This is a genomic window from Acidimicrobiia bacterium, from assembly GCA_040902765.1.
GTDB lineage: Bacteria > Actinomycetota > Acidimicrobiia > Spongiisociales > UBA11373 > DATKBG01.
Genome location: JBBDWO010000020.1, coordinates 4,363 through 62,033, shown reverse-complemented (window position 1 = coordinate 62,033; position 57,671 = coordinate 4,363). Strand labels below are relative to the sequence as shown.

Sequence of the window (57,671 nt, the reverse complement as noted above, 5' to 3'; positions counted from 1 at the left end):
TTTCGGGCACGGACCGAGGATATCGGTACCGGGGGCAGTACAGAAAAGGGAGAGGGGCTGTTGGCTATTGGCTCTTAGTTCTTAGCCAGAGGGATTCTCCTCGCTGCTCGCTGCTCGCTGCTCGCTGCTTGCTCCTCGCTACTCCTCAGGACCTCCACGGTCTCCTCGATCAGGTCGTGGTCGTAGGGCCCGAAGGTCTGGTAGTAGATGCGGCTCACTCCGGTCTCGGCGAGCCGCCCTACCACCTCGGCTACCTGATCGGCGGTACCGAAGGGCAGACCGCGTTCTGTGTAGGAGGCGGTGAAATCGTCGACGCTCCTCGAGAACGGGTCGGCGGCAGCGATCCGTTGTAGGTTCGCCTGGAAGGATGACTCCGTCGATCCGACGATGGCGCCGGTCATCACACTGATGCGCAGCGCGTCGGGGTCGCGTCCCGCCGCGCTCGCGGCCTCGCGGGCACGATCGATCCGCAGCCGCATCGCATCCGAAGATCGGATCCCCATGTTGAACTCGTCGGCGTAGGTTCCGGCGAGGCGGGGTGTGCGTCGCTCACCGCTGCCGCCGACGATGATTGGCAGCGGTCCAGTCGGTGCCGGGATCACTTCATCGAGGTCGAGTCGGTAATGCTCGCCGTCGAAGCGGCCGGATCGGCGGCCGAAGGCGTGATGAAGGTAGGCGAGGGCCTCTTCGAGGCGTTCGAAGCGGCCGTTGAGGTCGTGGAAGTCGATGCCGTAGGCCCGGTGCTCTTGTTCCATCCATCCGGTGCCAACGCCGAGGGCGAGGCGGCCGCCGGACATCTCGTCGATGGTGGCGGCCATCTTTGCCAGTACGGCGGGATGCCGGAAGGTGATCGGGCTCACCAGGACGCACAGCTGGATTCGGTCGGTCTCGCGGGCGAGTCCGCCCAGCGTGGCGAAGGCATCGGTGGCGTGGGCCGGCTCCATGTCCAGGAATCCGTAGTGGTCCGCGCGCGAGAAGCCGTCGAGGCCGAGTCGCTCGGCGAGCTGCGCCAGGTCGACGATCTGGTCATAGGTCATGCCCAGCTGCGGCTCGGTCATCAGTACCAGTTGCATCTGCTCCCTCCGGGCGTGACGACACGCCACGCTACCCGCGAGACCGCTTCGACGGTGTCGCCGCCTCACTACTCTCGGAACCATGGAATTCGCCTTCACACCCGAACAGGACATGCTCAGGTCGACGGCGCGGCGCTTCCTGGAGACGAAGGCGCCGTCGGAGGAGGTTCGCCGCCTCATGGAAACCGATGAGGGCTTCGACGAGGGACTCTGGGCCGAGATCGCCGCCCAGGGATGGCAGGCGATGGCGATACCCGAGGAGTATGGGGGGGCCGGATTCACCTTCACCGAGCAGGCGATCCTCATGGAGGAGATGGGGCGTGCGCTGTTCCCCGCCCCCTTCCTCTCGTCCGTCGTACTCGGCGCCGACCTGATCCTGCGGGCCGGAACCGACGAGCAGAAGCAGTCGCTGCTCCCTGAGATCGCTGCCGGAGAGCGTCGGGTGGCCGTCGCCCACCTCGAAGCCGGTGGATCGTGGGACCCCGATGGGGTCGCTATCGAGGTGCAGCGAGACGGGGACGACCTCGTTCTCGACGGGTCCAAGGCCTTCGTCGTCGATGGGCACACCGCTCACACCCTCATCGTCGTCGCCCGCGAGGCGGGCACCTCTGGCCGCGACGGTGTCACCCTGGTGCTCGTGGACGGCGATGCCGCGGGCGTCACCCGGCAGCGCGTCGAGACCATGGACATGACCCGCAAGCAGGCGACCGTCGACTTCGATGGGGTGAGGGTGCCGTCGTCGGCGGTCCTGGGCGAAACAGGTGGAGGCTGGCCAGCACTCGAAGAGACACTGGAACGCGCCGCGGTGGCCCTGGCTTTCGAGCAGGTCGGCGGCGCCCAGAAGTGTCTGGAGATGTCCGTCGGCTACGCCATGGTCCGGGTCCAGTTCGGCCGGCCGATCGGATCGTTCCAGGCGATCAAGCACAAGTGCGCCGACATGCTCATCGAAACCGAGATCGCCAAGTCCGCCGCCTACTACGCCGGCTGGGCGGTGACCGCCGGAGACGACGAACTCCGCATTGCTGCACCCCTTGCCAAGTCGTACTGCTCAGAAGCCTTCTTCCATGCCGCGTCGGAGACCATCCAGATCCACGGCGGCATCGGCTTTACCTGGGAACACGATGCCCATCTCTATTTCAAGCGGGCCAAGACCGACGATCTCCTCTTCGGCACGCCGGCGGACCATCGGGCAGCCCTCGCCGACCGGCTCGGGATCTAAGGGGGTGCGCGAATAGGCTCGCCCCGGGATCAGGTTTCGGCTTGTGGCAAGCCGAAACCTGATAAAGCCAGCGAGCTATTCGCGCACCTCCTAGCCCTGGCGCAGTGACCCGGTGAGCTGATCGAGTTCGGCGACACCGAGTCGACCGGAGAGTCGAGCCCGAACCGTGCCGTCGGCGGCTACGAACACCCAGTACGGGAAGGCGTTGAGGCCGTAGGCGCGCGACACGCTGGTCAGCTCGTCGTCGACGAGGATGGGCTCGGTCCAGCCCTCGTCCTCGAGCCACTTCGACGGTGGATAGTTGGGTCGCATCCGATCGATGCTGGTGGCCACCGCGTAGAGGTCCACGTCGACCGGGAGCGAGCCGGCGTCCACCCAGCTCTGCACGATCGGGACCTCGGCCTGGCAATGCGGGCACCAGTGGGCCAGGAAGAGGATGATCTTGGCCCGGCCGTCGTCGGCGATCTCCACCCGGCTGCCCTCGAAGTCGGCACCGACGACGGTGGGCGCGGCCTGTCCGACCGCCGGGTCGAGACCCCCGGCAGCGTACGTGGTGAGCCCGGCTCCGCTGATCTCAGGGGTGCCGAAGGCGTCCTCGGTGGTGTCACCCTCGAAGGTCAGGATTACCGTGGCGATCAGCGCCACCACCGCGACACCTATCGCCACCGGAATGATCGGGAACTTCTTCTTCGCACCGGGGCGCGGCGTCTGACTCTGACGGGTACGGGCAGTCATAGGTTCTCCTGGCTGGTGGGCGGTGTCGGGCTCGGTCCCGAGCGGTCGAGCAACAGTGCGGCGATGATGACGCCGAACGACATCAGCGCCATGAACGGGATCCCGAGGAAGCCGAACTTCTGAACGTACGGTGCCGTGCAGGCGACGACCCCGCTGCATTCGGCGGTGGCGATCTCGGGGAAGTTCTCGATGAGGGTGTGATAGGCGGCGATGATGCTCCCGATCACGGCCAGGGGGATCACATACCGGCGCACCGAGCGGTCCCCGGCGCGCACCCCGGCGAACAGCACCGGCACCAGGGGGTACATGGCGATCCGCTGGTACCAGCAGTACTCACAGGGGATGAACCCCGCAACCTGTGAGTAGTAGAGACTGCCGGCGGTGGCCACTGCGGCCATCGTCAGGGCGATCATCGGGCCGAGACCGTCGAACGACTCCTGTAGTGACGCCAGGGTGTCGGCTGCCCGACCACTGAACCGGGCGACCAGGCCGAGAACGATGAGGGCGACCAGGAGCACGGCGATGAGCAGGGCTCCGGTGGCGAGGAATGTCGAGACGGCGTCCACTGGCATGGGGGAGCAGGATACCGATCGGTACTTGGTACCTGGTACTTGGTAGGTGCTGTTGGTGACCGGGACAGTGGTGTCCTGACCCCGCCTCCCCCGCGCTGGGCGGATTCGCCAAGTACCCAGTGATGCTCATCGGGCTCCATGAGGTGGCTTACCACGAGACTTCGACGTACCGCCCCACGAGATCTGCCGCATCTCGATTCATCCCGATCCAGAACTCCTTGTTCTCGGGGTCTCCGGCACCGAAGAGGTGGTCGTATTTGAGACGTCCCTCACCCTCAGGCACCCTTCGAACCGCTCGTGCGGCGAACTCCGCCAGTTGACGAGCGTTCGTCAGATAAGGAGTCGAAGCCAGGTAATAGAGGGCTGCCTTCTCGACAAGTTCAATGGAGAGGCCTCGGCTCTTGCCCTCCCGAAGGAACTGTGAGATCGCTACGGAAATCTGGTCACCGACCCCCAGCGGGTCGACGGCGAAACGATTGCCCTCGGGAGTGCGACTCATGAGATCCTTGCCCTTGGGGCGCCTATCGATGGCCCGGACGAGTTCCTCCAAGGTTTCGCCCGAACTGCCAGCCAACACGAACACGACCTGGCTACCGGTTTCCACATTGGCGTCGAGGAACGGAAGCAGCGTCTCGTAGGGCCACGACGCATCCGGCCTGGCGTCGATTTCATCAATGAGTACCAGGGAGGGCGTCGGGGACTCGACGGCGGCCCTGCATTCGGCGCGGACATCCTCTTCGGAGTCTTGGGCAAGATTGAGTTCGACGTAACTCACGCCGTCGAATTCGCTCACTATCTCGTGGATAAGGAAGGTCTTGCCGGTCCCGGGTCTACCCCACACCAGGTGGTTCTCGCGATTACCGGTGGGGCTCATGAGGCCACTCCGGATCGCTAGGCGGGCATCGAGCAGCCGCTCCCTTGTCACCGGGTCGAATCGGGTGTACCCGCCGGCCACTTTGAACCTCGATAGCGCGATCGAGTCCAGGCCGGCTATCAGACGCAGCGTTTCTGACTGGGCCCGCGCCGCGTCGGAACGACTGTCCGTCCGGATGGCTTCATCCAAGAAGTGGCGCTTGCCCTGAAGTGCTGCCCGATACTCGGCCTTGGAGAGGATGTTCTCGTCCAACTCGAACTCCGTTCGGAGCAGGTTGTCGAAGAACGCCTGGACGCGCTGGCCGTCTGCAAGAACCTCCTCGCGCAGGAACCGCACGTCGACGTTGATGCAGATGGCGCCAACCAGGCCGTACTCGGGTCGGAAGATCGGAATCGTGGTGCACTTGAAGCGCCTCGCTCCGATGTTCAGCTCGTAATTCAGTTTGTCCCGATTGTGATAGCGGCGCGTCTTGAGGTCGAGGACGAGCTTGGTGGCTCCATGTCCGAGCGTCCGTCCGGTCACCTCGCCGTGTTCGATGGCGACGATGGCCTTCGACGGATTGACGAGATCGTGGACGAGGATCTCGATCCCGGTGTTGGGAAAGGACTGTCCGATCAGATGGACGATCCTCTTGTAGTTTTCGAGGTAGGTCGCGTTGTCGTGGATCACTGAGTCGCCGTCGTAAGCCCGGAACAGATCCGCATAGGCCTTCACGTCGTCGCTTGGGAAGGTGTCGCGGACCAGGTTCTGCTCGCCGATCACGATCAACTCTCGGGCCGCAACAGCATTCCGGGCCCCCAGGAAGTGATGCACCGCTGTCACGAAGCGTTCGTCGCTGAACTCGATAAGGCCGTCGTCATCTACGACAAACGGGTAGAAGTCGTACTCCTCGAGGCGTTTGCTCTCGGCTACCGGCGCGGAGTCTTGTCGGTGTCTCCTCACGCACCGCATACAAGCACGCTTCGCCCTCCCTAGGAGGTGTGCGTTAGCGTGCCATGAGTAACCAACCGAGGGGGACGATGGGATCGTTGGATGATCTGACAGCCGCTGCCGAGGCCGAGTGGCTCGAGAAGTGGACGGTCGGCCCCACCGAGGGCCTTGGCACCCTGGTGGCCCCGGGTACGGCCGCTCCCGATCTTGTGCTCCCCGATCACACAGGCGAGCCCGTCAGGCTGAGCGATCACTGGTCGACAGGACCCGCGCTGCTGATGTTCTGGCGCCACTTCGGATGCACCTGCGGTGTCGAACGTGCCGGGCGGCTTGCCACCGAGTACGACGCGTATTCGGCGGCCGGGCTGACGCCGATCATCGTTTCCCAGGGAGAACCCGAGCGGGCAGCCGCCTACCGCACGACGCACAACATCGCGACTCTGATCTTGTGCGATCCAGATCAGTCCGCCTACCGGGCCTACGGCATCGGCCAATGGTCTGTCGAGCAGGTCCTCTTCGATGCTCCCGTCGAATACTGGAGTCACCCACGCCAGCTTGGGGTCGAGTTCCAAGACGGGCGGCGCGAGCAGGGCCGGCCACCGGTCGACGACCCCTGGTTGGCCGCCGCAGAAGTCGTTGTCGGGTCGGACGGGATCATCCGGCTGTCGTACGCCTACCAATACTGCGAGGACTATCCCGACCCTCGGGTCCTCACGACGGCTGCACGACTCAGCACGGGATGAGCCCGGCGGTGTGTCCAGCCACCGATTGTCCGGGCGAACCAACCAGGCCTCGCCGGTGTGCCTCATCCGGATGGTTGCCAGGCCGAAGCACGGCTACCTCCTGACAGGGTCCTGAGGCGCCTACCCTCGCCTCCACATGTCCCCCTTCGGCATCGGTGTGATCTTGTTCGTGGTGCTGCTGGTGATCGTCGCCGCGTTGGTATGGCAGGAGATGCGGTCTCGCCGCTCCTTCGACTCGGCCGTGTACTGGTTGCCCGAGGCGATCTCGTTCGTGCACGACCGTCTTGCACCGGAGACGGCCGATCGGCTGAGCGAGCACGACGTGCGGCTGATCCTGGAGTGGGGCATCCACTATCACCAGGTGGTGGCGCCTCGATCCGAGGGAACGAGGCCGGTGCTCGGGAGTGGTGACGCCATGGACTACATCCTCGATCGGGGGCGCGAGGAAGATCGGGCCTACGATCCCTTCGACATCGCAGAAGTCATGGCCGCCGAGATCGAGTACCTGGTCGAGATCGGGGCCGTGGGAACCCCCGTGGAGGATGAGAAGTCGTGAACGTGCGTTGTGGAAGGTGCCAGAGCGGGTTCGACGTTCCCGGTCCCGGGCGTCACCTGTGTCCGGCGTGTGGAACCCCCAACGAGGTCCGGGCAGACGCCCCGGATCCGACCGGCGGACTGCCGCCCGTCCCGCCGCCGGAGCCGGATACCCCGTCTCCCAAGGTGACCTGTGGGGAGTGTGGGTTCAGCTTCATCGTCGGGGCGGTGAGCGAGGCCCCGTGCCCCAACTGCGGCGCTACCGTGCCGATCGGCGGGACGACGGAGGCACCGTGAACCGCGATCAGTTCGACCGGGAATTCCGGGACGCTCCCAAGCGGCGTGACCGCTGGGTGACGCTCTCCTTCGAGGAACTCCCCGGCGTCGGGCTCCCCGAGGACGGTGCCGAGCCTCCGGAGCGTATCGGCTATCCGGGAGCGTTCCCCTACACCCGCGGCATCCACACCACCGGGTATCGCGGCAAGCCGTGGACCATCCGGCAGTTCGCCGGTTTCGCCGGCGTCGCCGACACCAACGCTCGGTTCCGACGCCTCCTCGCCGCCGGGCAGGACGGCCTGTCCGTGGCCTTCGACATGCCCACGCTCATGGGACTCGACTCGGACAGTCCCAGGGCGCTGGGTGAGGTCGGGCACTGTGGCGTGGCGGTGGACAGCGCCGACGACATGGTCGAACTGTTCGATCAGATTCCCCTCAGCGACGTGTCGGTGTCGATGACGATCAACGGACCCGCACAGGTGATCTTCGCCTTCTTCCTGGTGGCGGCCGAGGAGCAGGGAGCCGACTGGTCGAGCCTCCAGGGGACGCTCCAGAACGACATCCTCAAGGAGTACATCGCGCAGAAGGAGTGGATCTACCCACCGAAGCCGCACCTGCGCCTGATCACGGACATGATGGAGTTCTGCGCCGGCGAGGTCCCCCAGTGGAATACGATCTCGGTGAGCGGCTATCACATCCGGGAGGCCGGAGCCACCGCCCAGCAGGAGCTGGCCTTCACGCTCGCCGATGGGTTCGCCTACGTCGAGGCGGGCACGCGGCGGGGCATGGCCGTCGACGACTTCGCTCCGCGGCTGTCGTTCTTCTTCGACTCTCACCTCGACTTCTTCGAGGAGATCGCCAAGTTCCGGGCCGCACGGAGGATCTGGGCACGCTGGATGCGGGACCGCTACGGGGCCACCTCCGAGCGGTCCCTCAAGCTGCGGTTCCACACCCAGACCGCCGGGGTCTCACTGACCGCCCAGCAGCCTGACAACAACGTGGTGCGGACCACGGTGGAGGCACTGGCGGCGGTCCTCGGCGGCACGCAGAGCCTCCACACCAACGCCCTCGACGAGGTCTACGCCCTTCCCACCGACCACGCGGCCGATCTAGCGCTGCGCACCCAGCAGGTGCTGATGGAGGAGACCGGGGTCGCCGACGTGATCGATCCCCTCGGAGGATCGTGGCTGGTGGAGGAGATGACGGACCGCATGGAGGCGGCGGTCGAGGAGCTGCTGGCGAGGATCGATCGCATGGGGAGCGGTTCGATGCTCGACGGTGTCCTCCAAGGCATCGAGGAGGGGTGGTTCCAGGGCGCTCTGGCCGAATCCGCCTACGAATTCGAGAAGGCCGTCGGCTCGGGTGAGCGGGTGATCGTGGGCGTCAACAAGTACCCGTCCTCTGACGAGGACGAGCTCGACATCCTGCGCATCTCCGAGGAGGTGGAGGTCGAGCAGCGGCGGCGCATCGCTACCGTCCGCGAGGCTCGCGATGCGACCGCGGTCGATCAGGCGCTCGCCGCGCTCGTCGCCGCGGCCCGCGGCGACGACAACCTGATGCCGTTCATCGTCGATGCGGCGCGCCGGAGGGCGACCGAGGGCGAGATCGGCGATGCCCTGCTCGGGGTGTTCGGCGGGTACCGGGAGCCGCCGAGGCTCTGAGGCGCCGGGGTGTTTTCGCCGCCTCGCGCGGTACCATGACTTGTGAAGATGTCGCACCGTCTCCGTCCCATCCGCGTGGCCCTGTTACTCCTGGTGGTGGCCATCGTCGCCGTCGGTTGCGGTGGTGGTGCCGAACCCGAGCCGATCGAGATCGGCTCGGGAAGCCTGCCATCGAGCATGCCCCGGGACTTCCCTATTCCCGCTGATGCCGTCATCGGATCGACGCTCATCGACCGGGTGAACCACCGGACCGAGGTCACCGTCACCATGCAGCAGGAGATGGTCCCGGTGGTGCAGTACTTCCAGGTGGGGCTGGTGAACGCCGGTTACGTGGTCAACCGCTCCGAGGGCGACGGGTCGCGCTGGACCATCGAGTTCTCCAAAGGCGAGCTGCTGGGCACGATCGACATCAACTACAACACCGGGGTCGCCGTGCTGTTCATCGAAGTCAACACGGCGTGACCGTGGGCCGGTTGCGTCGCTTCCCGGAGCGTCGGTTCATCGGGACCCGTGACGACATGCGGGTGTACGACTGCGACGACGAGGCCCAGTTCGCCGCTCTGTCGGCGAGAGTCGACGGTGAGAACCTGGTGGCGCGGCGTCAGCTCAGCTCCTTCGGACCCGACACCCTCGCCGAGGCCCGTAACCGGGGGTTCAGGGAAGTCTGACGGGAGCTCATGGCTCATGGCCTGAGGGCCAGCTCATGGCCAGAGGCGCAGGAACCCGTTTACAACTCTCTCCCCCCGAAGGGGGAGTACCGCCGGGAGCGAAGCAACCGGCCGGAAGGGGGGAGGGCTTGCGGTTCCTCCCCCTGAAGGGGGGAGTCCCGCCGGGAGCGGAGCGACCGGAGGGGAGGGGGGAGGGTGCACGCTACGTGGGCCTCGCGACGCGTCTGGCCTCCCCCTCCGTCATCGGCCTTCGGCCGATGCCACCTCCCCCTTCGGGAGAGGGGAGTGAGAACGGGTCCACCCTGTCCGAACGCGCTCTCGCTACTCGCTACTCGCTACTCGTCCCTCGCCCCTTGAAGAACTCGGCGATCCGATTCCCCACCGCCACGTCCCGGAAGACGAAGAAATGGTCACTTCCCGGAAACACCTCGAGTTCCGCGCCGATGCCAGCGGCATAGGTCGTCAGCTCGTCGACCGAACAGAACTGGTCCCGGTCGCCGAGGATGAACAGGCGCCTCGCCGGCGGGAGTTCGTCACTCGTCGGCATGCGGAGCGACGGGTCGTAGGCGAGGGCGGGGGCCACGCCGACATAGGGCGATGCGTCGCCGTGCTCCGCCTGCCAGCGCAGTGCCATCACCGCACCGAACGACCAGCCGGCGAGGCCGAATGGGAGGTCGGGGTGCGCCTCGCGGGCGAACGCGACCGCGGCGCCCACGTCTCGGATCTCGCCATCGCCGCCCGACCAGCCTCCCTCGGATTGGCCCACTCCACGGAAGTTGAACCGCAGCACCCGAAAGCCCCGCTCGACGAGCCGGTTGGCCAGCGACCTCATCAGCGGAGCATCCATGGTCCCATCCTGCTGAGGGTGCGGATGGCACAGCACTAACAGGTTGGTGGCACCCGAGGCGGGTCCGGACCAGGCGGCTTCGAGGGTGAGCCCATACTCGGTGATCGGTCCGGTCACGACAGGATCCGCAACAGCCACAGGGCACCGGCGGCGAGGATGACCAGGGCCACGGCGACGGAGGCGATGAGGAGGTAGCGGGTCTGCATGCAGGCCGAGGCTACCCGTGACCCCGGGATCTCTCGGCTCCCGCCGCGGCTTCTGGAGTGGTCGACGCCAGGGAGTAACCTCAACCACCGTGTACGACGTCGTCATCATCGGAGGCGGGCCCGGGGGATACGCGGCTGGCCTTTATGCGCACAACTTCGGGCTGTCGGTGGCCCTGGTCGAGAAGGCGGAGGTGGGCGGCACCTGCCTCCACCGTGGCTGCATCCCGGCCAAGGCCTGGCTCCAGACCGCCGAGGTGTTCTCCACGGTGGCCGGGTCGGGGGAGTTCGGGGTGGACGCGTCTCCGCCATCCCTCGACTGGACGGCGGCGCTACGACGCAAGGGCAAGATCGTCGATCAGCTCCACCGTGGGCTCGGCGGATTGCTGAAGAAGCGGAACGTGGAGATCGTCGCCGGCACCGGCCGCATCGCCGGGCGGGGCATCGTCGACGTCGAGCTCGTCGACGGCGGTAGCCGTCGCCTCGAAGGTCGGACGGTGATCGTCGCCACCGGGTCGGTCCCGCGCACCATCCCCGGCTACGAAATCGACGGGACCCGCATCGTCACCTCGGACCACGCCCTCGATTGGGCAGAGCAGCCTGGCCGGATCGCCGTGATCGGTGCCGGCGCGATCGGCTGCGAGTTCGCCAGCCTGCTCGCCGACGTCGGGTCCACGGTGTATCTCTTCGAGGTGGTGGATCAGATCCTCCCGGGGGCCGACGCCACTTCGGCCAAGCAGCTGGAACGGGCCCTTGCCCAACGCGGGGTGGCGGTCCATACCGGGGTCGGTGTCGAGCCCGCCGAGGTGGGCGACGACGGTGTGATCGTGCGGTACGGCGCGGAATCGGTGGAGGTAGACGTCGTGCTGGTCGCGGTCGGTCGGGCACCGCTCACATCCGGTGTGGGTCTCGAAGAGGCAGGGATCGAGCTCGACCGCGGGTTCGTGCCCGTGGACCTGGAAACCATGGAGACCTCCGTCCAGGGGGTGTACGCCGTCGGCGACGTCGTGGCCGGTACCCCACAGCTCGCTCACGCCGGATTTGCCGAGGCGATCGCGGCCGTCACCCACATCGCCACGGGCTCGTCCGCACCGGTCAACTATCGCGCCGTGCCGCTCGTCGTCTACACCCATCCGGAACTCGCCTCGGTGGGACTCACCGAGGCCCAGGCCCGGGAGGCTGGCATGGAGGTGGAGGTCGTCGAGGAGGGGTTCGCCGGAATCGCCCGGGCGATGATCCGCGGCGTCACCCAGGGCTCGGTGCGCCTGGTAGTGGAGAAGGACGGTCCCCTGGTCGGGGCGACGATCGTGGGCTCCGATGCCGGGGAGCTCATCCACGAGCTCATGTACTCAATCGGATGGGAAGCGCTCCCCGAGGAGGCGGCCGCCTTCATACACGCCCATCCGACCCTTGCCGAGACGATCGGCGAGGCGTTGATGGCCGCCTCGGGAAGGGGCCTGCACGCATGAGCGCCTCAGACGTGCCGACGATCGAGGCCAAGGGCCACGCCGCCGAGCTGTCCGACGATCGTCTGGTCGAGATGTACGAGATGATGCTCACCGCCCGTTTGCTCGAGAGCCGCCTGCACTCGATGTATCGGGGCGGGCGTCTCCCGGGGTCGGTGTATCCGGGCGTGGGTCAGGAGGCGGCCCAGGTCGGGTTCGCCGCTGCCCTGCTCGACGACGACGTGCTCGGCTCGACCCATCGCGACATCGGGATGCAGCTGACCAAGGGAGTGACCCTTGAGGAGACGCTGCTCAACTTCTATGGCAAGGCGTCGGCACCCACCGGCGGTCGCGACGGGAACACCCACTTCGGGGTGCTGTCCAAGGGGACCCTCATGGTGGTGTCCCCGCTACCCGATGCCTATCCGGTGGCCGCCGGCTGTGCCCTGGCCTTCAAACAGCGGGGGGAGGACCGGGTGGCTCTGGCCAACTGTGGTGAGGGCGCGACGGCGACCGGCACCTGGCACGAGACGGTCAACATGGCCGCCGTGCTGCGGCTGCCGATCGTGTTCACCGTCCAGAACAACCAGTACGCCTATTCCACGCCCAACGAGGGCGAGTTCGGCCTCGAGTTCGTCGCCCACAGGGCGGACGGTTACGGGATCCCGGGCATCGTGGTCGACGGCAACGACGTCCTCGAGTGTTACTCGGCGGCCAAGGAGGCCGTCGACCGGGCGAGGCGCGGCGAGGGGCCGACACTCATCGAGGCGGTCACCTTCCGGCACTTCGGTCATGCAGGGCACGATCCGGCCGAGTACGTCAAGCCCGACGAGCGCGAGGCGTGGATGGCCAAGGACCCGCTGCCGCGGTTCGAGGCATTTCTGGAGGGGCGTGGCCTGATGGACGAGCAGCGGCGCGCCGAGCTCGAGGAGCGGATCACCTCCAAGATCAAGCGGACCATCGAGTGGGCAGAGGAGCAAGACGACCCCACGGCGGACGACGTGACGACCGGTTTGTTCGCCGTCCGCGACGGCTCCGGACCCGAGCCGGGTGAGCCGTCGGGTGAGCCGGTGACCTTCCTCGACGCGATCACCCAGGCGCTGGACGAGGAGATGGAACGCGACGAGCGGGTGTTCATCCTCGGGGAGGACGTCGGAGAGTTCGGCGGGGCGTTCAAGGTCACCAAGGGCCTGCACGCCAAGTACGGCCCGATGCGGGTGATCGACACGCCGATCGCCGAGTCGGCGATCATCGGGGCATCGGTGGGCGCCGCCCTGGAGGGGATGCGGCCAGTGACCGAGCTGCAGTACACCGACTTCATCTATCCCGGCTTGGATCAGCTGTTCACCGAGGCCGCCAAGTACCACTGGAAGGCCGGTGCGGCGGTGCCGATGGTGGTTCGTGGCCCGAGCGGCGCTGGCCTGCGCGCCGGGCCGTACCATTCGATCAGCCCCGAGGGGATGCTCTCGCACCATCCCGGATTGAAGATCGTGGTTCCCAGTACGCCGACGGCGGCAAAGGGCCTGCTCCTGGCCGCGATCCGTGACCCGAATCCGGTCGTCTACCTGGAGCACAAGAAGCTGTATCGCAGTGTCAAGGAGTCGATCCCACAGGGTGACTACGAGGTCCCCCTGGGCACTGCCCGCATCGCCCGGAGTGGCGACGACGTCACCATCGTCACCTGGGGCGCCATGGTGCACACCTCGCTCGAGGCGGCCGAGATCCTCGAGGGGGAGGGGGTTTCGATCGAGATCGTCGACCTGCAATCGATCGTCCCCCTCGACTGGGAAGCCGTCTTCGACTCCATCGCCAAGACTTCGCGGCTGGTGGTGGTGCAGGAGGACGTCCCGTTCTCGAGCGTCGCCTCTGAGGTGGCGGCCCGGGTCGCCGACGAGGCGTTCTGGGACCTGGACGCTCCGGTCATTCGGGTGACGCCGCCCCACACGCACATTCCGTATGCTCCCGTCCTCGAAGACGCCTTCGTCCCCCAGGTGGACGATGTGGTGGGAGCCGTTCGCACACTCGCAGCCACGTAGGAGGGCCGAAGACCATGGCTATGACGGTCACGATGCCACAGTTGGGAGAGACGGTCACCGAGGGCACCATCCTCCGGTGGGCCAAGCAGGTGGGCGACTCGATCAACGAGGACGAGGTACTCCTGGAGATCTCCACCGACAAGGTGGATACCGAGGTCCCGTCACCGGCGGCGGGAACGATCCTCGAGATCCTCGTCGAAGAAGGAGCCACCGTCGCCGTCGGGACGCCGCTCGTCGTCATCGGCGATGCCGGCGAGGCGTCGTCTTCCGCACCGGGTGACGACGCTTCGTCCGCCGCCCCTGCCGAGGACGATTCCGTTGGGACCGACGAGACCTCAGCAACGGATGCTGCAGAGCAGGAGACCCCGGAACCGGCGCCGGAGGCCAAGAAGGAGCCCGAGCCCGAGCCTGAGCCCGAGCCTGAGTCCGAGCCCGAGCCTGAGTCTGAGCCCGAGTCTGAGCCCGAGCCCGCGGCTGACCCGCCGAGGACGGCCCCGGCATCCTCCGAGGCGAAGCCCCGGACATCCCCATCGGGTGCGCTCCTGTCGCCGGTGGTCCGGCGGCTCGCCGCCGAGCACGGGATCGACCCGACCCGAATCGAGGGAAGCGGGAGCGGCGGCCGGGTCACCCGACGCGACGTAGGGGCGTTCATCGAGAGCGGCGAGGCCCAGCCGGCTCCTGCCGAGGAACCGAAGGCCGCACCGGCGCCAGCCGCTGCCGCGCCCGAGCCGAAGGCCGCCCCGGCCGCGCCGAAGCCGGCGCCACCACCGCCCGCCGTCGCCGGTGAGGACACCGTCGTGGAGATGGACCGCCTGCGGGTTCGGATCGCCGAGAACATGATCCGTGCCAAGCAGTCGACGGCGCACGTATGGACGTCGGTCGAGGTCGACTACGAGGCCGTCGAGCAGGTCCGCCGCCGCAACCGTGACGCCTTCAAGGAGCGGGAGGGCTTCTCGCTCACCTACCTCCCGTTCATCACCCGGGCAACCGTCGATGCCCTGGAGGAGTATCCGGTGGTCAACTCGACCTTCGATCTCGAGAACAAGCGGCGCATCATGCACGGCCGCATCGATCTCGGATTCAGCGTCGACCTGGATCAGGAGGGGCTGGTGGTGATGACGGTGCGGGGCGCCGACGGCCTGCGCCTGAAAGGGCTCGCCCGAGAAGTGCGGCGTGTGGCCGAGAAGGCCCGTTCGGGGAAGATGGAGCCCGACGACGTGAGCGGCAGCACGTTCACCATCACCAACCCGGGACCGTTCGGCTCGTTCATGTCGGCACCGATCATCAACGTGCCCAACGTGGCGATCCTGTCGACGGAGACGATCACCAAGCGTCCGGTGGTGGTCCAGGATCGTGACGGCAGCGACGCCATCGCCATCCACCACATCGGGTACCTCGGGTTCTCCTGGGACCATCGGGCCTTCGACGGCTCCACGGCGGTCCTGTTCCTCAGGCGGATCAAGGAGAACCTCGAGAACTGGGACTGGGAGCAGGAGTTGGTGTGACCCGGCTCCGGTCCCGGTGGCTGGGTCGGCTCCCGTACGACGAAGCCTGGGATCTCCAGCGAGCGCTCCACGAGGGGCGGCTGCTCGGCCGCACCGACGACGACTACCTGCTGCTGCTCGAGCATCCGCCCACCTACACGGTCGGCCGGTTCTCCAGCGGTGCCAACGTGCTCATCGACGACGCCCGAGCCGCGGCCCTCGGCGCAACCGTGTTCCGGGTGGATCGAGGCGGCGACGTGACCTTCCACGGTCCGGGCCAGCTGGTCGGATACCCGATCGTTCGGCTCGGTTCGTCCATGGAGGTCGCCGGGCATGTCGCCCGCCTCCAGGAGGTGCTGATCCGCACACTCGCCGATCTGGGAGTCGAGGCGTGGGCGGAGGACGGATTCACCGGCGTCTGGACCGCGCAGGGCAAGGTGGCCGCCATCGGGGTACGAGCCGCCCGCGGCGTCACCACCCACGGGTTCGCTCTCAACGTGACCACCGATCTGACCTGGTTCGATCACATCGTTCCCTGTGGCATCCCGGACCGACCGGTTACCTCGCTACAGCGCCTCCTGGGCGAGATCTCGGTCGAAGAGGTAGCCGACGCCCTGATTCCTCGATTCGCCGAGGTCTTCGGCCATGACCTCGTCGACGACCAGCGGGCTGCCTTCATCAGGGGCACGGCCAGGGCCGATGCCGCCTTCGACGTCGACGCGCTCCTCGCCAGTGGCACGTTCACCCCGCGCAGCCGCCAGGCCGTGCCGATCACGGTGCGCGGGCGCCTGCCGGGAGAGCCGGAAAAGCCGGAGTGGATGAAGGTCAAGCTCGACCTGGGACCGGGATATCGCGACCTCAAGCGGCTGGTGGAGGGCCTCGACCTCAACACCGTCTGCGAAGAGGCCGGGTGCCCCAACATCTATGAGTGCTGGGGGAGCGGGACGGCAACCTTCATGCTCCTCGGTGACGTGTGCACCCGAGCCTGCGGCTTCTGTGACGTCGCCACCGGTCGACCGGGTGAGGTCGACCGGGACGAGCCGAAGCGCGTTGCCGAGGCCGTCGCCCAGATGCGGCTCGAGCACGCCGTGCTGACCTCGGTGAATCGCGACGACCTCCCCGATGGCGGGGCCGAGGTCTTTGCCGAGTCGATCCGCCAGATCCGGACCCGCCTCGCCTGCGACGTCGAGGTGCTGATCCCGGACTTCAAGGGTGATCGGGCTGCCTTGGAGACGGTGATGGCTGCCGAACCAGATGTCCTCAACCACAACACCGAGACCGTCCTCCGACTACAGCGCGACGTGCGTACCGCGGCCAACTACGGCAGGTCGCTGGCACTGCTCGCCCGGGCCCGGTGGCTGGGTCCCGCCTCCCTGGTCAAATCCGGCCTCATCGTCGGCATGGGAGAGACCACCGACGAGGTGATGGGTGCCCTGGCGGACCTTCGCGCCGTCGGGGTGGACGTGGTCACGATCGGTCAGTACCTGCGTCCGACGGCGCGTCACCGGCGGGTCGATCGTTACGTCCATCCCGACGAATTCGTCGCCTTCGCCTCCGAGGGCCGACGCCTCGGCCTGCGGCACGTGGAGAGTGGCCCGCTGGTCCGCTCCTCCTACCACGCCAAGGAAGCGGCGGCGAGGAGTAGCGAGTAGCGAGTAGCGAGTCTGGCCGGTAGCCGGTAGCCGGTAGCCGGTAGCGTCGTCCCATGGACCTCCGCCTACCCGACTCCCTCGAGCGCATCCGTTCGGTCGATGGCGGCCCTGAATGGGTAGCCGCGCTTCCTCGACTCGTGGGCGACGCCGTCGACCGGTGGTCGCTGCGGATCGTGGGCGACCCGTTCCCGGGGTCCTACGTGTCCCTCGTGATGCCGGTCACGAGGCACGACGAGCCCGCGATGCTCAAGATCCAGTTCCCGCACGACGAGTCGGAGCACGAGGCCGAGGCTCTGCGGGTGTGGGACGGGGACGGCGCGGTCCGGCTCCTCGGGCACGAGCCCGATCTCTTCGCGCTGCTCATCGAACCGTGCCACCCGGGGGATCACCTCGCCGACGCCGGACCGGAGGTGGCCCTGGAGGTCCTCATCGGACTGCTGCCTCGCCTCTGGGTCGCCGCCGACGGGCCATTCCGTTCGCTCGACGAGGAGGCCCGGGGATGGATCGAGGACATCCCCGCCGCCTGGGAGCGCGTCCGGCGCTCCGTCGAGCGTCGCCTCATCGATGCGGCCGTCGATGCGCTGACCGGTGTCATCGGCGGTTCCTCGGCGGTGCTGCTCCACCAGGACCTCCACGGGCACAACGTCCTACGGGCGACACGCGAGCCGTGGTTGGCGATCGACCCCAAGCCGCTCGTCGGCGATCGTGCGTTTTCGGTGGCACCCATCGTCAGGTCCTACGAACTGGGTCACTCCGAAGCCGAGGTGTTGGAACGGTTCGATCGGCTGGTGGACGCCCTCGACCTGGACTCGACCCGGGCCGCCGCCTGGACCATCGGACAGACGATCGCCTGGGCATTCGACGGTGACCGCGTGCTCGAAAACCACGTCGATACGGCGCGCTGGCTCATCGAGCACCGCTGGGGGGAGTGAGGCCGATCAGTCGCCGACGGAGAGGACGATGGCGGCGGTCGCGACGCGCATGTCGGCTGTATCGACAGAAACCAACGGTGCCTTGACTCAGTCGGCGGTCGCCATCACCGTGTAGGTCGATCCGGCCCCGTTGTAGTCGAAGACTTCGATGTAGTACACGCCACCCTCCGGATTGACGATTTCGATGTACTCGGGAGCGTTCTCGAACTCCTGTCCCGCCCACTCCCATGTATTGACGCCCTGGACGCTTTCGATCGAGCCCAAGCCCACGTAGAGGTCGAGGTCGGCCTCGAGGTCCGTGAGGGTGAACACCAGGGTGCTGGCCCCTGCGGGAACCTCGACGCAGAAGTACCGGGCGTTCGCCGGGTAAGGATCGGCGGTGGCATCGATCACGCCCTCGTACGGGATCCCCAGCGTGAGCGGCTCGGCCGGGTCGTCGCACCGCCCGGGTGGTGCAGTCGCCTCGGTGGTGGTGCTGGCGGTGGCCCCGGTCGTCGTGGTCAGCTCACCGACGGTGGTGATAGTGCCGCCGTCATCGCCGCAGGCGACGACGAGCAACGCCAGGGTGGCGGCAGCGATTCTGAGTCTGGTGGCGGGCGCCGACATGAGCGCCTCCTGGCGGTGATGCTGGCCGAACGCTAGTGGTCGACCGGGGTACTGGCGGACGATCTCGAGGCGACTGCCGCGGGGAGCGACAGCATGAAGGTGTTGCGGTCGTCGATGCGGCGGAAGGTCAGCGTGCCGTCCATTGCCGCCACCAGACTCCGGCTGAGCCCGAGGCCGATGCCCATGGACGGGGCGGGGCCGTCCGAGGTCCCGCGGAAGTAGGGGTCGAACATGTTGGATTCGACCTCCGGGGTGAGCGGCGGTCCGTCGTCGCCCACGGCGAGGGTCGCACCGTCAACCTCGGCGGCGACCGTCACGGTGATGGTCGGACCCCCGTATCGAAGGGCGTTGGAGACCAGATTCCGGATCACCTGCCGGGTGCGGGCTCGATCTCCGAGCGCGGTCACCGACGAACCGGATACTTCGATCCAACCCCCCTGAGCCGGATCCCAGTGGTGGACGACCCGGGTCGCCTCTTCGAGGAGGTCGAACTCCGACAGGTCGAGGCGCAGGGTGTTGGTGGACAGCCGGCTGATCGCGGTCAGGTCGTCGACGATATCGGCCATGTCCTTCCCCTGGCCGAGGATCGTCTCGAACAGGTCACGGGTGTGGGCGTCGAGCCTGTCGGACTCGAGGGCGACCAAAGCGAACCCGATGACCCCGGAGAGTGGCGTGCGCAACTCGTGAGACACGGCGGCGATCAGGTTGTCCTTGACCGCCGCTTCGGCCTGGAGTTGGGCCCGGGAAGCGCTGAGTTCCTCGGTGCGATTCTCCACCTCCCGCTCCAGACCCTCCGAGAGGCGTCGCAGGGCGTTGGTGGTGCGAGAGAGACGGCTCGCCGTCACGAGGAAGGTGGCGGCGAGCAGCAAGGTGAGAGCGGTGAGCACCCCGGCGGCGATCATCCACAGTCGCCGGGTCGACCAGAAGACGGCGAACGCCTCGGCCTTGTCGACCTCGGCGCTGAGACCGATCCCGGGTTCGGCGATCCACTGCCACGCCCCGACCACGGTCACACCCCGGTAGTCGCGGTAGCCGCTCACATCGAAGCCGTTTTCTCCCGAGGTGGCGCTCGCCGCCATCCGGGTGAGTGGTGCGTCAGGGTCGACGGTCCCGCCGTCGCGCAGGTCGCGGCCGGGATCGGCGACCCGAAGGCCGATCGAGGATTCCCCCGGTTCGAGGAGACCGAGCCCGGCGAGGCTGGCTTCGAAGCGGGTGGGTGTGAGCAGCCGCCCATCGCCGTCGAACAGGTAGATCTCCCGAGACGCCGAAGTGCCGAGGGTCGCCACCAGGAACCTGGCGACCGGGGCGACGTCGGAGGAGAGCCCGAGATAGCCGACGACCGCGCTATCTTCGGTCGCCACCGGTGCCCACACCCGGATGCGGATCTCGCCGATGCGGTCCCCGGTGGCTTCGAAGACGAGCACCTCGATGCCCTCCTCCCATTGGAGCGCCCCCTCGGTCCAGATGACGTCGGGGATGTTGCTCGCCAGGAGCCGTCCGTCGGGCGAGACGAGCACGTACTCGACCAGCGAAGCACCCAACCGGCTGGCCACAAAGAGCACGTTCTCCACCTGCTCGAGGTGGCCCGCATCGCCGTCGACGGCGAGCGACTCCGTTGCCTCTGCCACTCCCGGCAGGGCCGCCATGCCGGCGGCGCGAGCCTGTTGCTCGGAGAGCAGCGACCCCACGTACTCGGCCATCGATCGAGTGATGACGATGAGCTCGGAAGCGAGCTCATCGCGTCGGTGCCGTTCGCCGATCGACAGGATGACGAGGGCGGTCACCCACACCGAAACACAGGTCAGGGCGGCGATGAAGCCCACGAGGCGCCGAGAGCGGACGAAGGCGGGATAGTTTGGATGGGGAGGGTGCACGTCGAGACTCATCGGTGACTTGATTTGGAAAGTTGAGGGACACACCATGGTAACTGTTGGTATGGCGATTCCGGTGACGGGCGAGGCACACCCGGTAGGCTCCGGAGCCGATGTTCCCCGACTTCGACTACGCCGCCCGCCTTGAACACACGCGGGATCGGCTGCGACGGGCAGGGGTCGATGCCCTCCTGGTGTCGGTCGGTGCCGACCTCCCCTACCTCATCGGCTACGAAGCCATGCCGCTGGAGCGCCTCACCATGTTGGTGCTCCCGTCCGATGGGGAGCCGACGCTCCTCGTGCCCATGCTCGAGGCGCCGCGGGTCGACGATCGGCAGGGGGCGTTTCGCGTCCGGGCATGGGGTGAGACCGAGGATCCGGTGGCGCTCGCTGGAGAGCTGGTCGGGTCACGGGCGTCCTTGCTGGTCGGCGACCAGACATGGTCCGTGTTCCTGCTGGCGCTCCAAGAGCAGCTCGGGGCGGCGCGTTTCGCTCCGGCGACCCCGTTCATGGCCGGTCTGCGGATGCGCAAGGAGCCTGCGGAGATCGAGTGTCTCGGTGCTGCGGGGGCCGCCGCCGATCGGGTGGTCGCCGTTTTGGGCGACATCCGCTTCGCTGGCCGCTCCGAGCGCGAGGTTGCCGGGGACATCGCCGAGCGTGTCGTCGCCGAGGGGCACGATGTGTCCACCTTCACCATTGTCGCGTCGGGTCCCAACGCGGCGTCGCCCCATCACGAGACCGGGCGCCGGGTGATCGAGGCCGGCGACTCCATCGTGCTCGACTTCGGGGGCCGCTACCGCGGCTACCACTCGGACACGACTCGCACGCTCCATGTGGGCGAGCCGTCGGTCGACTTCGCAGCCGCCTACACGGTGCTCGAGCAAGCCCAGGCCGCAGCCCGAGAGGCGGTACGGCCCGGGGTGGCGGCGCAGGAGGTGGACCGGGTGGCCCGCCGGATGATCGACGACGCTGGATACGGCGACCGCTTCATCCATCGCACCGGGCACGGGATCGGCCTCGAGGTCCACGAGCACCCGTACCTGGTGGAAGGCAACGAGGCGTCGCTGGAGGAGGGGATGACCTTCTCGATCGAGCCAGGGATCTACGAGCCGGGCGCCTTCGGCATGCGGATCGAGGACATCGTGGTGTGCACTGCCGACGGGATCGACGAACTCAACCGATCTCCGCGCTCTCTGCTCCTCGTCGAGTAGCCCTGCCTGCTGCCTGCTGCCTGCTTGCTTGTACCCTCCCATCCTGATGGATCACGAACAGGTCGCCGCCGACACGCTGCGCACTCTTGCCATGGATGCGGTCGAGGCGGCTGCCAACGGGCATCCGGGGATGCCGATGGGGATGGCCGACATCGCCGCCGTTGTCTGGGGACGGCACCTCCTGGTCGACCCCGGCGACCCCGAGTGGCCGGACCGCGACCGCTTCGTCCTCTCCAACGGCCACGGTTCGATGCTCCTCTACGGCCTGCTGCACTTGAGCGGGTTCCCCCTGTCCCTCGACGATCTGCGCAACTTCCGGCAGTTCGGTCACCCGACGGCCGGGCATCCGGAACGCGAGCCGCATCTCGGGATCGAGATGACCACCGGCCCTCTCGGTCAGGGGTTCGGGAGCGCGGTCGGGATGGCGATCGCCGAGGCGCACCTGCGGGCCGTTCTCGGAGACGACCTCGTCGACCATCGAACGTGGGTGTTCGCCAGTGACGGGGACCTCATGGAGGGCGTCGCCTCTGAAGCGGCGTCGCTCGCCGGCCGGCTGCGCCTCGGGAAGCTCGTCGTGCTGTACGACGACAATTCGATCACCATCGACGGGAGCACCGAGCTCGCTTTCACCGAAGACGTACTCGCCCGTTTCGAGGCTTACGGATGGCACGCGCTCAGGGTCGACGGCCACGATCGCGAAGCCATCCACGACGCCATCGAGACCGCCAAGCGGGACGATCGGCCCTCGCTCATCGCCTGTCGCACGCACATCGCCTACGGGGCCCCGACCAAGCAGGACACCGCCGAGGCGCACGGCTCACCGCTCGGCGCCGACGAGGTGGCCGCCACCAAGCGGGCGATGGGTTGGGACCCCGACCAGACCTTCGTCGTCCCACCAGAGGCTCGTGACTTCTTCGCCGGCGCAATGGACCGTGGAGGCGCGGCGCGGCGGCAATGGGCGCAGCGGTTGGCGGCGCTCGATGCGGAGCGACGGGGGATGTGGGAGGCCTACCACGCGCCGCCCGAGGTCCAGCCGCCCGACCTCGGTTTCGAGGTCGGAGCCCAGGTCGCCACCCGATCGGCGTCCGGTAAAGCCCTCAACGCCTTGGCCGTTCTGCGCCCGGACCTGATCGGTGGGTCCGCCGACCTGACGCCGTCGAACAACACCTACTTGAAGGATTCGAGCGAGTTCCAGGACGATCCTGCGGGCCGCAACCTGCGGTTCGGTGTCCGCGAGCACGCCATGGGAACCGCGCTGAATGGGATGGCCATCCACGGCGGGTTGCGCCCCTACGGCGGGACCTTCCTGGTGTTCAGCGACTACATGCGACCGGCCGTGCGGCTCGCCGCTCTGATGGAGGCTCCCAGCATCTTCGTGTACACCCACGATTCGATCTTCCTGGGCGAGGACGGACCGACCCATCAGCCGATCGAACATCTCGCCTCCCTGCGCGCCATCCCGGGGATGTGGGTGGTGCGACCCGCCGATGCCGGGGAGACCGCCGAAGCCTGGGCACTGGCCCTCGCCCGCGAGGACGGCCCCACCGCCATCGTCCTGACTCGCCAGGCCGTCCCGGTGCTCGATCGCTCGCAGGTGGCCGGACAGGTGGCCCGCGGGGCGTACGTCGTTCGGGATGGCTCGGACGCCGTTGTGCTCGCCACCGGTTCCGAGGTGTGGGTGGCACTCGAGGCGGCGGAGGCGCTCGCCGGGAGGGGAGTATCGCTACGCGTGGTGTCGATGCCCTGCTGGGAGGCGTTCGCCGAACAGGATCCGGGCTACCGGGAGCACGTTCTCGGCGACGGGATTCCCCGCGTCTCGGTCGAGGCCGCCGCCACCTTTGGCTGGGAACGATGGGTCGGTGCCCACGGTCTGATCATCGGCATCGACCATTTCGGCGCCTCGGCACCCTGGCAGCGGCTCGCCGAAGAGTGGGGCTTCACCCCGGAGGCCGTGGCGGACCGCATCGCGGCCTGGCTGGAGAGCCGGTAGCCGGTAGCTGCTAGCCGGTAGCCGGTAGCGGGCAGCCGGCAGCCGGTAGCCGGTAGCCGCGATGTCTCATACCCCGGCCCGGCTCGTACCATCGGGTTTCCAAGATTCTCGAAAGGGACCCATCATGAAATCCACCACTCTTCGCAGCAACACCGACCTCGCCAAGTCGGCGCTCGGTGGCCTCGCCACCTTCGGTGCCGAGTCGGGTCGCCTCATCGGCCGCGGCGCCAAGTCCCTCTGGAAGGGCGCTCGCAAGGTGACCTCCAAGGCGACCTCCAAGGCGAAGGACAAGGCCGCCGAGGCTCGCGAGACGGTCGCCGCCAAGCTGGACTGAGAGGGTATGCGGATCGGCCCCTAAGTGACTTCGGAGTCCGGCCTATTCGCATACCCTCTGACGACCGACCGGGCTACTCTCGCCCGCCGTGGAGGTCACTCCCGCGGGCATCCTGACCATGTGGTCTGCCGGCCTGAGCGCCGGCCTCGCTGCCGTCGCCGCGCGTCGCATCGTGCGGCGCGGCTACGTGTGGCTCGCCGTCGGCACCACCACGCTCTTCGGATTGTTCGCTGCGGTGGCGGGATCCTCGTGGTGGGCCTACGGGGCATGCGCGGTGGTCGCCATGGCGGCGTTACTCGCCGGGCATACCCCGAGCGTTGTCGCGCTCGGCGGGCTCGGCGCGGTCGCCTTCACGATCGCCTCGGTCGAGGCCGGGAGTCCCGTGGCCCTCGCCGTCACCGGGGCGGTCGCCCTCGGTGCGATCACCACGGAGATGATGCTGGGGCATTGGTATCTCGTCGATCCCCGCTTGCCGCGGCCGGTGCTGCGCGCCATGGCGCTGGCCGGTGTCGCCGGGATCGGCGCCGACGTGATCTTTTCGGCGGCGGCCGGTGCGACGTCCTGGGGTGACACGCAGATGGTTCTCGGCTGGGGGTGGCTCGTTCTGGGGGTCACCTCGGCCCTGCTCATGGTCATGGTGTATTCCGCGTTGGGGGAGCGCGGCTACGCCGGGGTCATGGCAGCGACTGGCCTGTCCTACCTCGCCGTGCTCACCTCGACCGGCGCCGTGGTCCTGGGTCGTCTATTGGCCTGAGTGGCCGGTGAGGTGGCGGCCGCGCCAGGCCGTAGTATCGGAGCCATGAAGATCTACACCCGAAAGGGCGACGACGGTTCGACCGGCCTGTTCCACGGCGGCCGCGTCGCCAAGGACGACACCGGTCCGGAGGCCTACGGCACGGTGGACGAGGCTGTGGCAGCCCTCGGACTCGCCCGCGCCGCCGCCGACGAGCCGCTCGCCGATCGCATCCTCCAGGTCCAGCGGTCCCTGTTCGTGCTCGCTGCCGAGCTGGCCACCGCGCCGGGAAAGCGAGAACGACTCCAACCGGGCGTGAGCCTCGTGACCCAGGGCATGGTGGATGATCTCGAAGCCGCCATCGACGAGGTGGAGGCGGCGTCCGGACTGCCCACGGAGTTCGTCGTCCCCGGGGGATCGCCGGCCGCCGCCGCCATCGACCTGGCGCGCACCATCGTCCGACGAGCCGAGAGGCGGACCATCAGCCATGTGCGAACCGCCGTTGTGGCCGACAGTGTCGCCGTGATCTTTCTGAATCGGCTCGCCGACTACCTGTACGTGCTGGCCCGTTCGGCGGAGGGTCAGTGGATTCCGAGTCGCGAGGAGCGATGATGGACCTGGAGATCGGGGGAAGCCTCGAAGAAGCGAGCGCCGATGCCCTCGTCGTGGGCGTTCGGGCCGGTCGGGACGCCGACGATGACGGACGCTGGCTCATCGGACGGCTGCCGTGGCTGGAGGCGGCCATGGACGATGCCGAGTTCACCGGGAAGAAGGGGCAGCTCCTCACCACGGCCGGAGGCGGCGAAGTGTCGTTTCGCAAGGTGGTCGTCGTTGGCCTGGGAGACGCCCCGGTCGATCCCGAGACGGTGCGTCGGGCGGCGGGGAGCGCGGCGAAGGCACTGTCGCGGTTGGCGACCGTCGCCACCACTCTGCACGCACCACCCGGGATGGCCGAGGCGGTCGGGTTCGGCTTCACACTCGGCGCCTACACCTTTGTCAAGCACAAGAGCGAGAAGAAGCCCTCGCTCATCGAGCGACTGATCCTCATCGACGGGTCCGAGGAGCAGTTGGCCGCGGCGCGAGTTGGCGCCCTGATCGCCGCCGGTGTCGGGTTCGCCAGGGACCTGGTCAACGAACCTGCCATCGGCATGCCGCCGGCGGCGCTCGCCGATACCGCTGCCCGGATGGCCGAGGAGGTGGGCCTTGGCGTCCGCGTCCTCGATGAGGACGAGATCGCCGCCGAACGCCTGGGCGGGCTCCAGGGGGTGGCCCTGGGAGCCGACAACCCTGCCCGCCTCGTCGAGCTCCGCTGGGAGCCGGAGGGGGCGGCCGGCTTCCTGGTCTTCGTGGGCAAGGGCATCGTGTTCGACTCCGGGGGACTGTCGCTCAAGCCGGCAGAGGCGATGGAGCGGATGAAGACCGACATGTCGGGTGCCGCGGCGGTCTTCGCCGCCATGCGAGTGATCGCCGAGTTGAAGCTGCCGGTGAAGGTGGTGGCCTTCGCCCCGCTCACGGAGAACATGCCGGGGGGCGGGGCGCTCCGACCCGGGGACGTCCTCCAGATCCGCAACGGTAAGACGATCGAGGTACTCAACACGGACGCCGAGGGGCGCCTGGTCCTCGCCGACGCCCTCGTCCTGGCCGCCGAGGAGTCGCCCGATCTGATCGTCGACGTGGCGACCCTGACCGGTGCCTGCATCGTCGCCCTCGGTGAGCGCATCGCCGGTCTCATGGGGACCGACGCGGCCGTCGAGCGGGTTACTGCAGCCGCCGATGCGGCCGGGGAGCGGGTGTGGAGGCTGCCCCTCCCTGACGACTACCGCAAGGACATCGATTCCGACGTCGCCGACATGAAGAACACCGGCGGCCGCTACGGCGGCGCGATCACCGCAGCGCTCCTGCTCAAAGAGTTCGTCGGCGATGCGCCGTGGGCCCACCTCGACATCGCCGGTCCTGCCCGGACGTTCACCGAGGCCGATCACTACCTGACCAAGGGCGGCACCGGCTTCGGCGTGCGAACGCTCGTCGAACTGGCCCGTCAGACCGCCGAGGCACCTGAGGCCCCAGGCTCCGGGTGAGCGACCGGTAGCATCGTCGGCAATGCCGCGTCGCAAACTCCCGGTGGCGATCGTCCTCGACCTGTCGGCACTCGCCGTCGCCATGTTGATCGCATCGCTCACCGTGTTCGGTGAGCCGTACCCGTGGTATGCCCGGCCCGGCTCGGGCACGATGATCGCCTCGATGGCGTTCGGGGCCCTGCTCGGCACCTTCCTCGTTTTCCGTCCCGCCGCCGAGGGTCCGTCGCGACCGTCGTACGGCAGGGCGCTGACGATCGGGGCGGTCATGCTGGGCACCACCGCGGTCACCATCGTCCTCACCCGGGCGTTCTGGTCGCGGGCCTTCGTGCTCACCGCAACCGCCGTCTGGCTAGTGCTCGCTCTCGGCCACCGGTGGCTGCGCCGTCGGCGTCCCTGGGCTGAGCGAATGGTGGTGATCTCCTCGGAGAAGGCGCTGATCGGGGACCTCCTCGGCGCTCCCCACGCCGACCTCGTCGCCGTCCTCGACCCCAGCGCGGAGGCGCCCGAGGAGCCCCTGGAGCCGGGCTCGACCATCGCCATAGATCTGCGCGCCGTGTTGAGCGACTCCATGGCCCGCTTCGTGTCGTCGTCGAGCATCGCCGGGTACCCGATGCGGTCCCTGGTGAGTACCTACGAGGAGCACACCGGCAGGCTCCCGATCATCCACCTCAGGGAGGGGTGGGAGCTGACCGTGCCCCTGTCGGGCAATCGGTCGTACGTTCGGATCAAGCGCGCTCTCGACACCGCGCTCGTTCTCGCCACCTCGCCGCTGTCCGTGCTCCTTGGAATCGTCATCTGGCTGGCGATCAGGATCGAGTCGCGTGGTCCGGCGATCTTCCGGCAGGAGCGTGTCGGTCTCGAGGGTCACCCGTTCACGCTCTACAAGTTCCGGACCATGCGCAACGACTGGGGGAGTGGCGCCCGGTTCGCCGCCCAGGACGACCACCGACTCACCCGGGTCGGCAAGGTGCTGCGGCGATTCCGCATCGACGAGCTGCCGCAGCTGTGGAACGTGCTGCGCGGCGATCTCAGCCTCGTCGGTCCCCGGCCCGAGCAGCAGCCCTTCGTCGAGCAGTTCAGCCAGACCATCCCGTTCTACGGTCACCGGCACCTGGTGCGCCCCGGGATCACCGGCTGGTCACAGGTGAACTTCGGGTACGCCGACAGCGAGGCGGACACCGTGGAGAAGCTCTCCTACGACCTGTACTACGTGAAGCACCTGTCGTTGTGGCTCGACCTCGAGGTGCTGGGCCGCTCGGTGTGGACGGTGCTTTCGGGCTTCGGAGCTCGCTGAGTCAGCGCCCGGCGATCCCGGTCACGATCGCCGGAAGGGCCTCACCCGCCGCCGCTTCTACGGTCGCCGACGCCAGGTGGTCGAACTCCGTGGCTCCCCGGTTGACGATGACCATCGGATGTCCGTTGTCCACGACCGCCAGCGGGATGTAAGCAGCGGGGAACACGGAGAGGGTCGACCCGATCACGAGGACCGCATCCGCCCGTTCGGCCAGGTCGTGGCTCCGAAGCATGGCATCGACCGGCATCGCCTCGCCGAAGAACACGACGTCCACCTTGAGCGGACTGCCGCAGCGATCGCAGTGTGGGTCGTCATCGCCAGCCTTGACCCGGGCGAGTATGTCGGTGGTGTCGCTTCGGTGGCGACAGCCGGTGCAGATCGTGTGCCGGGCATTGCCGTGGAGCTGGACCACCGCATCGTCGGGTAGACCCGCCGCCTGATGGAGCCCATCGATGTTCTGGGTGACACAGCCGAGCATCCTCCCCGACTCCCACAGGCGCACCAGGGCCTCATGCCCCGGGTTGGGAATGGCGTCGAGGACACCCGACTCGTCCCGGTGTCGCCATGACGCCACCCGCGTCTCCCGGCTCTCTAGATAGCGATCGATGGTGAATTCATCGGGATCGACGCGGGTCCAGACCCCGTCGGGCCCGCGAAAGTCCGGAATGCCCGACTCAGTGGAAATGCCGGCGCCGGTGAAGACGAGCAGACGCGTCGAACCGGCGAGGGCGTCGACGGCGGCAGTGATCGGGTCGGACATGCGCGTGAGGGTAGAAACGCTCCACGCTCAACGCTCCACGCTCAACGCCTGGAGCGGTCTGTCCATCTTTCTTGCGTTGAGCGTTGAGCGTTAAGCGTATCTTTCGCGCACCCCCTCGCACCTCTTGCATATAACTGCTCGTAACTGCTATCAACTTCTCATGACCGCCGTTGCGCCCGGGTTCATCCGTCGAGATGATCGTCCTCCCATCGACGCGGAAGTCGCGCCAGCCCCGGGCGCAGCTGCGGTCCGCTGGCTCGCCGCCACCGAACGGCCGTGGATCGAGCCGTGTCTCGGGATCGACCCGGGTTCCGGCCACCACCCTGCGGACCCGGCGGTGCGGCGCTACTGGACGGCCGTGCTCGGCGCGGGAGCGGTCGCCGATCTGCTGCGGTTGCTCACCGCGGCCCGTACCGGCCGCCTCATCCGCCGGCCGTACAACCTTTCGTCACTCATCGCCGAGGGCCTGGTCGAAACGAGAGCGGAGACGATCGTGGTGCCGCCTCGGATCCCCTATCTCGGCGAGAAGCAGATCCGCCGACTTTCGCCCCGCCTACGCAGTGAATACCGCTTCTTGCTGAGAAGGGCGCTGGAAGCAGAGGGCGGCAATTAGCTATTGGCTATTGGCTCTTGGCCAGACAGGATCAAGGGTCTGGCCAATTGCTAATTGCTAAGAGCCAATAGCTGGCCCAGCCCTATCCCCCCTCCATCGCGAACACGGACACCTGGATCGCGGTTCCCTCGGTGATCGTCCCGTTCGAGGACGGACTCGTCGAACTGACTCGATCGTCGTTCTCGGGATCGTCGGTGGCGACCTCGACGAAGGTCCAGGTGAAGTCGATCTGGGTGGCCTGACGCAGGTTGTTCAGGATCTGATCCGCCTCCGCGCGGGTGCGGCCCACCAGGTCGGGCATGGCCGTCTCGGGGGCGAGCCCGGAGGACACGAAGAGCTCGATCGTGCTGCCCTGGTTGATCTGCCGTCCTGCCGGCGGGTCCGTCTCGACCGCGGTGTCGGCGGGCTTGTCCGAGTTGACGATGGTGACGGTGAAGTCCAGACCGGCGTCGTACAGCTCCTCGGTGGCCTCGTCGAGGTCCATGTCCTCTACGTCCGGGATCGCGACGCGCATCGTCCGGTAGTAGGCGGCGGTTCCCTCCGGGTTCTCGGGGAAGTCCTCGACGGGGAGGTCGGCGGTGACCACCGACATGAACTGCCGCCAGATCGGAGCCGGGATGGTGCTCCCGAACACGCGAGCGTAGAAGGTGTCGCGGATGGTCAGGTTGCGCATTTCGACCTGCCGGTCCGGGAAGCCGACCCACACGGCCGTCGTGTACTGCGGTATGAACCCCACGAACCAGGCGTCGGTGAAGTTCTCGTGGGTGCCGGTCTTACCGGCCATCGGTCGGCCGATGTTGGCGTTGCCGCCGGTGCCCTGGGTGATCGCCAGCTCCAGCGTGTTGACGACCGCCGCGGCCAGCGGCGGGCTGATGACCCGGTTCGGGCTCACCTCGTGCTGGTAGATGACGTTGCCGTCGTCGTCCTCGATGCGCTCGATCAGGTAGTTGTCGTACCGGTCGCCGAGGTTGGCGAGCGTCGAGAAGGCGGCCGCCATCTCGAGCGGGCTCACCGCCTGGGCGCCGAGCACGATGGCCGGGATCGGTAGCAGGGGACTCCGGATGCCCATCCTCCGGGCAGCGTCGACGATCGCCTCGCCGCCCACTTCGATCGCCACCTGGCAGAACACCGTGTTGGTCGACGCGATGAGGGCCCTCTCCAGCGAGCGAATCCCCGGGTCGTTGGTCCCGGCGTTGGCGCATCGCCAGAGCGTCGTTCCGCCGAAGTCGAGCTCCCGGGGAGTGGTCTGGTTCCAGTACGAGTTGAGGGTGATCCCCTGCTCCAGCGCCGCCACCGCACCGAAGGGCTTGAAGGCCGACCCCGGGTTGCGGCGACCCTTGGTCGCCAGGTCGTATTGGCGTTGTCCTGCCTCCAGGTCGGTACCGAAGTCGAGTCCGGAGGCCATGACGACCGTGGCGCCCGTCCGGTTGTCGACCATGGCGATCGCTCCGGTCGGTCCGTTCGAACCCGGCGGGAACCACTCCTGGAGGATCCGTCGTGCCTGCTCCTGGAGTCCGAAGTCGACCGTGGTGTACACGCGGAGTCCGCCGCCGCCGGTGCACTCGGCGTCGTCCGCCGGGCATCCGAAGAGCGCCCGCTTGCGTTGCAGGAAGGTCGACCCCAGGCCGTACCGCGGGTCGTTGAGGATGGTGTCGCGGGCGGCGATGAGGACCTGCGGCGCCGGGTCGTAGAACTCCTGGGGAGCGGCGACCATGATCGGGTCGTCCTTGGCCGCTTCGCCATCCTCCTCGGTGATGTATCGATCCAGGACCATGTTGTCGATGACGGCGTTGCGCGCCCGCAGCGGGATGGTGCTATCGCGTCGCAGGTCGTACAGCGAGGGGTTCCGCACCGGGACCATCAAGGCGGCGGCCTCGGCGATGGTCAACTGGCTGAGTTCCTTGCCGAAGTACTCCTGGGCGGCGGCGCGGATGCCGTAGGCGTTGTTCCCGAAGAACACCGAGTTCAGGTAGTACTCGAGGATCTGCTCCTTGGTGTACCGGCGCTCGAGTTCGATGGCGATGACCGCTTCCGCCACCTTGCGTCGCAGGGTGGGCTCGGTGCCGACGAAGTTGAGCTTGACCACCTGTTGCGTGATCGTTGACCCGCCCTCGGTGGGGCCGCCGCCGATGTCGCGCGCGAAGGCACGAGCCACGGCGCGGTAATCCACCCCGGTGTGGGTCATGAAGTTGCGGTCCTCGGCCGAGAGCGCGGCAGCGAGCACCAGCGTCGGGATGTCCTCGAACTCGACCGGCTGGCTGTTGCGCTCGGTCAACTTGCCGAGCAGGACCCCGTCGACCGTGTAAACCTCCGACAGGCGGGACAGGTCGGGGAGGTCGAGCGCCATCGACCGGACTTCGGGGATCCACCGGGCGCGGAGGTCTTCGAGGGTGCCGTGGGCGGCGTTGGCGCCGAGGAACACGAACAGGCCCATCCAGGTGGCGGCCACGACTGCCATCCCGGCGAGGATGGCCGACGCGACGAAGCCTTTGCCCTCGCGTTCGAGGCGTTCGGCTTCTCTGATGGGATTGTCCATGGGGTGCCCCGGGGGAGACGTCGCAGGGTGGGGCAGGGGTTCCCGGGTAGCATCCCGGCCGACTACGGAGTGTACCCATGGCCCAGGATTCCGGACCGGAACGTCAGACGTCGAGCGGCATCCCGATCGACCCCGTCTACGGACCGGCAGACCTCGGGGGATGGGACGCCGAGGAGGCGCTCGGAGCGCCCGGCGCCTTCCCGTTCACCCGTGGCCCCTACCCCACGATGTATCGGGGTCGGGCGTGGACGATGCGCCAGTACGCCGGATTCGGCACCGCCGAGGCAACCAACGAGCGCTTCCGGGCTCTGCTCGATGCCGGCCAGACAGGGCTGTCGGTGGCGTTCGACCTCCCCACCCAGATGGGCCTCGACTCTGACGCTCCGCCGGCGGCGGGAGAGGTCGGCAGGGTGGGGGTGGCCATCGACTCCCTGGAGGACATGCGCCGGCTCTTCGCCGACATACCTCTGGGAGAGGTGTCCACCTCGATGACGATCAATGCCACCGCCGGCATCCTCCTGCTCCTCTACCAGCTGGTCGCCGAGGAGCAAGGGGTCGCTCCAGATGCGATCCGCGGGACCCTTCAGAACGACATCCTCAAGGAGTACGCGGCGCGCGGCACCTACATCTACCCACCGTCGCCGTCGATGCGCCTGGTGACCGACGTGTTCTCCTACTGCGCCGCCGAGCTCCCGGCGTGGAACACGATCTCGATCAGCGGCTATCACATCCGAGAGGCGGGGGCCACCGCCGCCCAGGAGGTCGGCCTCACCCTGTCGAACGGCCTGGCGTACGTCGAGGCCGCCATCGACGCCGGCCTCGACATCGACGACTTCGCCCCGCGGCTGTCGTTCTTCTGGAATGGCCACAACCACCTGTTCGAGGAGGTGGCGAAGTACCGGGCGGCCCGTCGCATCTGGGCTCATGAGATGCGCCGCCTCGGTGCGCAGCGCGACGACTCCCTCAAGATGCGCTTCCACACTCAGACCGCGGGCAGCACGCTCACCGCGCAGCAGCCGGAGAACAACATCGTGCGCACCACCATCCAGGCGCTCGGCGCCGTGCTCGGTGGCACCCAGTCGCTGCACACCAACGCCTTCGACGAGGCGCTCGGCCTCCCCACCGATGACTCGGCGCTGATCGCCCTGCGCACCCAGCAGATCCTCGCTCACGAGTCGGGAGTGGCCGACACGGCAGATCCTCTCGCCGGGTCCTATTTCGTCGAGTCGCTCACCGATGCGGTGGAGGCAGCGGCGCGGCGGGTGATGGGCGCCGTCGCCGACGCCGGTGGTGCGGTGGCGGCGATCGAGGCGGGTGTCGTGCAGGGGATGATCGAGGATTCCGCCTACGCCCATGCCCGTCGCGTCGAGTCGGGGGAGACCGTGGTCGTCGGGGTCAACCGGTTCGTCTCCGAAGGCGCCGCCATTCCGGAGACGCTGGGGATGGACCCGGAGTCGGAGGCTCGACAGGCGGAGCGACTGGCGTCGTGGCGGGCGGCACGCGACGGGACCGCCCTCGACGCGACCCTCGCCGAGGTCGAGGCGGCTGCGGGTGGTACCGCGAATCTGCTCTATCCGATGAAGCAGGCGCTGGCCCTCGGTGCGACGGTGGGGGAGGTCTCGGGCGTTCTCGAAGGTGTCTTCGGGCGCTACCGTCCCGGCGAATGAGTGACCCTCCGGGACCGCGGTTCGTCGTCGTCGGCGGTGGTCCGGCGGGCGTGAGCGCGGCCACCATCGCCGCGGCTCGGGGGGCCGAGGTGACCGTAGTCGAGGCATCGGTCGTCGGTGGTGCCGCCCATCTGTGGGACTGCATCCCCTCGAAGGCGATGGTGGCGTCGTCGATGCGTCTCGACTCGCTGCGCTCCGCGGTGCGGCTCGGTATCGGCGGGGTGGGCGATCCGGAGGTGGACATGAAGGCCATGTCGACCAGGGCGGATGCCCTGTCCGATCGCCTGTCGGCGTCGACCACCGATCTGCTCGAGGCCCAGGAAGTGCGGATCCTCCGCGGCTACGGCCGGTTTACCGGCGCGCATGACCTGGCCGTTGCTCTTGAGGACGGCGAGGAGGCCGTCGAGTTCGACTTCGCCCTCGTTTCCACGGGATCCCGCCCGCGGGTCCCCGACTGGGCAGAGGTCGATGGCGAGCGGATCCTCACCACCCGGCACGCCTATCACCTCGACGAAGTACCGGAGCACATGGTGATCATCGGATCCGGGGTGACCGGGGTCGAATTCGTCCACATCTTCGCCAGCATGGGCTCGCAGGTGACCCTGCTGGTGAGCCGTCACCATGTGCTCCCGCACCGGGACCCCGAGGTCGCCGCGGCGCTCGAGGAGGACTTCCTCGACCGCGGCGTCGTCCTGCTCAAGGGAGCGCGCGCCGACTCGGCCCGCCGTACCGACGACGGGGTCGTGGTCACCGCCGAGGACGGGCGCCGGGTCGTCGGCAGCCACGTGCTGCTGGCGGTGGGATCGGAGGCCAATACCGAACGGCTGGGTCTCGACACCGCCGGCATCGAGGTCGACGGGCGAGGTTTCGTCGTCGTCGTCGACGAGTATCAGCGGACCAGCGTTCCCCACATCTACGCCGCCGGGGACGTCACCGGCCAGATGCCGCTGTCATCGGTGGCGACGATGCAGGGTCGCAAGATCGCCGGGCATCTGATGGGCGACCAGACCAAGCCGCTCGACTACTCGAAGGTGTCAGAGGCGATCTTCAGCGAACCCGAGATCGCCTCCGTCGGTCTCAAGGAGGTCGATGCGCGCGCCGAAGGGCGCAAGGTGCGCATCACCAAGGTGCCCTTTGCCGCCAACCCCCGGGCGCTGATACAAGGCAACCCGACCGGCTTCGCCAAAGTAGTGTCCGACCCCGCCACCCACGTCATCCTCGGCGGGACCATCGTGGGTCATCACGCATCCGAGTTGATCGGCATCCTCGCCCTCGCCGTCCAGGCGGGTATTCGGGTGGACGTGCTGGTGGAAACGCTGATGGTCCACCCGTCGCTCACCGAGAGCCTCGCCGATGCGGCGGACTGAGGCCCCAGGCCCCAGGCTCCAGGACCTCGGACGGGCACCGGGCACCGGGCACCGGGTAACGGGTAACTGACCTATGCCCCTCCTCCTCGCCGCCCTCTCCTCGCTGACCTTTGGGGTCGCCGACTTCCTCGGTGGGCTGGCCACCCGTCGGGCCCCGGCGATCACCGTCACGGTTGGCGTCAACGTCATCGGCCTCGCCGGAGTTGCTCTGGCGCTGTTGTTCGTCGGCGGATCGGCGACACCGGCCGACCTCGTGTGGGGTGCCCTGGCGGGTATCTGCGGGTCCCTGGGGCTGGTCGTCTACTACCACGCCCTCGCCACGACGCGGATGGCGGTGGCGGCGCCGGTCGCCGCCGTGATGGGTGCCCTGGCCCCGGTCGTCTTCGGCGTGATGGTGGGGGAGCGTCCGTCGCTGCTCGCCTGGATCGGTGTCGGGCTGGCCCTTCCGGCAGTGGTTCTCATCGGAGCCGGCAACCGCGCCACTCGCGCCGCCGACACGCCGATGCGGGCCGTGCTGCTCGGACTCACCTCGGGGACGCTGTTCGGGTTCTTCGGGATCTTCCTGTCGCGCAGCGCCGCCGACTCCGGCATGTGGCCGCTGGCGTCGGCCCGAGGTGCTGCGCTCCTCCTCATGGTCACCGTCGCGCTGTCACGGGGCCGCCCCCTGATCGCCACCGGGCGCTCGGGAAGCCTGACGGTCTCTGCCGGCGTGCTCGACCTGCTGGCCAACATGATGTTCCTGGTGGCGGTTCGTCTCGAGCTGCTTGCCCTGGTGTCGGTGATCATGTCCATGTACCCGGCGGCCACCGTGGGCCTCGCCCGACTGGTGCTCCACGAGCGTGTCGATCGAACACAAGCGGTCGGGATGGCGCTCGCCGCCGTAGCCCTGGTATTGATAGTGGTGGCTTGAACGCTTAACGCTTAACGCTCAACGCAAGACGCTCCTGCGTTGAGCGTTGAGCGTTAAGCGTCTCGTCTGGAGCCGCTACTTCACGATTGCAAGCACCGCGCCCGCCGAGACCCGGTCGCCGGGCTGCACCCTGAGATCGACGATCTCGCCATCGAGCGGCGACCTGACCTCGTTCTCCATCTTCATCGCTTCGAGGATGATCAGCGGTTCCCCGGCCGTGACCCGATCTCCGGCCTTGCGATACACCTTGACGATGGTCCCCTGCATCGGGGCAGTGACGGTGCCTTCGCCTCCGGCGGAGGAGCGAGCCGGAGTGAGCTTTGGGGGGCGACGCCGCGGCGTCTGGCGGCGTCCGGCGACGCCGGCGACCGGGATCTCGGGTGACCACAGACGGACGACGAACTTGCGTCCGCCCACCTCGACGGTCATCTCCCGTTCGGCCATCTCCTCGTCGCTCGGCAGCACCGAGGCCGCCGGATGGGTGAGACCCGACAGGTCCATGTCCTCCTCGACAGTACGCGTGTGGTGGGTGCCGGCGATGAAGGAGGCATCGTCGAGGGCCAGCAGGTGGAACGGGATGGTGGTGGCGATGCCGGTCACCTTGAACTCGCCGAGCGCCCGGCGCGAGCGTTCGATCGCCTCCGAGCGGTCCCGGCCCCAGACGACCAGCTTGGCAACCAGATTGTCGTAGTACTGGCTCACCGTCGACGAGGGACCGTACCCGCTGTCGACGCGCACCCCGAACCCGCCCGGCTCCTGGTATTCGACGATGGTGCCCGGGGACGGCAGGAACCCGGTCGCCGGATCCTCGGCGTTGACCCGGAACTCGATGGCGTGGCCCCGGGGCTCGACCACCAGATCGAGCTTCTCACCCATGGCGACCCGTAGCTGCTCGCGGACCAGGTCGATGCCGGTGACCATCTCGGTCACGGTGTGTTCCACCTGGAGCCTCGTGTTCATCTCGAGGAAGTAGAAGTCTCCGGACCGGTCGACCAGGAACTCGACGGTGCCGGCATTGACGTAACCGGCGGCGCGGGCGATGGCGAGTGCGGCCTTGCCCATCGCCTTGCGCTGCTTGTCGCTCATCACCGGGGAGGGGGTCTCCTCGATGAGTTTCTGGTGTCGGCGCTGCAGGGAGCAGTCGCGCTCACCGAGGAAGAATCCGTTGCCGTGCTGGTCGAAGATGATCTGCGCCTCGACGTGGCGGGGATGCTCGAGGTACTTCTCAACGTAGACCTCGGGGTTCTTGAAGTAGGCATCCGCCTCCCGTGACGCCGCCTCGAACGCCTCGGCGACCTCCGAGCGTTCTCGGACCACCCGCAGGCCCTTGCCACCTCCGCCGTGGGCCGCCTTGATCGCGATCGGATAGCCGAACTCCTCGGCGACCCGCTCGACGTCCTCGGCGGTGGTCAGCGCCTCCATCGTTCCCGGCACCCCGGAGACCCCGGCCTGTTCGGCCACCTTCCGAGATGAGATCTTGTCGCCCATGGCGGTGATGGCGTCCGGGGGCGGCCCGATCCAGGTGATCCCGGCCTTGATCACCCTTCGGGCGAACTCGGCGTTTTCGGCGAGGAACCCGTATCCGGGGTGGATCGCATCCACCTTGGCCTCGGCGGCGGCCCGGAGGATGGCGTTGATGTCCAGGTAGGACTCGGCGGCCGGGGCGGGACCCACATTCCACGCTTCGTCGGCGATCCGGGTGTGGAGGGCATCGCGGTCGAGTTCCGAGTAGACGGCGACGGCCCGCAAGCCCATCTCTCGTATGCCGCGGATGACGCGGACGGCGATCTCGCCGCGGTTGGCGACCAGCACGGAGTGCATTCCGGGCATCCTAGAGAGGGATGTTCCCGTGCTTCTTCGGAGGCAGCGACGTGCGCTTGGTACGCAGCATGTCGAGCGCCCTGATGAGCCGCGGCCGGGTCTCCCGTGGCTCTATCACCTCGTCGATGAGCCCGCGTTCGGCGCTCACATAGGGATTGGAAAAGGCACCCTCGTATTCGGCGATGAGCTCGGCCCGCCTGGCGTCCGCGTCCTCGGCGTCGGCGATCGCCCGCCGGTGGATCACATTCACCGCTCCCTGGGCGCCCATGACCGCGATCTCGGCGGTCGGCCAGGCGAGGGCGATGTCGGCGCCGACCGCCCGCGAGTTCATGACGAGGTATGCCCCGCCGTAGGCCTTGCGGGTGACCACGGTCACTCGCGGCACCGTGGCCTCGCAGTAGGCGTAGAGCAGCTTGGCGCCGTGACGGATGATCCCTCCGTGCTCCTGATCGACGCCGGGGAGGAAGCCGGGCACGTCGACGAAGGTGACGATGGGAATGTTGAAGGCGTCGCAGAACCGAACGAACCGCGCCCCCTTTACCGAGGCGTCGATGTCGAGGGTACCGGCGAGGGCCGCCGGGTTGTTGGCGACGATCCCGACGCTGTATCCGTCGAGGCGGGCGAATCCGATGAGCAGGTTGGGGGCGAAGTGTTCCTGGACCTCATAGAACTCGCCGTTGTCGACCACCAGTTCGACGAGGCGCTTCATGTCGTACGGCTGATTCGGCGAGTCGGGGACGATGGCGGTCAACTCGTCGTCCATGCGATCGGCGGGATCGGAGGGAGCGAAGAAGGGGGGAGCCTCCAGGTTGTTCTGTGGGAGGAACGACAGCAGGTATCGGACCTCCTCCAGCGCCTGCTCGCCGTCGTCGGTGACGAAGTGGGTGACCCCGGACACGGTGCTGTGCGGCTGGGTGCCGCCGAGGGTGTCGAAGGTGACGTCCTCGCCGGTGACCGCCTTGATGACGTCCGGGCCCGTGATGAACAGGTGGGCGGTCCCTTCCACCTGGAACACGAAGTCGGTGATGGCGGGGGAGTACACGGCGCCGCCGGCGCAGGGACCCATGATCACCGAGATCTGCGGGATGACGCCGGAGGCGGCGACGTTGCGCCTGAAGATCTTCCCGTAGGCGTCCAGTGCCATGACGCCCTCCTGGATGCGGGCGCCGCCGGAGTCCTTGAGCCCGATGATCGGTGCGCCGGTGTCCATGGCGAGATCCATGAGCTTGCAGATCTTCTCGCTCACCGCCTCGCCCAGTGAGCCACCGAAGACGGTGAAGTCCTCGGCGAACACGAACACGGTGCGCCCGTCGACGGTGCCCCAGCCGGTGACGACGGCGTCTCCCGGCGGGCGGGTCTCTCCGATGCCGAAGGCGGTGGCGCGGTGACGTACGAACTTGTCGATCTCGACAAACGAGTCCTTGTCCAGGAGCAGGTCGATGCGCTCCCGGGCGGTGAGCTTCCCGGACTCGTGCTGCTTGGCTACGGCGCGGGCACTCCCGGCGTGGGCCGCTTCCTCGCGGATCTGGCGTAGCCGTTCGATGCGGTCGGAGGTGCTCATGCGCTCCCTGCTGGTTCGGTGGATGAGTATGGTCGCTCTGAGGTTCGACTCCCATCACCGCGCATATGGCTACACCCCTCGACGTCGTCCACCTGGAGGAAACCGCCTCCACGATGGATGAGGCGCGGGCCAGGGTCGGCGAGGCGCCGCTCCTGGTGACCGCCGCTCGCCAGACGGGCGGCCGGGGGCGGACCGGGCGTACCTGGGTCCATGCCGACCGGGCGGTCGCCACGTCGCTGGCCGTGAGGCTGCCGTGGCCGGCCGAGTCTTTGGCGGTCGTGCCCCTCGTCGCCGGCCTCGCCGCCGCAGCGACGTTCGAGGTGAGACTCAAGTGGCCCAACGATCTGGTGCGGGGTGGTTCGAAGGTCGGTGGCCTCCTCGTCGAGTCAGACGGTGACCTCGTGGTGATCGGCATGGGGGTCAACCTCTACTGGCCGTCCCCGATGGAAGGGGCGGCGGCGCTCTTCTCGGAAGATCCGGGGGATGATGCGTCGCGCTCCTTTGCCGTGCGGTGGGCGCTCGAGGCCGTTGCCCGGCTGGATCGCGGCCCGGACGACTGGGGCCGTGACGAGTACGAGGAGCGGTGCACCACGCTCGGCACCGAGATCACCTGGGATCCGAACGGCTCGGGCCGTGCCGTTGGTGTGGACGACCGCGGCGGCCTCATCGTCGATACACCAGAAGGGACCGTGGTGCTCGACTCGGGCGAGGTGAGGCACGTACGGAGCTCGTAGCTCATGGCTCTTAGCCGGATTGCTGGTAGCTGGAAGCTGGTAGCCGGTAGCTGGCGACCCCAATGCTGCTCGCTACCCTCTTCCTATGGCTCTCATCGACGGGGAAGGCCGGGTTCAGATCCTCTACGGACGGACCGTGCTGCCGTCGCCGCCACACCGATCCGTCTATCTGAGCCGTCCCGACGTGGTGGGTCGCCATCCGGCCGTTGTCGTGCTCCACGACGAGGACGGCCAGACGCCGAGTGTCCGGGCACTGTGTCGACGCCTCGCCCGGTACGGGTACGCCGCCGCCGCCCCTGATCTCTCCCGCGGCGGCGATACAGAGCTGTCGCCCGACCGGGTGGCCGACGACGCGGTGCGGGTTGCCGAGACGATGCGGCACGGGTGGTCGGCGTTCTGTCGACCTGAACCCCCGGCCGTGGTCGCCGTCGGGGGATCGGCCGTGGCCGGGGCGGGAGCCGCCACCGACATCGGTGGCCCCCTGGTGATCCTCGGCGGTCCCGTCACCGACCTGGAAACGGTGTTGGGATCCGTCCGTGGACCGATTTTGGGGATCATCGCCAACGAGCCGGATGACGAGGGCGAGGCGGTTCGGGCCCTCCATGGGTCGGTGGGCCGCGGCGAGTGGGCTGTCTTTCCTACCACGGCGTCCTCCCTGCTCGACGAGGACGCAGACGACTTCGACTACGCCGCCTTCGAGGACATGGCGGATCGCCTGGTCGCCTTCCTCGACCGGTTCACGGTGCTCGCGCCGGCGTGACCGGGTCGCCGGGCGCCGCCCTCGAGTACCTCCCGGACGGCGACGAGTTGCGTGAGATCCACCGCAGGGTCGGACCCGGGAACCGGCGGCGGCCCTCGTAGCGTCTCAGGGGGCGAGCCTATTCGCTCACCCCCTCAGCCTCCGCCGCCACCGCGTAGCGCCTGGCGACTGCTACAAAAGGACCTCCCGCCGATGCCATCACCTCTCACGCCCCCCGCGCCGCGTAGCCGTCCCCGCAAGAGCGGAGCGCGGCGCGCCATCATCGGCATCCTCATCTTCGCCAACGTCGCCGTCTTCGGGACCCTCGGAGCGATCTGGTGGGCGGCCAACCAGGTGAGCGGTGCCATCCCCACCATTCCGGCCGAGGAACTGCAGCTCACCCCCCCATCATCGGAACCGTTGGGCCCGAGGACCTTCCTCCTCGTCGGTAGCGATCGGCGGGAGGGGCTGGGCAGCGAGTTCGCCCACACCGGCTCCTTCGGCGGCGAGCGGGCCGACGTGATCATGCTGGTCACGGTCCGCCCACGGGAGGGGTCGGTCCAGATGCTGTCGATCCCCCGTGACTTCAAGGTCGTATACGGAGGGGTCACCCAGAAGATCAACGGCACCTTCTCCAACGGGGCAGGTGATCTGGTCGCCGCGGTGACCGAGCTGATCGGCGCGCCGATCCATCACTACCTGGAGGTCGACTTCGGCGGGTTCGCCGGGATCGTCGACGCCATCGGTGGCGTGCGCATGACGTTCCCGTATCCGGCGCGCGACCTCAAGTCGAACCTCTCGATCGGCGCAGGCACTCAGACGCTCGATGGCCAGCAGGCGCTCGCCCTCGCCCGCAGCCGTTCGTACCAGGAGCAGCGGGAGGGCGGCGGCTGGGTGAGCGTCGACGGCAGTGACTTCGGGCGGACGCGCCGCCAGCAGGACATCCTCATGGCGATCATCACGCAGATCGAGCCACCGTCGTCGCCAGCCGGCTTCAACTCGCTGCTCGACGCCCTGGGTGGCTTCGTCACCACCGACAGCAACTTTCGCGAGGACGAGATAATCAACCTCGCCTGGTCGATGCGCAACATCGAGCCCGAGGGCATGGACACCGGGACTCTCCCGGGCCGCATCAGCGATGAGGGCGGCGTGTCGTACGTGGTCGCCGACGAGCCGCTGACATCTGAGATGATCTCCGCCTTCGTCGCCGGGCGTCCCATCGGGAGCGCGGTGGGCCGCGACGCCGCCGTCGAGGTCCAGAACGGCAACGGCCGCAGCGGGGCGGCCACGCAGGTCGGCGACGTGTTGACGGCTGCCGGTTTCGATGTGGTCGCCACCACGAATTCGACGCGGACCGACTACGCCATCACCCTGGTGGTGGCGCGCGCCAACGACCTCAGGGCCGCCGAGGCGGTGGTGGCCGAGCTCGGATACGGCCGGGCGGTCGTCGGGAGGACCCCCGATGGCGTCGATCTGCTGGTTATCGTCGGCCTGGATGCACCCACCGGCTGAGACCCCGTGACCGTCCGCCAGGCCGTGGTGCTCGTGGGCGGGCGCGCCACGCGGATGTGGCCCATCACCGCCGAGATCCCGAAGGGCCTGCTCCCGCTCGCCGGGCTGCCGTTCATCGAGTATCAGATCGCCCGCCTCGCCGAGCTCGGCGTCGACGAGGTGTTTCTCACCGTCGGGACGCACCTGCTGGAGGAGTGGGAGGCGTTTGCCTCCCAGCCGGTAGGGGGGGTCGAGCTGCGTCTCATCGTGGAGGATCGACCACTCGATACGGCCGGTGGGGTCCGGTCGGCGCTCGATGGGTTCGACGACCGGTTTTTCGTGCTGAACGGGGATGTGATCCTCGAAGCCGATCTGCGTCCCTTGGTGGCCGACGCCGGCGCGGAGGCGACGCTCGCCCTCGTCGAGGTCGACGACACGAGTGCCTACGGGGTGGTGGTGGTTGGCGGAGAGGGACGCGTCGAGCGCTTCCTCGAGAAGATGCCCACGGCCGATGCGCCGGCGAGGACGGTGAACGCGGGCGTGTACGTCATGTCTCGGGGCGCGCTGGAGGACTACCCGCCGGGACCCCTCTCGTTCGAGCGAACCGTGTTCCCCGATCTCGCCGGACGCGGTGCGCTCGCCGCGGTGACGCTCGACGGGCGATGGCTCGACATCGGCACTCCCACGTTGTATCTCGACGCCCACGGCGGGATGCTCGGTGATGGGGGCGCGTGGTCGTGGATCGATCCGTCGGCGACCGTGGCTCCGGAGGCCGTCGTCGAGGAGGCGGTGGTGCTCGGCGGTGCCCGGATCAGTAGCGGCGCCGTGGTTCGCCGGGGCGTCATCGGGTGGGACGCCGTCGTAGGCGAAGGAGCGACCGTCACTGGCGACTCGATGATCGGGGCGCGGGCCGTGGTCGGCGCTCGTTGCGAGCTCACCGGCGGTGCGCGGCTCGCCCCGGATGCGGTGCTCGGTGAAGCGGCGATCAGGTTCCAGCCACCAGAATGACGGTCGGAGGTGTGACGTGCGCGGGATCGTGACCGGTGGGGCCGGGTTCATCGGCAGTCACCTCGTCGACGTCCTCGTCGACAACGGATGGGATATCCAGGTGGTCGACGACCTCAGTTTCGGTGAGATGGATCGGCTGGCGGGGGCGCGTCGCCGGGGCAACGTGTCGGTCCACGTCACCGACATCCAGTCCGAAGACCTCGCCGACGTCATGCAGCGCTTTCGTCCTGAGGTCGTGTTTCACCTTGCCGCACAGAGCAAGGTGGCACCGTCCGTGATCGATCCCATCCACGACGCCATGGTCAACGTGATCGGAACGCTCAACGTGCTGGAGGCGACCCGGCGGTCGGGGGCTCGCAAGATCGTCTTCGCCTCGTCCGGGGGTGCGATCTACGGGAGTGGGGTGAAGCTCCCGGCGAAGGAGACGGCTGCCAAGCACCCGGGGTCACCGTACGGGATCTCGAAGAAGCTCGTCGAGGACTACTTCGCCTGGTACTCGGCGACCCATGGGCTCGACTACACGCTGCTCGGGCTGGCCAACGTGTACGGCCCCCGCCAGGACCCCGGTCTGGAGGGCGGCGTCGTGGCGATTTTCGCCCGCGCCATGCTGGAGAACGGGAGGATCACCATCAACGGCGACGGTGGCCACACCCGGGACTACGTTTACGTCGGCGACGTATGTGACGCCTTCCTGCGGGCGGCAGATGCCGGGGGTGGTCTGCTGCTCAATGTCGGGAGCGGTGTCGAGACGTCTGTGATCGAACTGTTCGATCAGTTGGCCGCCATCACCGGGTACAGCAAGGCGCCGGTGTTCGGACCCCCGCGTCCCGGTGACGTTCGTCGCAACGTGGTCGACTCGTCGAAGGCGAAGAAGGTCCTGGGCTGGGAGGCGTGGACCTCGCTGGAGTCGGGTCTGCGCAAGACGGTGGAGTGGTATAGGGGCTGAGCCTTCGGCTCAGCCGTTGCCGGTTGCCGGTTGCCGGTTGCCCGTTAGCGGTTGCCGGTTGCCCGTTGGACTCAATCCTCCAACTGGCGGGGGAACTGGTCTTTCAGGAGTCGGCTGAGGGCGCGGTCGGCGAGGATGCGGCCGCCGGTCTGGCAGCGGGCGCAGTAGTTGGTTTCGTTGTCGGCGTACACGATGCGCTTGACCGGCGCCCCGCAGTCGGGGCACGGCTGGCCGTACTTGCCGTGGACGGCCATCTCCGGATGGAACGCGGTGACCTTTTCCGGGAAGCCGTCGCCTACCTCCTCACGCAGCCGCTCCACCCATTCGGTGAGCACCATCGTGGTGGCCTCGTGCAGTGCCGTGATCTGCTCGTCGGTGAGGCGGTCGGTCATGGCGATGGGGGACACCCTGGCCCGATGCATGATCTCGTCGGCGTAGGCGCCGCCGATGCCGGAGAACAGCCGAGGGTCGGTGAGTGAGCGCTTGAGGGTGTGGCGTTCGCGTCGGAGGGCTTCGGCGAACGCGCTGGGGTCGCTGCCGATCGGCTCGAGGCCGCCACGGTCGTGTTCGGCCAGCCCGTCGCGGCCGCGCAGCAGGTGGAGGCTGGCCCGCTTGGTCTTCCCCTCTTCGGTGAACAGGACGGTGCCTGTTGGGAAGTCGAAGGCGGCGAGGCCGCGGGTCTTGGGGATGGCGTAGCCGGGTGCTCGCCACCGGAGCCGCCCGGCCACCATCAGATGGATGACCGCGTACCGGTCACCGTCGAACTCGAGCACGATCCGCTTGCCCAGACGCGTCACACCGATGAGGGCCCGGCCCTCCAACTCCTCCGGTGGCGGGTCGTAGGTGCGCAGCACCCAGGGTGTGGCTACCCGGAGTCGCTCGAGCGGGCTGCCGCCGACGAGCGCATCGAAACGTTCGACGTAGATCTCGACGTCGGGGAGCTCGGGCATGGCGTGATTGTCGCGTCGCGGGCGGCATTAGGTAAGCACGGGAGCGGCCCGGCGCGTGTATACCCCAGACATGGAACGGGGAGACCGGCGGCGTCAGCGGTCGGATGATCGACAGGTCGTCGGGTCGCCTGAGCCCTTCGAGACCTTCTACCGGCGCGAGGTGCGCGGCGTGCTTGCAGTGACCATCGGACTGACGAGGCGAACCGGCGACGCTGAGGACGCCACCCAGGAGGCGTTCTTCCGCGCCTGGCGCGACTGGGACCGCATTGGGCGCCTGGAGCGACCCGCCGCCTGGGTTCGTCGCGTCGCACTCAACCTGGCGATCGGTCGATGGAGGCAGGTGCGCGCCGAGACCCGTGCCGTGCTGAGGCTGCGTCCCAACGACGTCTCACCCCCGGCAGATCCCGTGTCCGATCGGTTCTGGGCGGAGGTCCGCGCGCTGCCGCGGCGACAGGCCCAGGTCGTGGCCCTGACGTATGTCGACGATCTCGATTCGGACGGCGTGGCTGCGGTCCTCGGCATCTCGGCCTCGACGGTCCGCGTCCACCTCGCACGGGCGCGTGTCGCGCTCGCAGAGCGGCTGGAGGTGGAGGAGTGAAGTTCGACGACGTCGCCCGTCGCGCCGCCGAGCACGCGCATCGCATGGCCGCTCGCGTGGGCGACCCGCTCGATGCGGCCGCCTATCGGGACCGCAGGATGCGCCGCACCCGAGTCCTTGCCGGGGCGGCGGTCGGGAGTGTGCTCTTGACCGCTGTGGCCGTCCTGGTCCTGACACGGCCACCCGATGACACCGCCGCCGTGTCGACGACGCTTCCCGACACGACCGTGCCGACGACCGGCGTGACCACGACGACCCACCCAGGTGGCGTGTCGGGTGAACCCGTCCCGATCCTCGGTGCCGGTTGGGAGGAACTCGACGCCGGACCGATCGCGGGCCGGTACGGAGTCGCGACGGCCTGGACGGGCACCGAGTTGTTTGCCTGGGGCGGTGGTGACACTCCGGGACTCGAAGATCAACTTGACTACAGCTGGTACCACCAGGACGGTTTCCTGTTCGACCCGCAGACTGCGATCTGGCGTCCCGTCGAGCCCCTTCCTGACGAGGTGTGCTCACCGCTCGGCCAGACACAAGCCATAGCCGTCGACGATGTCATCATCTTGAAGGGGGCGGCGCTCATCGTCGACGATTGTGTGGGCACCGCGGCGTACCACCCGGAAACGGGCACGTGGGAACCCCTGCGCGGCGACTTCTTCTCGCGGCTGGCGCCGCTCGTTTCGGTGGCGTGGACCGGTGAGCTGCTCGTTGCACCTCGTCAGCAGATGGCCTACGACTGGTTTTCCCCACATCCCCTCGATCTCCCCGCCTTTCCCGGCGGCGCCGACGATGCGGTGCACAGCCCGCAACGTGCCCACTGGACCGGGGACCGCGTGCTTGCCATCGGGTCGGGCTCGCTTCGAGCGTGGACGCCGGGCGACGATGCCTGGGTGTTGCTCGACGGACCGCCGGTACCTGAACGAGCCCGCGACAGCGTGTGGACCGACGAGGGCTTGATGGTCGTGACATACGACATGGCAACGGCGTTCTACCGCGACGAGGAGTGGACCCGCCCGGGTGATCTGCCGCTGCGGTTCTACGAGTGCCTTCCCGAGGCATCATCGGTCGGGGGCACCCCGGTGGTGCGCATGTGTTCCGGCGTGGCGGTGTGGGATGCCGTCCGCGCCGCATGGATCCCGATGGCGCTGAGTGATGTGTCCGGTTCCTCGGGCGGGACACTCGTGGGTACGGACGACGCTCTGTACGAGGTCGGGCCGCACCTCAGGAGGCTGCGGATCGAGCGAGACGCCGACGGATCGATCGCCGTCCCACCCACTATCCCCATCGGCGTGATGCAGCTGGACATCCCCGACGGGTTCGAACTCGTGTCGTCGTTTGCCCCGGAGCAGGGTGCGGAGGGTTTCATCCCCGACGACTCGACGATCGGCGTGGTGTTCGAAGCCAGCGCTGGTCGGGTGTGCACGGTGTCATCGACCTACACCAACCTCGACCTCGCATTCGAGGGGGCGATTGCCACGGTCTTGGTGGATCGCCCAGGACGGACGCCCGTCGAGGCGCACGAGTTCCCCGGTGTCGAGGGCGGTGTGGGCCTGGCCATCGCAACCGGCACCAGCGACTTCGTCATGGTCTTCTGCGAGAACCCACCGCCGCTTCCCGATCAGGATCTTGCCCGCTCCGACGCCCTCGCTTTTGTCGCTGGCCTTTGGTCGCCGTGGGACGAGCCCGTGGCGGAACCCGAGGCATATGTGACAGAAGGCGACTGTGGCATCGAGAACATGTCCGAGGGCTGGCAGGACAATGCCATCCGATATGGACCCCTGTGGCTGTGGCATGTCGCCCCGGCGGGACAGGGCGGCCCCGGCGCGGATCCATCGACGAAGACGATCGCCGTCCTCGAGCCCGGTGTCTCCGTCACGCTCACCATCGCACCGTCCTACGTCCATCGTGCCGCCCACCTCTACAACTCGGATCGTTGGAACTCGGGAGGCGCGTATCGGGTCGACCGGCACGAGCGGGCAGTGACCTTCCTGCCGTGCGCCGACGAGCCGGCCCAGTTCGTCGGCGGGTTCGTGTTCACCGGCGACCCGTGTGTCGAGGTGACCGTTGCGGTCGGCGATGCCGAGCCGTACACCGCAGCCCTGCCCTTCCGATCCGGGCCGTGCTCGGAGACGATCTTCACGCAAAGCCCGTCTGACTGCCCGGCAGCGGCGCCACACCTCACGGGTTCCGCCGGGTCGCTCCCGGTAAAGGGTGACACCGATCGCGACCGGGTGGCGGCGATCATCGAGCGCGATCGTGCCGAGATCCTGCAGCACCTGTTCACCGAGTACTTCATACGCGCCGTCGACGTGCGGATCGTCGAGCGACGAGGCGAGGTGTGGTACTGGGACGACCTCGCTACCGCGTCCTACGCCATCGAGCGGGCCGTCGACTACCAGATCGAGGTGCTCCTCGACCCCGGCGCGCCCTGTCCCGACGGAGGGACACGGTGCGACGACATTCCGATCGTGTTCAACCGCGCGTGGGTTGCGCACGAGGCCGAGGGCTATCGCTTCGAGGTCCCGGCCGGGTGGATCGTTGCTGAGGAGTCGCTCACGCCGGCGCTGGCCATCCCGACGGAGATCTTCTCGGCCGCGACCTTTCCGATGCGACCGGGGGGAAGTCGCTGTGCTCAGGTACCCGAGTTTGCTCTGGAGGTCACTGGTCCAACGAGTGCTTTTGTATCCGTGCAACTCGGCCCAGGTCGATACGCGTCCTTGCCCCACCCCGAGGAGTTCACCTACGAGTGGCTCGACGAGTGGGGAGCGAACACCGAGGCCGCCGAGTGTCTGTATCGGGAGGACCGGCACGACCTCTATATCCGCTGGGTCGCGTTCGTGGATGGCGATCGGGCGCTCCTCGTGTTCGTGGCGATCGGTGATGACGCCTCGGAAGAGACCCGGGCACAGGTCCTCGACCTTCTGAATTCGATGGAGTACGTGGGCGGATGGCCCGGGGTTGCGGAGCCGTCTCCTTAGGGCGGCGAGCGTTCCTGGACAGCACCACTAACGCCCGCCGACACGCCGCTTGCCGCCCGGTCCAGCCGGCGCCGTCTGCGTTCGCGCCGTGTCTTCGCTAGATGACACTTCTCGCATCGGGGTTCGAGGTTGTCGAAACTGGTTGGCCCACCTTCGGACAGGGGTGTCTGATGATCGAGCTCGAGTTGGAGACGATTGCCGCAGTCGATGCAGCGGGGACCGTCGAACTCGGGACCCGGACCGAGCCGCAGCGCAAGCCGCACCGGCGCAGGCACATGCCGACCCCAGGTCTTGATGTGACGCAGATCCTTGCCGTCGAAGAGCACTCCGCTGAGGAAGGCATCGTCGGCGATGCCCTTCGCCGTCTGCGGGCCGATCGGGCCGACGCCGACGATGTGGCAGTGCTCGTCGTCCCGGACATCGATCCACCCGCGCTCGGCGACTTCGTGGCTCACGAGCACGACCACATCGCTTCGTGACGACGGTGCCGAGCCGTTCCCTCCGAGGGCTTCGGCGACGGCGTCGGCGAGATGGTGCTGGAACGGTTCGACACCGCTCTTGGCCATGCGGCGAGCGTCGGCGTCGAGGCACTCGACGATGGGGGCGCCGATGTGGGGCTCGAGGTCGGCCTCGATGTGGACCATGCCGAGCGGCGTGACCCAGTGAGCGGCGCGTCGGGCCCGTCGTTGGCGGTCGGGCAGTCGGGCGCGATCGGCGTCGAGGATCGCCTGGCGGGCTTGGCGCTTGAGCTCGTGGAAGGGTTCGGACCGGGCAACCTCGACAAGATGGTCGGCCGAACCCGGGACCACGGCTTCGGCCTTGGAGATCTCGGTCGCCTGGTCTACCGACAGCGCGCCGTCGCGCATGGCCCGGTCGAGGGCCGGGGTGCGCTTCAGCTGATTGGAGAGATCACTCACGGCGCGCGCTCGCCCGATCGAGGTTCCGAGGTCCCGGGCGAGGCGGTCGGGATCGCCGACCCGTGAGGCGAGAAGCGCGGTCGCACTGGAGCAGGCTCGGCTTCCTTCGCTTAGGGCTTCGATGAGCCGCTGCGCCATTCCCGGGTCGACCATCGACGGCACCAGGCTGTTCAGCTCCGCCTTGAGTACCCCGACTGCTTCCCGGATTCGTGCCAACTCCATGACTGCATCATGACCCTCGGGTATGACACATTCCGGGCGATGGGGCAGGTGACGACCTCCGGCCCTTGCTCGCCGAGCCCCCGGCGCGCGCACCGCCTGATCGCTACGCTCTTCACGCACTCACCTAGCGCGGAGGTCCGACCATGAAGTGGCTTCGTCTGGCAGTAGTCGCCGCAGTGCTGGTGGTCGCCGTTCCCGCGATCGCCGGAGCCGGGTCGGGGGGTGGCGGACAGTCGGGTTCTACGCCGGCCGAAGGCGTACGGGCAAATCATCAGAGGACCCTCGAGCTTCTGGACCCACGCTCGCGTCGCTCGAGCGATCCCGCGCGACATGGTGCTCGACGCGCCTGACGTGCTGGGGACGAGCGTGCTCCCGGCGCATCACGCGCCCGGGCACTGTGGAGGCCCTCCCGGAGTGCCGCGCGACTGCCCGGATGACACCACCACCACTACCACCAGCACAACGACCACGACCACCACGGTGCCGGATGGCGGAGATGAGATCGTCGTCGTCAGCGGTGCTCGCTGGACTCAGGGTGGCGACATCGCCAACGCCAGCGGCAAGGTGCTGTTCGCCCTCGGGTCGTCCTACTACGTGTGCTCGGCGAGCGTGGTCACGGACGGGGTTGCCGAGCGGTCGGTCATCGTGACCGCGGCTCACTGTGTGTACGACGAGGTCAACAACCAGTTCGCCCAGCATTGGGTGTTCATCCCGAACTACGACGCGGCCCCCGCACCTTTGTCGACATCGAACTCGTCGTACTGCGACGACACCCACCTCGGGTGCTGGAGCGCAGCCGCGTTGTTCGTCCATGACGGATACGCCAGTCAGTCGAGCTTCAACTCGACGGCCACGCGGTACGACTTCGGCTTCGCCATGGCCCTGGAAGGCGGGCACGCGATGGACTATCTCGATGTGGTGGTCACGCCGCTGGGGATCGACTTCAACGCAGTGGCCACAGACAACTCGGTGCAGGGTTGGGCATTCGGTTACCCGGCCGCGCAGAAGTACAACGGCCAGTAGCTGACCTACTGCGCCAACGGCGTGACTGCCGATCCGAGCAATGCCAACGCGACCTACCGGCTCAACCTGTGCGACATGACCGGCGGGTCGTCCGGAGGCCCGTGGATCAAGTCGAAGACGAGCGGGCACAACGGCGTTGTGATCTCCGTCAACTCGTACGGCTACCGCGGCGTGAAGGCGATGCACGGCCCCAAGTTCAACGCCAGCACGCAGTTGGTGTACGACGCGGCACGGGGCGGGTCTACGAGTGCCGTGGTGGGTGGAGGCTTCTGACGGTTTAGACGTCCGGGCGCGCCGGGCGCTGCCGTCTCATGTCGACCGTAACCGCGGGTCCGGCATCCCCTGACTCGCCGCGCCGGTCAGCGGAACAGCTCTTCCTCGGGTGGCCGGATCAGGTCGGCGGCTCGGCCTTCCCCCCGCGGCACCGACAGCCCGCGGATCAGCGCCGCCGGTATGCGATCGGCCTTGCCCATGACCAGGTCGGCAGCGGCGGCGATCTCGTCGGCGAGGGCGATCTCGGTCACCTGGAGTTCCCGGCCGACACCGTCCACGGTGCCGCGGAGGTCGAGGATCGCCTCCATGCCCGAGATGCCGATGGCGACGTCCACCAACCCACGGCGCCAGGGACGGCCGAACGTGTCGGAAACGACGACCACCGGGTCGATGCCGGTGGCTGCCTTCAGGGACATCCGCAGGCCGTGGGCCGAGCGGTCCGGGTCGTGGGGGAGGAGGATGGCGGTCCCCGGCGCCGCATTCGACCGATCGACTCCAGCGTTGGCGCAGATGAACCCGTGCTTGGTCCGGGCAATGATCAGGTCGCCGCGACGGCGCACGATCTCGGCGGCTTCGTCGATCACCACTGCCCGGTAGGCGGCGTCCTCGTTTGGTCCCTCGAGAGGGACCACCGCGCCTTCAGCCTTCGATACGACCTTGTGGGTGACCACGAGCACGTCCCCGGTTTCCAGGGCCAGGCCCGCTTCCCGGATCGCCTCGAGCAGCAGCGCCGCCAGATCGTCACCGTGCTCGACCTCGGGGATGCCTGTCAGCGGGTGGATGGTCAGGGTCATAGGGCCAGCACTTCGGTGGCGAACCGTTCGGCGGCTTTCGGTTCGGCGATGCGGGTGTCGAGGGCATGGATGCGAACGTCCTCGGACATGCCGGCGTCCTCGGCGTCGCCGATGTCGACCACGAGGTCGGTGAGCAGGCCGCGGTACGCCTCCAGGATCCCGGCGGTCCCCGGTTGGAGTCCGAGCGACTTCATCACCCGATCGGCGGGGCCCTTGAGCGCCTTGCCCCCGAAGAGTGGACTCACCGCGATGACCCGGCGCGCCTCGCCTACGGCCTCGGCGATCTCGCCCACGGCGAGGATCGGCCAGATCGAAAGGATCGGATTCGACGGGGCGATGACGACCAGGTCGGCTCCGGTGATCGCGTCGAGCACATACGGTGCCGGGTGGGCGTGGTCGGCTCCGTCGAAGACCACTTCGGCGACCTCGTCCTGCTGACCCCGCAGGACGAAGTACTCCTGGAACGACATCCACTCACCCGTTCTGGCGTGGATGCGCGTCCGCAGCCGGTCGTCGGTGGCGGGGAGCACCTGGTGCTGCACCCCGAGCAGGGCACCGATGCGATCCGAGATCAGCGACAGGGGCTCGTCCTCGTCCAAGGCGCGGGTCCTCGCCAGGCACACGGCGAGGTCGTTGTCACCGAGACGGAAGGTGGTGTCGACGTTGATCTGCTCGAGGCCGGCCATCACCGCAAAGGTGTCGTCGGCGCGGCCCCAGCCCTCCGGACCCTCGAGGCCGGCGAGCGTGTAGACGATGGTGTCGAGGTCGGGGGAGACGTGGACGCCGTACATCCAGTCGTCGTCGCCGACGTTGCCCACCACGGTGAAGTCCGCTGGGCCGAGTACGGCAGCGAAGCCGCGGGCGGCGCGGGCACCGCCGACACCGCCAGCGAGAAGGACGACCCTGGGCATGGCGCCATTGTCGCCGGTCGAGGACGCTCGGTGGCAGAAGTGCGACCTAGTTGGCGGTGCTGCCGGCTGCCTGCTGCCAGCTGCCTGCTGTCCGGGCTCGCAGAGCCCGGACATCCTTACAATGACCCAACCCATGTCCACGGACCCTTCAGGGCCGCCCGAGAAGCCCACCGCGCCGACCGTCGTCGCCGTCGTCACCGCAGACGATGCGGAGATCCTCGGGCCGTGCCTCGCCGCCGTCAGCGAACAGACCTTCCAGCCGAAACGGGTCTTCGTCGTCGGTGGCGACGATGCCGCCCGCAAGGTCGCCAGCGAGTCGGGTGCGACCTGGCGACCCAACCTGCGCGGCGTGTACGACTCGATCGAGCGTGACATCACCTACGTCTGGTTCCTCCGGGAGCGCTCGCGTCCCCGACCGGCGGCCCTGGCGGCGCTCATTCACGATGGGGAGCGGGTGGATGCGTCGGTGGCCGGCTCCAAGGTCGTCGACGCCGAGGATCCGCAGCGGCTCATCTCGGTGGGGTATGCCACCGACGTGTTCGCTGCCCCGTACAGCGGTCTCGAGGCCGACGAGGTGGACCAGGCGCAGTACGACGTCATCCGGGACGTGGCGGCCGCCGGCGGGACGTCGATGCTGGTGCGTCGGGATCTGTTCAAAGGCTTGGGCGGCGTCGACCTCAAGATGGCGCCGACCTCCGCCGCCATCGACTTCTGCCAGCGTGCTCGGCTGCGCGGCGGGCGCATCGTGGTAGTGCCCTCGTCGGTGGTCGAGTACCAGGGACCCGATCCGGAGCCCCGCTGGCGGGAACGGGCCGGCGAGATCAGGGCGATGATCAAGGCCTACGGTCCTCTCACCCTGGCGTGGGCGCTACCGGTCTCCCTCATGATCGGTCTCGTCGAGTCGGTCCTTCGCCCATTCACCGGGCGATTTCCGCTCCCCGGCGTGCTTGCCGCATGGGGCTGGAACATCGTCCGGCTCCCCTCGGCGCTGCGGTCCCGATGGCAGGCGAGACGGGGCCGGGAGGCCGGTGACGAGGAGCTGTTCCGGTACCAGACCAGCGGCTCTGTGCGCCTTCGTAATCTCTACGAGGACCTGCTGGAACGCATCGCCCGACGCTTTCCCGATGGCGTCCTGTCGGGATTCTCGGAGGCTGTGGTCAGCGGCCAGCAGAGCATCCGGCACCCGGCACTCTTCGTCGGGATGTTCGTGGTGATGCTGACGCTGGTCGCCACCCGCGATGTCTGGACCGCCCATCTCCCCGTGGTCGGTTTCTCCCTGCCGCCCGCGTCCTCGGCGACTGCGACGCTCGGGGCGTACGCCGGTGGATGGAATCCTGCGGGTCTCGGGTCGCCGGAGGTGGTGCGTCCCCACGTCGCTGCGACCGCCGTCCTCCAGATGCTGCTCCTCGGCCGGGGGGGCCTCGCCGTCGCCGTGATCACGGTGGGCTCGATCCTCGGAGGTGTGTTCGGCATGGCTCGCATGCTGCGGGTGTGGGGCGTGGCCCCGATCCCCGGGTATTTCGCCGGCCTGGTGTTGATGGCCGGACCGGCCATCGGCGCTGTGGTCGGGGACAGCCATTGGGTGGCGCTCCCCGCCACCGCGGCGCTTCCCTGGGCCCTGGGCGGCGCCCTGCGACCATGGCCCGAGCGACGACTGCTTCGAGCGTCGCGGCTGGCTGGCATCGCTCTCGCCGTCGGGGTGGCGGGGGCGTTCGTACCACTGGCGCTCGTGATCCCTCTGATCGCCGGCGCCTTCTGGGCGCTCACCGGTGTCGGAGAGCGAGTCGGAGGGCTGATCCGACTCGCGCTTGCCACCGCCCTCGCCATCCCGCTGCTGCTCCCGTGGGTGCTCTATGAGGACTTCGGGTCGCTCCTCACCGAGGGACCCGCCGCCTTCTGGACGCCCGGCCTCGTGGTCGTCGTCCTGGCGGCGTTGGCCATCCTCGGAGCCCTGCTGTCATCGGACCGCACCGTCGCCGCTCTGGCAGCCTGGGGTGGGGTGATCGCCGGACTCGGTGTTCTCACGGCCAGGACCGGCTCGCTGGGGACGGGACGCGAAGTGCAGGTGGCCGGCACTCTGTTGGCGGGACTCGGGATCGCCATCGCCGCCGGAGCGTGTTTCGAGATGGTTCGTCGCCGGACCCGACCCACCGGTGCCCCCGGCGCCGTCGCGGTTGTGGGGAGCCTCGCCGCCGTCGGATTGCTGCTGTCCACGTTCCTCGTCACGGGACCGGGCCGGGCGGGCTTGCCCCGCGACACACTCACCGGGGTCTTCGGGTTCGCCGTCCCGTCCGCCGGTACCCCCGATCGGGTTCTCATGTTCGGCGAGGATCTGCCCGGCACCACGCGCGAGCTCGAGGGGCTTTCCTATCGGGTGTTCACGCCGCCATATCCGACGAGCGGCGAGGCCTATCTCAACGAACCGCGTCTCGGTGACGACGCGCTCCATCGCCTGCTCGAGGATCTCATCGACGGTCGGATCCGCCGCGCCGGCGCCGAGCTCGCCGAGTTCGGCATCGGGTGGGTGGCGTTCACCGAGCGTTACCCGCTCACGCAGTTGTTCGAGGCCCAGTTCGACATGGTCCGCCTGACCTCGCTCTCCCAACCGATCGTGTTGCTCAACGATGCCCCCGCCGCTCCGGCATTGGCCGCCGACGGGACGCCATGGGTGGGCGACGGCACCTCGTATCGGCGCCCCGACGGAGCCCCGACGGCGAGTCAGGTGATCGTCGCCAGCAATGCCGACCACCGCTGGGGTCCCGGGGCGTGGAGCCAGGACGGATGGCGCAACTCGATCAGCGGAAGCCTCACCGAGGTCGGCTTCAGCGGGTATGCCCCGCGCCGGTTCATGGCCATCGGTGCCGGTGTGTGGCTCCTCGCGCTGCTGGTCGCCGTCGCCAACGGCAGGAGGGCCGAGCGATGAGGCGCCTGCTCCTGGGGTTGTCGGTGGCGGCCCTCGGTGCTGCGTCTGCCCTCATGCCGGCGCCTGCTGTGCCTCCTCCACCCCTGTCGGGGGTGGTCATCGAGCGTCTCGGGATCTCGTCTCCAACCGATGCGACGATCTGGTACTGCCCGTGGGCGCAGGCGACGACCACTCGTGACTCGGCGATCTCGCTGGTGGCAGCGGCCCCGGCGGTGGCCGACCTCACGCTCCCCGTACTCATCCCGGGGGAGCCGCCCGACCGGGTCTCGACGGCCATCGACGGCCCCGGCGGTGCGGTGATCACCCTCTCAGAGGTCGCCCAGCGAGGCGATTCGCCCGGGTTCGTCGAGTTCGCCGGCGGCCCGTCGGGGGCCGCCGTGGTGGTGTCGGGCGAAGTCCTCGCCGCCGACGCCTGCGTCGGGCACGCAGGCGACGAATGGTTCTTCGTGGGCGGATCGACCATGACCGGCGAGGCGTTGCGGCTCAGGCTGTTCAACCCCTTCCCGGAAGCTGCCACGGTGACCGTGTCGGCCTTCTCCGAGATCGGCACTGAAGTCCTCGGGAGCATGTCGAAGGTGACGATCAGCTCGCGGTCGTGGACGGATCTCGACTTCGCCGAGCAACTGCGCCAGCGGCAGTCGCTCATCGTTTCGGTGCGTCTCGATTCGGGGTTGGCGGTTCCGGCCATGGCGTTCACCCAGGGTGTCGACCAGGCGTGGTGGTCCGGTACGGGTCTCGCAACAGCCTGGGAGTTGCCGATCAGTCGCTTGTCAGCAGATGACTCGGCGGCAATCGTGGTGGCCAACCCGAGCCTTGGGGACATCGCCGTCGACGTCGAACTGTTCGGCACCGAGGGTGCCCAGCGCACCCAGCTGGTCCTCGACATCCCTGCCCAGGCACCGGCCCGGCTCGACCTGTCGACCGTCGATCTCGACTTCGACGTCGTGGCCGCCCGGGTGTCCTCCCCGACGCCGGTGGCTGCCGGCGTGGTGAGCACAGGAGCATTGGGTACCGCGGTGACCAGCGGCGTCGAGCAGCAGGCGGGTACCTGGCTGCTGCCCGGCACGCGTCCCGAGGCGGGCAAGAGTGCTTCCCTGTGGCTGCTCAACACGAGCGACAGTGCCGTCGTGGTCACGGTGAGCCGGCTCACCGGTGACGAAGTGTTCAACACCAACGAGATCCTCGAGCCGGGCACCGTCACCGAGATTCCGGTCGTCGGTGGCGACACCATCGGTTACATGGTCAGATCCGCCGATCCGTTCAGCGCCGCCTGGTCGGTGAGGGCCGACGGTCGGGTCGCCTTCTCAGCGGGCATCCCGGTTCCACCCGATGAGTGAGCCGGTCGTCAGGTTCCTTGTCGTGGCGGCTGCGGTCGCCGTGGCGATCGGGGTCGCTCTCGGCTTCAGGCTGGGTGAGCGTCGTCGGGTGGCGAAGGCACCGCTCGACCTGGGCAGCCTCCGGTCCGCGGTCACACTGTTCAGCGACGCCGGCTGCGCCAACTGCGATCAGGCTCGGTCCGTCCTCGTGGCAGAAGGAGTCGACTTCGAAGAGTTCCGATACGACCACCACCGGGATGTGTTCACCGCCGTCGGTGTCTCCGGTGTCCCCCTGATCGTCGTCAAGGACGAAGCGGGGGATGAGGTGGGGAGAATCGCCGGCCGGACGAGCGCTCGCGCGGTTCGCCGCCTGCTGGCGAGAAGTAGCGAGTAGCGAGTAGCGAGTAGCGAGTAGCGAGTAGCGAGGGGCGAGTAGCGAGGGGCGAGGGGCGGTCTCTAGGGATGCCTCGCGACGCGCCAGCCCTCCCCCTCCGTCATCGGCCTGCGGCCGATGCCACCTCCCCCTTCGGGGGAGGGGACCGCAGGAGACTCCGACGGATGACGGATGACGGATGACGGATGACGGATGACGGATGACGGATGACGGATGACGGA

Annotated in this window: 50 protein-coding genes (1 of these 50 running past the window's edge); 34 read left to right on the top strand and 16 right to left on the bottom strand. The window is 68.1% G+C overall.

Translation table 11 applies throughout. The annotated features are described in order from the left end of the window. On the bottom strand, window positions 1-10 hold the beginning of the coding sequence (sufC, locus tag WEA29_05985; GenBank protein MEX2323304.1) for a Fe-S cluster assembly ATPase SufC. It extends 743 nt beyond the left edge of the window; only the first 10 of its 753 coding nucleotides appear in the window; the start codon lies at window positions 8-10; the stop codon falls past the left edge of the window. A 64-nt stretch (window positions 11-74) separates the two neighbouring features. After that, window positions 75-1,073, bottom strand: a complete 999-nt coding sequence (locus tag WEA29_05980) for a TIGR03560 family F420-dependent LLM class oxidoreductase (GenBank protein MEX2323303.1) — start codon at window positions 1,071-1,073, stop codon at window positions 75-77. A gap of 82 nt (window positions 1,074-1,155) precedes the next feature. Between WEA29_05980 and WEA29_05975 the strand changes: the two genes are divergently transcribed. Next, a complete protein-coding gene (locus tag WEA29_05975; GenBank protein MEX2323302.1) occupies window positions 1,156-2,292 on the top strand; it encodes an acyl-CoA dehydrogenase family protein in 1,137 nt (378 codons plus the stop codon). Window positions 2,293-2,382: 90 nt separating this feature from the next. Here WEA29_05975 and WEA29_05970 read toward each other — a convergent pair whose 3' ends face one another. The 3 genes from WEA29_05970 to WEA29_05960 form a co-directional block, all read right to left on the bottom strand. Next, entirely contained in the window at window positions 2,383-3,027 is a 645-nt protein-coding gene (locus tag WEA29_05970; GenBank protein MEX2323301.1) for a TlpA disulfide reductase family protein, read from the bottom strand. Continuing rightward, a complete protein-coding gene (locus tag WEA29_05965; GenBank protein ID MEX2323300.1) occupies window positions 3,024-3,599 on the bottom strand; it encodes a disulfide bond formation protein B in 576 nt (191 codons plus the stop codon). The genes WEA29_05970 and WEA29_05965 overlap by 4 nt, the downstream gene beginning before the upstream one ends. Window positions 3,600-3,747: 148 nt before the next feature. Beyond that, the gene (locus WEA29_05960; protein ID MEX2323299.1) at window positions 3,748-5,415 is read right to left on the bottom strand and encodes a PAS domain-containing protein; all 1,668 of its coding nucleotides are present in this window, start codon (window positions 5,413-5,415) and stop codon (window positions 3,748-3,750) included. An 86-nt stretch (window positions 5,416-5,501) separates the two neighbouring features. Between WEA29_05960 and WEA29_05955 the strand changes: the two genes are divergently transcribed. The 5 genes from WEA29_05955 (at window position 5,502) to WEA29_05935 (ending at window position 9,285) form a co-directional block, all read left to right on the top strand. Then, window positions 5,502-6,146: a peroxiredoxin-like family protein gene (locus tag WEA29_05955; GenBank protein ID MEX2323298.1), complete on the top strand. Its 645-nt coding sequence runs from the start codon at window positions 5,502-5,504 to the stop codon at window positions 6,144-6,146. Between the two features lie 136 nt (window positions 6,147-6,282). Further along, window positions 6,283-6,702: a hypothetical protein gene (locus WEA29_05950; protein MEX2323297.1), complete on the top strand. Its 420-nt coding sequence runs from the start codon at window positions 6,283-6,285 to the stop codon at window positions 6,700-6,702. A gap of 271 nt (window positions 6,703-6,973) precedes the next feature. Then, entirely contained in the window at window positions 6,974-8,617 is a 1,644-nt protein-coding gene (locus WEA29_05945) for a methylmalonyl-CoA mutase family protein (GenBank protein ID MEX2323296.1), read from the top strand. 48 nt (window positions 8,618-8,665) lie between these two features. After that, a complete protein-coding gene (locus WEA29_05940; protein ID MEX2323295.1) occupies window positions 8,666-9,079 on the top strand; it encodes a hypothetical protein in 414 nt (137 codons plus the stop codon). After that, window positions 9,076-9,285, top strand: a complete 210-nt coding sequence (locus tag WEA29_05935; protein ID MEX2323294.1) for a hypothetical protein — start codon at window positions 9,076-9,078, stop codon at window positions 9,283-9,285. Before WEA29_05940 ends, WEA29_05935 begins: the two co-directional genes overlap by 4 nt. 328 nt (window positions 9,286-9,613) lie before the next feature. Here WEA29_05935 and WEA29_05930 read toward each other — a convergent pair whose 3' ends face one another. After that, entirely contained in the window at window positions 9,614-10,249 is a 636-nt protein-coding gene (locus WEA29_05930; protein MEX2323293.1) for an alpha/beta fold hydrolase, read from the bottom strand. Window positions 10,250-10,427: 178 nt separating this feature from the next. Between WEA29_05930 and lpdA the strand changes: the two genes are divergently transcribed. From lpdA to WEA29_05905, 5 genes are read left to right on the top strand one after another with little or no spacing between them, the layout of a single operon-like run. Next, window positions 10,428-11,804, top strand: coding sequence for a dihydrolipoyl dehydrogenase (lpdA, locus tag WEA29_05925; protein ID MEX2323292.1), 1,377 nt, complete (start codon window positions 10,428-10,430; stop codon window positions 11,802-11,804). Further along, window positions 11,801-13,816, top strand: coding sequence for a dehydrogenase E1 component subunit alpha/beta (locus WEA29_05920; protein MEX2323291.1), 2,016 nt, complete (start codon window positions 11,801-11,803; stop codon window positions 13,814-13,816). Before lpdA ends, WEA29_05920 begins: the two co-directional genes overlap by 4 nt. Before the next feature lie 14 nt (window positions 13,817-13,830). Further along, complete coding sequence (locus WEA29_05915; GenBank protein MEX2323290.1) at window positions 13,831-15,321, top strand: dihydrolipoamide acetyltransferase family protein; 1,491 nt, start codon at window positions 13,831-13,833, stop codon at window positions 15,319-15,321. Continuing rightward, window positions 15,318-16,952 (top strand): lipoyl synthase, encoded by a 1,635-nt coding sequence (lipA, locus tag WEA29_05910; GenBank protein ID MEX2323289.1) that lies wholly within the window; start codon window positions 15,318-15,320, stop codon window positions 16,950-16,952. Before WEA29_05915 ends, lipA begins: the two co-directional genes overlap by 4 nt. Before the next feature lie 53 nt (window positions 16,953-17,005). Next, window positions 17,006-17,884, top strand: a complete 879-nt coding sequence (locus tag WEA29_05905) for an aminoglycoside phosphotransferase family protein (GenBank protein MEX2323288.1) — start codon at window positions 17,006-17,008, stop codon at window positions 17,882-17,884. Between the two features lie 87 nt (window positions 17,885-17,971). Here WEA29_05905 and WEA29_05900 read toward each other — a convergent pair whose 3' ends face one another. Beyond that, a complete protein-coding gene (locus WEA29_05900; protein MEX2323287.1) occupies window positions 17,972-18,490 on the bottom strand; it encodes a PPC domain-containing protein in 519 nt (172 codons plus the stop codon). Between the two features lie 32 nt (window positions 18,491-18,522). Continuing rightward, the gene (locus tag WEA29_05895; protein MEX2323286.1) at window positions 18,523-20,376 is read right to left on the bottom strand and encodes an ATP-binding protein; all 1,854 of its coding nucleotides are present in this window, start codon (window positions 20,374-20,376) and stop codon (window positions 18,523-18,525) included. 98 nt (window positions 20,377-20,474) lie between these two features. Here WEA29_05895 and WEA29_05890 point away from each other — a divergent pair, with 98 nt between their 5' ends. The 7 genes from WEA29_05890 (at window position 20,475) to WEA29_05860 (ending at window position 28,001) form a co-directional block, all read left to right on the top strand. Beyond that, window positions 20,475-21,572 (top strand): Xaa-Pro peptidase family protein, encoded by a 1,098-nt coding sequence (locus WEA29_05890; GenBank protein ID MEX2323285.1) that lies wholly within the window; start codon window positions 20,475-20,477, stop codon window positions 21,570-21,572. Between the two features lie 46 nt (window positions 21,573-21,618). Next, complete coding sequence (tkt, locus tag WEA29_05885) at window positions 21,619-23,562, top strand: transketolase (GenBank protein ID MEX2323284.1); 1,944 nt, start codon at window positions 21,619-21,621, stop codon at window positions 23,560-23,562. 124 nt (window positions 23,563-23,686) lie between these two features. Beyond that, window positions 23,687-23,896, top strand: a complete 210-nt coding sequence (locus tag WEA29_05880) for a hypothetical protein (GenBank protein MEX2323283.1) — start codon at window positions 23,687-23,689, stop codon at window positions 23,894-23,896. Window positions 23,897-23,984: 88 nt separating this feature from the next. Next, window positions 23,985-24,650 (top strand): hypothetical protein, encoded by a 666-nt coding sequence (locus tag WEA29_05875; GenBank protein MEX2323282.1) that lies wholly within the window; start codon window positions 23,985-23,987, stop codon window positions 24,648-24,650. A 45-nt stretch (window positions 24,651-24,695) separates the two neighbouring features. Continuing rightward, window positions 24,696-25,241, top strand: a complete 546-nt coding sequence (locus WEA29_05870; protein MEX2323281.1) for a cob(I)yrinic acid a,c-diamide adenosyltransferase — start codon at window positions 24,696-24,698, stop codon at window positions 25,239-25,241. Further along, window positions 25,241-26,707 (top strand): leucyl aminopeptidase, encoded by a 1,467-nt coding sequence (locus WEA29_05865; protein ID MEX2323280.1) that lies wholly within the window; start codon window positions 25,241-25,243, stop codon window positions 26,705-26,707. The genes WEA29_05870 and WEA29_05865 overlap by 1 nt, the downstream gene beginning before the upstream one ends. Window positions 26,708-26,729: 22 nt before the next feature. Further along, window positions 26,730-28,001 (top strand): sugar transferase, encoded by a 1,272-nt coding sequence (locus WEA29_05860; GenBank protein MEX2323279.1) that lies wholly within the window; start codon window positions 26,730-26,732, stop codon window positions 27,999-28,001. A gap of 1 nt (window position 28,002) precedes the next feature. On the opposite strand, the gene WEA29_05855 is transcribed toward WEA29_05860, so the two are convergent. Then, window positions 28,003-28,761: a Sir2 family NAD-dependent protein deacetylase gene (locus WEA29_05855; protein MEX2323278.1), complete on the bottom strand. Its 759-nt coding sequence runs from the start codon at window positions 28,759-28,761 to the stop codon at window positions 28,003-28,005. Between the two features lie 160 nt (window positions 28,762-28,921). On the opposite strand from WEA29_05855, the gene WEA29_05850 reads away from it, so the two are divergent. Beyond that, complete coding sequence (locus WEA29_05850; protein ID MEX2323277.1) at window positions 28,922-29,374, top strand: hypothetical protein; 453 nt, start codon at window positions 28,922-28,924, stop codon at window positions 29,372-29,374. Window positions 29,375-29,456: 82 nt separating this feature from the next. Here WEA29_05850 and WEA29_05845 read toward each other — a convergent pair whose 3' ends face one another. Continuing rightward, complete coding sequence (locus tag WEA29_05845; GenBank protein ID MEX2323276.1) at window positions 29,457-31,910, bottom strand: transglycosylase domain-containing protein; 2,454 nt, start codon at window positions 31,908-31,910, stop codon at window positions 29,457-29,459. A gap of 77 nt (window positions 31,911-31,987) precedes the next feature. On the opposite strand from WEA29_05845, the gene WEA29_05840 reads away from it, so the two are divergent. The 3 genes from WEA29_05840 (at window position 31,988) to WEA29_05830 (ending at window position 35,854) form a co-directional block, all read left to right on the top strand. Next, on the top strand, window positions 31,988-33,577 hold the full coding sequence (locus WEA29_05840; GenBank protein ID MEX2323275.1) for a methylmalonyl-CoA mutase family protein: 1,590 nt from the start codon (window positions 31,988-31,990) through the stop codon (window positions 33,575-33,577). Next, window positions 33,574-34,944 carry an FAD-dependent oxidoreductase gene (locus WEA29_05835; protein ID MEX2323274.1) on the top strand — a complete coding sequence of 457 codons (1,371 nt, stop codon included), beginning with the start codon at window positions 33,574-33,576 and terminating at the stop codon, window positions 34,942-34,944. Before WEA29_05840 ends, WEA29_05835 begins: the two co-directional genes overlap by 4 nt. 73 nt (window positions 34,945-35,017) lie before the next feature. Next, entirely contained in the window at window positions 35,018-35,854 is an 837-nt protein-coding gene (locus WEA29_05830) for a DMT family transporter (protein MEX2323273.1), read from the top strand. A gap of 75 nt (window positions 35,855-35,929) precedes the next feature. Here WEA29_05830 and WEA29_05825 read toward each other — a convergent pair whose 3' ends face one another. Together WEA29_05825 and WEA29_05820 are read right to left on the bottom strand one after the other, a co-directional pair. Then, on the bottom strand, window positions 35,930-37,675 hold the full coding sequence (locus WEA29_05825) for an acetyl-CoA carboxylase biotin carboxylase subunit (protein ID MEX2323272.1): 1,746 nt from the start codon (window positions 37,673-37,675) through the stop codon (window positions 35,930-35,932). Window positions 37,676-37,685: 10 nt separating this feature from the next. After that, window positions 37,686-39,236: an acyl-CoA carboxylase subunit beta gene (locus WEA29_05820; GenBank protein ID MEX2323271.1), complete on the bottom strand. Its 1,551-nt coding sequence runs from the start codon at window positions 39,234-39,236 to the stop codon at window positions 37,686-37,688. 65 nt (window positions 39,237-39,301) lie between these two features. Between WEA29_05820 and WEA29_05815 the strand changes: the two genes are divergently transcribed. From WEA29_05815 to WEA29_05795, 5 genes are all read left to right on the top strand, one after another. Beyond that, window positions 39,302-39,970, top strand: coding sequence for a biotin--[acetyl-CoA-carboxylase] ligase (locus WEA29_05815; protein ID MEX2323270.1), 669 nt, complete (start codon window positions 39,302-39,304; stop codon window positions 39,968-39,970). 85 nt (window positions 39,971-40,055) lie between these two features. Next, window positions 40,056-40,730, top strand: a complete 675-nt coding sequence (locus WEA29_05810) for a dienelactone hydrolase family protein (GenBank protein MEX2323269.1) — start codon at window positions 40,056-40,058, stop codon at window positions 40,728-40,730. Between the two features lie 192 nt (window positions 40,731-40,922). Continuing rightward, window positions 40,923-42,221, top strand: a complete 1,299-nt coding sequence (locus WEA29_05805) for an LCP family protein (GenBank protein ID MEX2323268.1) — start codon at window positions 40,923-40,925, stop codon at window positions 42,219-42,221. A gap of 6 nt (window positions 42,222-42,227) precedes the next feature. After that, window positions 42,228-43,208, top strand: a complete 981-nt coding sequence (locus WEA29_05800) for an NDP-sugar synthase (protein ID MEX2323267.1) — start codon at window positions 42,228-42,230, stop codon at window positions 43,206-43,208. Window positions 43,209-43,224: 16 nt separating this feature from the next. Continuing rightward, the gene (locus tag WEA29_05795; GenBank protein MEX2323266.1) at window positions 43,225-44,154 is read left to right on the top strand and encodes an NAD-dependent epimerase/dehydratase family protein; all 930 of its coding nucleotides are present in this window, start codon (window positions 43,225-43,227) and stop codon (window positions 44,152-44,154) included. A 71-nt stretch (window positions 44,155-44,225) separates the two neighbouring features. Here WEA29_05795 and WEA29_05790 read toward each other — a convergent pair whose 3' ends face one another. Then, window positions 44,226-45,104, bottom strand: a complete 879-nt coding sequence (locus tag WEA29_05790) for a DNA-formamidopyrimidine glycosylase family protein (protein MEX2323265.1) — start codon at window positions 45,102-45,104, stop codon at window positions 44,226-44,228. Between the two features lie 70 nt (window positions 45,105-45,174). Between WEA29_05790 and WEA29_05785 the strand changes: the two genes are divergently transcribed. Both WEA29_05785 and WEA29_05780 read left to right on the top strand, forming a co-directional pair. Next, window positions 45,175-45,702, top strand: a complete 528-nt coding sequence (locus WEA29_05785) for a sigma-70 family RNA polymerase sigma factor (GenBank protein MEX2323264.1) — start codon at window positions 45,175-45,177, stop codon at window positions 45,700-45,702. Beyond that, a complete protein-coding gene (locus WEA29_05780) occupies window positions 45,699-48,677 on the top strand; it encodes a hypothetical protein (protein ID MEX2323263.1) in 2,979 nt (992 codons plus the stop codon). Before WEA29_05785 ends, WEA29_05780 begins: the two co-directional genes overlap by 4 nt. Here the strand turns inward: WEA29_05780 and WEA29_05775 are convergent. Beyond that, window positions 48,674-49,816, bottom strand: a complete 1,143-nt coding sequence (locus WEA29_05775) for an HNH endonuclease signature motif containing protein (protein ID MEX2323262.1) — start codon at window positions 49,814-49,816, stop codon at window positions 48,674-48,676. The genes WEA29_05780 and WEA29_05775 overlap by 4 nt on opposite strands. Before the next feature lie 414 nt (window positions 49,817-50,230). Between WEA29_05775 and WEA29_05770 the strand changes: the two genes are divergently transcribed. Both WEA29_05770 and WEA29_05765 read left to right on the top strand, forming a co-directional pair. Then, window positions 50,231-50,839 (top strand): hypothetical protein, encoded by a 609-nt coding sequence (locus WEA29_05770; protein MEX2323261.1) that lies wholly within the window; start codon window positions 50,231-50,233, stop codon window positions 50,837-50,839. Between the two features lie 21 nt (window positions 50,840-50,860). Further along, on the top strand, window positions 50,861-51,112 hold the full coding sequence (locus WEA29_05765; protein ID MEX2323260.1) for a hypothetical protein: 252 nt from the start codon (window positions 50,861-50,863) through the stop codon (window positions 51,110-51,112). Between the two features lie 86 nt (window positions 51,113-51,198). On the opposite strand, the gene cofE is transcribed toward WEA29_05765, so the two are convergent. Beyond that, the gene (gene cofE / locus WEA29_05760) at window positions 51,199-51,906 is read right to left on the bottom strand and encodes a coenzyme F420-0:L-glutamate ligase (protein MEX2323259.1); all 708 of its coding nucleotides are present in this window, start codon (window positions 51,904-51,906) and stop codon (window positions 51,199-51,201) included. After that, the gene (gene cofD / locus WEA29_05755) at window positions 51,903-52,817 is read right to left on the bottom strand and encodes a 2-phospho-L-lactate transferase (GenBank protein MEX2323258.1); all 915 of its coding nucleotides are present in this window, start codon (window positions 52,815-52,817) and stop codon (window positions 51,903-51,905) included. The genes cofE and cofD overlap by 4 nt, the downstream gene beginning before the upstream one ends. 133 nt (window positions 52,818-52,950) lie before the next feature. On the opposite strand from cofD, the gene WEA29_05750 reads away from it, so the two are divergent. From WEA29_05750 to WEA29_05740, 3 genes are read left to right on the top strand one after another with little or no spacing between them, the layout of a single operon-like run. Continuing rightward, the gene (locus tag WEA29_05750) at window positions 52,951-55,740 is read left to right on the top strand and encodes a hypothetical protein (protein MEX2323257.1); all 2,790 of its coding nucleotides are present in this window, start codon (window positions 52,951-52,953) and stop codon (window positions 55,738-55,740) included. Next, on the top strand, window positions 55,737-57,077 hold the full coding sequence (locus WEA29_05745; protein MEX2323256.1) for a DUF5719 family protein: 1,341 nt from the start codon (window positions 55,737-55,739) through the stop codon (window positions 57,075-57,077). Before WEA29_05750 ends, WEA29_05745 begins: the two co-directional genes overlap by 4 nt. Beyond that, window positions 57,070-57,450 carry a glutaredoxin domain-containing protein gene (locus WEA29_05740; GenBank protein MEX2323255.1) on the top strand — a complete coding sequence of 127 codons (381 nt, stop codon included), beginning with the start codon at window positions 57,070-57,072 and terminating at the stop codon, window positions 57,448-57,450. The genes WEA29_05745 and WEA29_05740 overlap by 8 nt, the downstream gene beginning before the upstream one ends. Window positions 57,451-57,671 lie beyond the last annotated feature (221 nt).

Excerpts from the sequence above, each read along its gene's own strand:
- WEA29_05835 (MEX2323274.1), top strand. The coding sequence starts at position 33,574 with ATGAGTGACCCTCCGGGACCGCGGTTCGTCGTCGTCGGCGGTGGTCCG.
- WEA29_05815 (MEX2323270.1), top strand. The coding sequence starts at position 39,302 with ATGGCTACACCCCTCGACGTCGTCCACCTGGAGGAAACCGCCTCCACG.
- WEA29_05785 (MEX2323264.1), top strand. The coding sequence starts at position 45,175 with ATGGAACGGGGAGACCGGCGGCGTCAGCGGTCGGATGATCGACAGGTC.
- WEA29_05865 (MEX2323280.1), top strand. The coding sequence starts at position 25,241 with ATGGACCTGGAGATCGGGGGAAGCCTCGAAGAAGCGAGCGCCGATGCC.
- WEA29_05830 (MEX2323273.1), top strand. The coding sequence starts at position 35,018 with ATGCCCCTCCTCCTCGCCGCCCTCTCCTCGCTGACCTTTGGGGTCGCC.
- WEA29_05820 (MEX2323271.1), bottom strand. The coding sequence starts at position 39,236 with ATGAGCACCTCCGACCGCATCGAACGGCTACGCCAGATCCGCGAGGAA.
- WEA29_05870 (MEX2323281.1), top strand. The coding sequence starts at position 24,696 with ATGAAGATCTACACCCGAAAGGGCGACGACGGTTCGACCGGCCTGTTC.
- WEA29_05980 (MEX2323303.1), bottom strand. The coding sequence starts at position 1,073 with ATGCAACTGGTACTGATGACCGAGCCGCAGCTGGGCATGACCTATGAC.
- WEA29_05905 (MEX2323288.1), top strand. The coding sequence starts at position 17,006 with ATGGACCTCCGCCTACCCGACTCCCTCGAGCGCATCCGTTCGGTCGAT.
- WEA29_05750 (MEX2323257.1), top strand. The coding sequence starts at position 52,951 with ATGTCCACGGACCCTTCAGGGCCGCCCGAGAAGCCCACCGCGCCGACC.
- WEA29_05975 (MEX2323302.1), top strand. The coding sequence starts at position 1,156 with ATGGAATTCGCCTTCACACCCGAACAGGACATGCTCAGGTCGACGGCG.
- cofD (MEX2323258.1), bottom strand. The coding sequence starts at position 52,817 with ATGCCCAGGGTCGTCCTTCTCGCTGGCGGTGTCGGCGGTGCCCGCGCC.
- WEA29_05895 (MEX2323286.1), bottom strand. The coding sequence starts at position 20,376 with ATGAGTCTCGACGTGCACCCTCCCCATCCAAACTATCCCGCCTTCGTC.
- WEA29_05850 (MEX2323277.1), top strand. The coding sequence starts at position 28,922 with ATGACCGCCGTTGCGCCCGGGTTCATCCGTCGAGATGATCGTCCTCCC.
- WEA29_05775 (MEX2323262.1), bottom strand. The coding sequence starts at position 49,816 with ATGGAGTTGGCACGAATCCGGGAAGCAGTCGGGGTACTCAAGGCGGAG.
- WEA29_05805 (MEX2323268.1), top strand. The coding sequence starts at position 40,923 with ATGCCATCACCTCTCACGCCCCCCGCGCCGCGTAGCCGTCCCCGCAAG.
- WEA29_05880 (MEX2323283.1), top strand. The coding sequence starts at position 23,687 with ATGAAATCCACCACTCTTCGCAGCAACACCGACCTCGCCAAGTCGGCG.
- WEA29_05845 (MEX2323276.1), bottom strand. The coding sequence starts at position 31,910 with ATGGACAATCCCATCAGAGAAGCCGAACGCCTCGAACGCGAGGGCAAA.
- WEA29_05825 (MEX2323272.1), bottom strand. The coding sequence starts at position 37,675 with ATGCACTCCGTGCTGGTCGCCAACCGCGGCGAGATCGCCGTCCGCGTC.
- WEA29_05890 (MEX2323285.1), top strand. The coding sequence starts at position 20,475 with ATGTTCCCCGACTTCGACTACGCCGCCCGCCTTGAACACACGCGGGAT.
- WEA29_05965 (MEX2323300.1), bottom strand. The coding sequence starts at position 3,599 with ATGCCAGTGGACGCCGTCTCGACATTCCTCGCCACCGGAGCCCTGCTC.
- WEA29_05860 (MEX2323279.1), top strand. The coding sequence starts at position 26,730 with ATGCCGCGTCGCAAACTCCCGGTGGCGATCGTCCTCGACCTGTCGGCA.
- WEA29_05940 (MEX2323295.1), top strand. The coding sequence starts at position 8,666 with ATGTCGCACCGTCTCCGTCCCATCCGCGTGGCCCTGTTACTCCTGGTG.
- WEA29_05950 (MEX2323297.1), top strand. The coding sequence starts at position 6,283 with ATGTCCCCCTTCGGCATCGGTGTGATCTTGTTCGTGGTGCTGCTGGTG.
- WEA29_05790 (MEX2323265.1), bottom strand. The coding sequence starts at position 45,104 with ATGCCCGAGCTCCCCGACGTCGAGATCTACGTCGAACGTTTCGATGCG.
- cofE (MEX2323259.1), bottom strand. The coding sequence starts at position 51,906 with ATGACCCTGACCATCCACCCGCTGACAGGCATCCCCGAGGTCGAGCAC.
- WEA29_05740 (MEX2323255.1), top strand. The coding sequence starts at position 57,070 with ATGAGTGAGCCGGTCGTCAGGTTCCTTGTCGTGGCGGCTGCGGTCGCC.
- WEA29_05810 (MEX2323269.1), top strand. The coding sequence starts at position 40,056 with ATGGCTCTCATCGACGGGGAAGGCCGGGTTCAGATCCTCTACGGACGG.
- WEA29_05915 (MEX2323290.1), top strand. The coding sequence starts at position 13,831 with ATGGCTATGACGGTCACGATGCCACAGTTGGGAGAGACGGTCACCGAG.
- WEA29_05745 (MEX2323256.1), top strand. The coding sequence starts at position 55,737 with ATGAGGCGCCTGCTCCTGGGGTTGTCGGTGGCGGCCCTCGGTGCTGCG.
- WEA29_05970 (MEX2323301.1), bottom strand. The coding sequence starts at position 3,027 with ATGACTGCCCGTACCCGTCAGAGTCAGACGCCGCGCCCCGGTGCGAAG.
- WEA29_05900 (MEX2323287.1), bottom strand. The coding sequence starts at position 18,490 with ATGTCGGCGCCCGCCACCAGACTCAGAATCGCTGCCGCCACCCTGGCG.
- WEA29_05920 (MEX2323291.1), top strand. The coding sequence starts at position 11,801 with ATGAGCGCCTCAGACGTGCCGACGATCGAGGCCAAGGGCCACGCCGCC.
- tkt (MEX2323284.1), top strand. The coding sequence starts at position 21,619 with ATGGATCACGAACAGGTCGCCGCCGACACGCTGCGCACTCTTGCCATG.
- WEA29_05855 (MEX2323278.1), bottom strand. The coding sequence starts at position 28,761 with ATGTCCGACCCGATCACTGCCGCCGTCGACGCCCTCGCCGGTTCGACG.
- WEA29_05840 (MEX2323275.1), top strand. The coding sequence starts at position 31,988 with ATGGCCCAGGATTCCGGACCGGAACGTCAGACGTCGAGCGGCATCCCG.